The organism is Janthinobacterium rivuli, assembly GCF_009208735.1.
In the GTDB taxonomy this organism is placed as follows: domain Bacteria; phylum Pseudomonadota; class Gammaproteobacteria; order Burkholderiales; family Burkholderiaceae_D; genus Janthinobacterium.
Genome location: NZ_WFLJ01000010.1, coordinates 1 through 56,515, shown reverse-complemented (window position 1 = coordinate 56,515; position 56,515 = coordinate 1). Strand labels below are relative to the sequence as shown.

At 64.1% G+C, this 56,515-nt stretch carries 52 protein-coding genes (1 of these 52 cut by a window edge); 37 read left to right on the top strand and 15 right to left on the bottom strand.

Translation table 11 applies throughout. The annotated features are described in order from the left end of the window. Window positions 1-584, bottom strand: partial view of a PepSY domain-containing protein gene (locus GCN78_RS14780; RefSeq protein ID WP_152252374.1) — the start only. Its footprint begins 1,954 nt before the window's first position; the window shows 584 of its 2,538 coding nt (coding positions 1-584); its start codon is at window positions 582-584; its stop codon lies off the left edge, out of view. Window positions 585-803: 219 nt separating this feature from the next. Here GCN78_RS14780 and GCN78_RS14775 point away from each other — a divergent pair, with 219 nt between their 5' ends. From GCN78_RS14775 to GCN78_RS14765, 3 genes are all read left to right on the top strand, one after another. Beyond that, entirely contained in the window at window positions 804-1,904 is a 1,101-nt protein-coding gene (locus tag GCN78_RS14775) for a branched-chain amino acid aminotransferase (protein ID WP_141168706.1), read from the top strand. 73 nt (window positions 1,905-1,977) lie between these two features. After that, a complete protein-coding gene (locus GCN78_RS14770; protein WP_152252373.1) occupies window positions 1,978-2,694 on the top strand; it encodes a ribonuclease T2 family protein in 717 nt (238 codons plus the stop codon). 73 nt (window positions 2,695-2,767) lie between these two features. After that, complete coding sequence (locus tag GCN78_RS14765) at window positions 2,768-4,168, top strand: MFS transporter (protein WP_152252372.1); 1,401 nt, start codon at window positions 2,768-2,770, stop codon at window positions 4,166-4,168. Window positions 4,169-4,170: 2 nt separating this feature from the next. Here GCN78_RS14765 and GCN78_RS14760 read toward each other — a convergent pair whose 3' ends face one another. Then, a complete protein-coding gene (locus GCN78_RS14760; protein ID WP_152252371.1) occupies window positions 4,171-5,805 on the bottom strand; it encodes an acyl-CoA synthetase in 1,635 nt (544 codons plus the stop codon). A gap of 139 nt (window positions 5,806-5,944) precedes the next feature. Between GCN78_RS14760 and GCN78_RS14755 the strand changes: the two genes are divergently transcribed. The 12 genes from GCN78_RS14755 (at window position 5,945) to bla (ending at window position 17,163) form a co-directional block, all read left to right on the top strand. Then, a complete protein-coding gene (locus GCN78_RS14755) occupies window positions 5,945-6,646 on the top strand; it encodes a Crp/Fnr family transcriptional regulator (protein ID WP_152252370.1) in 702 nt (233 codons plus the stop codon). A 62-nt stretch (window positions 6,647-6,708) separates the two neighbouring features. After that, window positions 6,709-7,302 (top strand): helix-turn-helix transcriptional regulator, encoded by a 594-nt coding sequence (locus GCN78_RS14750; RefSeq protein ID WP_152252369.1) that lies wholly within the window; start codon window positions 6,709-6,711, stop codon window positions 7,300-7,302. 24 nt (window positions 7,303-7,326) lie between these two features. Then, entirely contained in the window at window positions 7,327-7,725 is a 399-nt protein-coding gene (locus GCN78_RS14745; protein WP_226939646.1) for a DUF2946 domain-containing protein, read from the top strand. 62 nt (window positions 7,726-7,787) lie between these two features. Next, window positions 7,788-8,384 (top strand): SCO family protein, encoded by a 597-nt coding sequence (locus GCN78_RS14740; RefSeq protein WP_226939645.1) that lies wholly within the window; start codon window positions 7,788-7,790, stop codon window positions 8,382-8,384. 18 nt (window positions 8,385-8,402) lie between these two features. Continuing rightward, window positions 8,403-8,873: a copper chaperone PCu(A)C gene (locus GCN78_RS14735; protein ID WP_193316742.1), complete on the top strand. Its 471-nt coding sequence runs from the start codon at window positions 8,403-8,405 to the stop codon at window positions 8,871-8,873. Window positions 8,874-8,996: 123 nt separating this feature from the next. Then, on the top strand, window positions 8,997-9,671 hold the full coding sequence (locus tag GCN78_RS14730) for a CerR family C-terminal domain-containing protein (RefSeq protein WP_152252368.1): 675 nt from the start codon (window positions 8,997-8,999) through the stop codon (window positions 9,669-9,671). Next, the gene (locus GCN78_RS14725) at window positions 9,668-10,867 is read left to right on the top strand and encodes a multidrug effflux MFS transporter (protein WP_152252367.1); all 1,200 of its coding nucleotides are present in this window, start codon (window positions 9,668-9,670) and stop codon (window positions 10,865-10,867) included. Before GCN78_RS14730 ends, GCN78_RS14725 begins: the two co-directional genes overlap by 4 nt. Window positions 10,868-10,998: 131 nt before the next feature. Next, window positions 10,999-12,345 (top strand): DUF3422 family protein, encoded by a 1,347-nt coding sequence (locus GCN78_RS14720; protein ID WP_152252366.1) that lies wholly within the window; start codon window positions 10,999-11,001, stop codon window positions 12,343-12,345. 97 nt (window positions 12,346-12,442) lie between these two features. Beyond that, window positions 12,443-13,939, top strand: a complete 1,497-nt coding sequence (locus tag GCN78_RS14715; RefSeq protein ID WP_152252365.1) for a hypothetical protein — start codon at window positions 12,443-12,445, stop codon at window positions 13,937-13,939. Window positions 13,940-14,002: 63 nt separating this feature from the next. Next, window positions 14,003-14,395 carry a BlaI/MecI/CopY family transcriptional regulator gene (locus GCN78_RS14710; protein WP_152252364.1) on the top strand — a complete coding sequence of 131 codons (393 nt, stop codon included), beginning with the start codon at window positions 14,003-14,005 and terminating at the stop codon, window positions 14,393-14,395. Continuing rightward, window positions 14,392-16,155, top strand: a complete 1,764-nt coding sequence (locus GCN78_RS14705; RefSeq protein ID WP_152252363.1) for a M56 family metallopeptidase — start codon at window positions 14,392-14,394, stop codon at window positions 16,153-16,155. The genes GCN78_RS14710 and GCN78_RS14705 overlap by 4 nt, the downstream gene beginning before the upstream one ends. A 57-nt stretch (window positions 16,156-16,212) precedes the next feature. Beyond that, a complete protein-coding gene (gene bla / locus GCN78_RS14700) occupies window positions 16,213-17,163 on the top strand; it encodes a subclass B3 metallo-beta-lactamase (RefSeq protein WP_226939644.1) in 951 nt (316 codons plus the stop codon). Between the two features lie 6 nt (window positions 17,164-17,169). Here the strand turns inward: bla and GCN78_RS14695 are convergent, their stop codons facing one another. Beyond that, window positions 17,170-17,493, bottom strand: a complete 324-nt coding sequence (locus tag GCN78_RS14695) for a tetratricopeptide repeat protein (protein WP_152252362.1) — start codon at window positions 17,491-17,493, stop codon at window positions 17,170-17,172. A gap of 71 nt (window positions 17,494-17,564) precedes the next feature. Further along, window positions 17,565-18,551 carry a zinc-dependent alcohol dehydrogenase family protein gene (locus tag GCN78_RS14690; protein ID WP_152252361.1) on the bottom strand — a complete coding sequence of 329 codons (987 nt, stop codon included), beginning with the start codon at window positions 18,549-18,551 and terminating at the stop codon, window positions 17,565-17,567. 119 nt (window positions 18,552-18,670) lie between these two features. On the opposite strand from GCN78_RS14690, the gene GCN78_RS14685 reads away from it, so the two are divergent. From GCN78_RS14685 to GCN78_RS14675, 3 genes are all read left to right on the top strand, one after another. Further along, window positions 18,671-19,582 (top strand): LysR family transcriptional regulator, encoded by a 912-nt coding sequence (locus GCN78_RS14685; RefSeq protein WP_152252360.1) that lies wholly within the window; start codon window positions 18,671-18,673, stop codon window positions 19,580-19,582. Window positions 19,583-19,637: 55 nt separating this feature from the next. Next, window positions 19,638-21,740 (top strand): TonB-dependent siderophore receptor, encoded by a 2,103-nt coding sequence (locus GCN78_RS14680; RefSeq protein WP_193316741.1) that lies wholly within the window; start codon window positions 19,638-19,640, stop codon window positions 21,738-21,740. A gap of 147 nt (window positions 21,741-21,887) precedes the next feature. Then, window positions 21,888-23,051: a DUF1624 domain-containing protein gene (locus GCN78_RS14675; protein WP_152252359.1), complete on the top strand. Its 1,164-nt coding sequence runs from the start codon at window positions 21,888-21,890 to the stop codon at window positions 23,049-23,051. Window positions 23,052-23,072: 21 nt separating this feature from the next. Here the strand turns inward: GCN78_RS14675 and GCN78_RS14670 are convergent, their stop codons facing one another. From GCN78_RS14670 to GCN78_RS14660, 3 genes are all read right to left on the bottom strand, one after another. Next, window positions 23,073-24,944 carry a transthyretin-like family protein gene (locus tag GCN78_RS14670; protein WP_152252358.1) on the bottom strand — a complete coding sequence of 624 codons (1,872 nt, stop codon included), beginning with the start codon at window positions 24,942-24,944 and terminating at the stop codon, window positions 23,073-23,075. Between the two features lie 106 nt (window positions 24,945-25,050). Continuing rightward, window positions 25,051-25,581 carry an isochorismatase family protein gene (locus GCN78_RS14665; RefSeq protein ID WP_152252357.1) on the bottom strand — a complete coding sequence of 177 codons (531 nt, stop codon included), beginning with the start codon at window positions 25,579-25,581 and terminating at the stop codon, window positions 25,051-25,053. 44 nt (window positions 25,582-25,625) lie between these two features. Continuing rightward, complete coding sequence (locus GCN78_RS14660) at window positions 25,626-26,543, bottom strand: LysR family transcriptional regulator (protein ID WP_152252356.1); 918 nt, start codon at window positions 26,541-26,543, stop codon at window positions 25,626-25,628. A gap of 122 nt (window positions 26,544-26,665) precedes the next feature. On the opposite strand from GCN78_RS14660, the gene GCN78_RS14655 reads away from it, so the two are divergent. From GCN78_RS14655 to mmsB, 3 genes are all read left to right on the top strand, one after another. Beyond that, complete coding sequence (locus GCN78_RS14655) at window positions 26,666-27,883, top strand: ABC transporter substrate-binding protein (protein WP_152252355.1); 1,218 nt, start codon at window positions 26,666-26,668, stop codon at window positions 27,881-27,883. Between the two features lie 112 nt (window positions 27,884-27,995). After that, on the top strand, window positions 27,996-29,510 hold the full coding sequence (locus GCN78_RS14650; protein WP_152252354.1) for a CoA-acylating methylmalonate-semialdehyde dehydrogenase: 1,515 nt from the start codon (window positions 27,996-27,998) through the stop codon (window positions 29,508-29,510). Between the two features lie 10 nt (window positions 29,511-29,520). Further along, complete coding sequence (gene mmsB / locus GCN78_RS14645; protein WP_152252353.1) at window positions 29,521-30,426, top strand: 3-hydroxyisobutyrate dehydrogenase; 906 nt, start codon at window positions 29,521-29,523, stop codon at window positions 30,424-30,426. Here mmsB and GCN78_RS14640 read toward each other — a convergent pair. Beyond that, entirely contained in the window at window positions 30,423-30,815 is a 393-nt protein-coding gene (locus GCN78_RS14640) for a DUF1090 family protein (RefSeq protein WP_152252352.1), read from the bottom strand. The genes mmsB and GCN78_RS14640 overlap by 4 nt on opposite strands. Window positions 30,816-30,949: 134 nt before the next feature. Here GCN78_RS14640 and GCN78_RS14635 point away from each other — a divergent pair, with 134 nt between their 5' ends. From GCN78_RS14635 to GCN78_RS14620, 4 genes are all read left to right on the top strand, one after another. Then, a complete protein-coding gene (locus GCN78_RS14635; RefSeq protein ID WP_152252351.1) occupies window positions 30,950-31,789 on the top strand; it encodes a tetratricopeptide repeat protein in 840 nt (279 codons plus the stop codon). After that, a complete protein-coding gene (locus GCN78_RS14630) occupies window positions 31,786-32,781 on the top strand; it encodes a tetratricopeptide repeat protein (protein ID WP_152252350.1) in 996 nt (331 codons plus the stop codon). Before GCN78_RS14635 ends, GCN78_RS14630 begins: the two co-directional genes overlap by 4 nt. Before the next feature lie 65 nt (window positions 32,782-32,846). Beyond that, entirely contained in the window at window positions 32,847-34,061 is a 1,215-nt protein-coding gene (locus GCN78_RS14625; protein WP_152252349.1) for an AGE family epimerase/isomerase, read from the top strand. Then, entirely contained in the window at window positions 34,058-34,981 is a 924-nt protein-coding gene (locus GCN78_RS14620; RefSeq protein WP_152252348.1) for a carbohydrate kinase family protein, read from the top strand. The genes GCN78_RS14625 and GCN78_RS14620 overlap by 4 nt, the downstream gene beginning before the upstream one ends. Before the next feature lie 5 nt (window positions 34,982-34,986). Here GCN78_RS14620 and GCN78_RS14615 read toward each other — a convergent pair whose 3' ends face one another. After that, complete coding sequence (locus GCN78_RS14615) at window positions 34,987-36,057, bottom strand: LacI family DNA-binding transcriptional regulator (protein ID WP_152252347.1); 1,071 nt, start codon at window positions 36,055-36,057, stop codon at window positions 34,987-34,989. Further along, window positions 36,041-37,954, bottom strand: coding sequence for a glucokinase (locus GCN78_RS14610; protein WP_152252346.1), 1,914 nt, complete (start codon window positions 37,952-37,954; stop codon window positions 36,041-36,043). Before GCN78_RS14610 ends, GCN78_RS14615 begins: the two co-directional genes overlap by 17 nt. 345 nt (window positions 37,955-38,299) lie before the next feature. Between GCN78_RS14610 and GCN78_RS14605 the strand changes: the two genes are divergently transcribed. The 5 genes from GCN78_RS14605 to GCN78_RS14585 all read left to right on the top strand — a co-directional run bounded on the left by GCN78_RS14605 (window position 38,300) and on the right by GCN78_RS14585 (window position 44,078). After that, window positions 38,300-39,589 carry a maltoporin gene (locus tag GCN78_RS14605; protein WP_152252345.1) on the top strand — a complete coding sequence of 430 codons (1,290 nt, stop codon included), beginning with the start codon at window positions 38,300-38,302 and terminating at the stop codon, window positions 39,587-39,589. A gap of 244 nt (window positions 39,590-39,833) precedes the next feature. Continuing rightward, the gene (locus GCN78_RS14600) at window positions 39,834-41,087 is read left to right on the top strand and encodes an ABC transporter substrate-binding protein (RefSeq protein WP_086143001.1); all 1,254 of its coding nucleotides are present in this window, start codon (window positions 39,834-39,836) and stop codon (window positions 41,085-41,087) included. A gap of 115 nt (window positions 41,088-41,202) precedes the next feature. Further along, window positions 41,203-42,087 carry a carbohydrate ABC transporter permease gene (locus GCN78_RS14595; RefSeq protein ID WP_086140640.1) on the top strand — a complete coding sequence of 295 codons (885 nt, stop codon included), beginning with the start codon at window positions 41,203-41,205 and terminating at the stop codon, window positions 42,085-42,087. Next, window positions 42,084-42,959: a carbohydrate ABC transporter permease gene (locus tag GCN78_RS14590; RefSeq protein WP_152252344.1), complete on the top strand. Its 876-nt coding sequence runs from the start codon at window positions 42,084-42,086 to the stop codon at window positions 42,957-42,959. Before GCN78_RS14595 ends, GCN78_RS14590 begins: the two co-directional genes overlap by 4 nt. A gap of 9 nt (window positions 42,960-42,968) precedes the next feature. Beyond that, window positions 42,969-44,078, top strand: a complete 1,110-nt coding sequence (locus GCN78_RS14585; RefSeq protein WP_152252343.1) for an ABC transporter ATP-binding protein — start codon at window positions 42,969-42,971, stop codon at window positions 44,076-44,078. Between the two features lie 77 nt (window positions 44,079-44,155). Here the strand turns inward: GCN78_RS14585 and GCN78_RS14580 are convergent, their stop codons facing one another. Then, window positions 44,156-45,172 (bottom strand): ParB/Srx family N-terminal domain-containing protein, encoded by a 1,017-nt coding sequence (locus GCN78_RS14580; RefSeq protein WP_152252342.1) that lies wholly within the window; start codon window positions 45,170-45,172, stop codon window positions 44,156-44,158. Window positions 45,173-45,197: 25 nt separating this feature from the next. Continuing rightward, window positions 45,198-46,415 carry a hypothetical protein gene (locus GCN78_RS14575; protein ID WP_152252341.1) on the bottom strand — a complete coding sequence of 406 codons (1,218 nt, stop codon included), beginning with the start codon at window positions 46,413-46,415 and terminating at the stop codon, window positions 45,198-45,200. Between the two features lie 173 nt (window positions 46,416-46,588). Here GCN78_RS14575 and GCN78_RS14570 point away from each other — a divergent pair, with 173 nt between their 5' ends. Together GCN78_RS14570 and GCN78_RS14565 are read left to right on the top strand one after the other, a co-directional pair. Further along, window positions 46,589-47,017, top strand: coding sequence for a type II toxin-antitoxin system RelE/ParE family toxin (locus tag GCN78_RS14570; RefSeq protein ID WP_461419039.1), 429 nt, complete (start codon window positions 46,589-46,591; stop codon window positions 47,015-47,017). After that, window positions 46,974-47,321 (top strand): helix-turn-helix domain-containing transcriptional regulator, encoded by a 348-nt coding sequence (locus tag GCN78_RS14565; RefSeq protein ID WP_152252340.1) that lies wholly within the window; start codon window positions 46,974-46,976, stop codon window positions 47,319-47,321. The genes GCN78_RS14570 and GCN78_RS14565 overlap by 44 nt, the downstream gene beginning before the upstream one ends. 13 nt (window positions 47,322-47,334) lie before the next feature. On the opposite strand, the gene GCN78_RS14560 is transcribed toward GCN78_RS14565, so the two are convergent. The 3 genes from GCN78_RS14560 to GCN78_RS14550 are packed head-to-tail and all read right to left on the bottom strand — an operon-like array spanning window position 47,335 to window position 50,231. After that, window positions 47,335-48,357 carry a Gfo/Idh/MocA family oxidoreductase gene (locus tag GCN78_RS14560; RefSeq protein WP_152252339.1) on the bottom strand — a complete coding sequence of 341 codons (1,023 nt, stop codon included), beginning with the start codon at window positions 48,355-48,357 and terminating at the stop codon, window positions 47,335-47,337. 28 nt (window positions 48,358-48,385) lie between these two features. Then, window positions 48,386-49,372 carry an inositol 2-dehydrogenase gene (gene iolG / locus GCN78_RS14555; RefSeq protein WP_152252538.1) on the bottom strand — a complete coding sequence of 329 codons (987 nt, stop codon included), beginning with the start codon at window positions 49,370-49,372 and terminating at the stop codon, window positions 48,386-48,388. Continuing rightward, window positions 49,365-50,231: a MurR/RpiR family transcriptional regulator gene (locus GCN78_RS14550; RefSeq protein ID WP_034757651.1), complete on the bottom strand. Its 867-nt coding sequence runs from the start codon at window positions 50,229-50,231 to the stop codon at window positions 49,365-49,367. The genes iolG and GCN78_RS14550 overlap by 8 nt, the downstream gene beginning before the upstream one ends. A gap of 300 nt (window positions 50,232-50,531) precedes the next feature. Between GCN78_RS14550 and GCN78_RS14545 the strand changes: the two genes are divergently transcribed. The 5 genes from GCN78_RS14545 to GCN78_RS14525 form a co-directional block, all read left to right on the top strand. Then, window positions 50,532-51,536, top strand: coding sequence for a sugar ABC transporter substrate-binding protein (locus tag GCN78_RS14545; RefSeq protein WP_092802645.1), 1,005 nt, complete (start codon window positions 50,532-50,534; stop codon window positions 51,534-51,536). Window positions 51,537-51,707: 171 nt separating this feature from the next. Beyond that, window positions 51,708-52,829 carry an ABC transporter permease gene (locus tag GCN78_RS14540; RefSeq protein ID WP_077409079.1) on the top strand — a complete coding sequence of 374 codons (1,122 nt, stop codon included), beginning with the start codon at window positions 51,708-51,710 and terminating at the stop codon, window positions 52,827-52,829. 3 nt (window positions 52,830-52,832) lie between these two features. Beyond that, entirely contained in the window at window positions 52,833-53,618 is a 786-nt protein-coding gene (locus tag GCN78_RS14535; protein WP_152252338.1) for an ATP-binding cassette domain-containing protein, read from the top strand. Window positions 53,619-53,626: 8 nt separating this feature from the next. Continuing rightward, window positions 53,627-55,573, top strand: a complete 1,947-nt coding sequence (locus tag GCN78_RS14530) for a bifunctional 5-dehydro-2-deoxygluconokinase/5-dehydro-2-deoxyphosphogluconate aldolase (RefSeq protein ID WP_152252337.1) — start codon at window positions 53,627-53,629, stop codon at window positions 55,571-55,573. Then, window positions 55,570-56,515, top strand: a 946-nt coding sequence (locus GCN78_RS14525) for a thiamine pyrophosphate-binding protein (RefSeq protein WP_264372686.1), incomplete at its 3' end; no start/stop codon positions are given. The genes GCN78_RS14530 and GCN78_RS14525, both read left to right, overlap by 4 nt.

The following is a 56,515-nucleotide window of genomic DNA, read 5'->3' as shown; positions in this document are numbered from 1 at the left end:
AGGCCCGAGAATGCCAGGCCCAGCAGGCACAGGGCCAGCGCGCCCGCCACTTGCCGGCCCGGATCGCGGGGCAGCAGCAGCCAGCGGTGCAATGACTCCGTCCACTCGAAAAAGCCCGCGCCCGTCAACGCCGGCTGGGTCGCGCCCGTGTACGGGTGCAGATAGACGGACTCGCCGCGCCGCTGGCCATTCTTCGGCGCGAAGAAGACGCGGGGCGCCGCGCCCGCCTCCGCATACAGGGTGATCGAGGCGACGCGCTGGCTGTGCTCGGCCGCCGCGATGTTGCTCAGCTGGGCCGGCGTGAGCGGCGCGCGCGTTTCCACGGCGACATGGCGCACCCCGGGGTTCATCAGGTCGAGCAATTCATCCTTGAAGGCCAGGGTGGCGCCGCTCAAGCCGATGATCACCAGCACCGTGCCGGCCGTGATGCCGATGAACCAGTGCAGCTGGAACCACAGCTGCTTCCAGTTCCAGTGCCAGCGCCGTTGTGGCGGGTTGGCGGCAAGCTGGCGCTGCTGGCTGGTCTGCGGCGCCTCGTCGACGCTGGCGCGCGGCAGGGAGTGTGGAAGGGAGGAGGTCGTCATGGCGGCTTTCGAAAGCGCCGCCATGCGGAGCGTCGGGCATGGCGGGGAAGAAGGAAGGCTGATATATTAACGCAAACGAGAATCATTCGCAAATGATGATGCCGTTCATCGCGCAGCGGGGCTGCCGTCTTGCCCGCCTTGTCCGGCCATCCGCGTTTGCCTGATCGGGCGCCAGAGGCGCTACAATAGGGATACTGTTCACTAGTTCCCATTGCTGCCATGACCACTTCCACACCGAATCTCGTCGTCACCCCATCCGCCCACCCCTTGTCCGACGCCGAACGCGCCGCGCGCATGGTCAATCCCGCCTTCGGCCGCATCTTCACCGACCACATGGTGGTGATCCCTTACCGCGACGGCAAGTGGCAGCAGGGCGAACTGAAGGCTTACGGCCCTTTGATGCTGGACCCGTCCGCCTCGTCGCTGCACTACGGCCAGGCCATCTTCGAAGGTTACAAAGCGTTCGCGCAGCCTGACGGCAGCATCAAGACTTTCCGTCCAGAACAAAACGCGGAACGTTTCAACCGCAGCGCCGCGCGCCTGGCCATGCCGGCCATTCCTGTCGAGCTGTTCCTGGAAGCGGGCGACGCGCTGATCGCGCAAGACCGCAACTGGGTGCCGAAGAACACGGGCGAGAGCCTGTACATGCGTCCGCTGATGATCGCCACCGATCCCTACCTGGGCGTGCGTCCATCGGAAGAATACCTGTTCGTGCTGTTCGCCTCGCCGGCTGGCGCCTATTTCCCGAAAGGCGTGAAACCCGTCACCGTGTGGATCAGCGAAGACTTCGTGCGCGCCGCACCGGGCGGCACGGGTGAAGCCAAGTGCGCGGGCAACTACGCGGCCAGCCTGATGGCCCAGTCGCAAGCGCAAGAGAAAGGTTGCGACCAGGTCGTGTGGCTGGACGCCGTGCACCGCGAATTCATCGAGGAAATGGGCGGGATGAATCTGTTCTTCGTCTACAAGGATGGCGAGAAGATCACCGTCGTGACGCCGGAACTGACGGGCACCTTGCTGCCAGGCATTACTCGCCGTAGCCTGCTGGAAATGGCGAAAGACCTCGGCTATGCGACGGAAGAGCGTAAATTGTCCGTCCAGCAATGGCGCGACGACATCGCCTCGGGCCGCATGACCGAAGTGTTCGCCTGCGGCACGGCCGCCGTCATCACGCCCGTGGGCGTGGCCAAGGCCAATGGCTTTGAAATGACGATCAACAATAATGAAAACGGCGCCGTCACCCTGGCCCTGCGCGAAGCGCTGCTGGGCTTGCAGCATGGCACGGCACCGGATACGCATGGCTGGATGCATAAAGTTTGCTGATGCACTTGCTTGATTGATTGATACCGCGCCGGCACTCAGTTGCCGGCGTTTTATATTCTGAAAGGAAAACCCTATGCAATTGAGAACTGTCATGCCGGCCTTGGCCGCCGTTTTGCTCAGCCTGTCCGCTGGCGCCGTCCATGCGGCCGATGCCACGTGCGCCATTCCGCGCAACGTCAGTTACTACGATTACGACGTCAAGCCGTCGGACGAGAAAAACACGTGCTACAAGCAAAGTACCAACGTGCCCACCGATTACTTTATGCTGGCGCTGTCGTGGTCGCCAGGCTTTTGCGACAGCCAGCGCCGCCGTGGCGCCGTGTCGAAAAAGGCCGGCTTCCAGTGCGCCGAGAGCAACCAGTTCGGCTGGATCGTGCATGGCCTGTGGGCGCAGTCGAATAATCCCGCCTCGTGCGAAGACATTTCCGTGACGCCGCCGCGCAAGACGGACTTGCACCCGCGCTATTGCAAGGGCAATTTGCCGAAGCTGGCGCCGTCCGACATCCTGCCCTATATGTGCATGCAGCCGGGCGAAGCCTTGCTGCAGGGCGAATGGGAAAAGCATGGCGCCTGCGATTTCGATACGGCCAAGCAGTATTTCGAGAAGGAACGCGAACTATTCCAGGCCCTGACATTGCCGGATTCCACCATGCCGAAAAACGAGTTGTTCCAGTGGATGAAGCAACACAATCCGCAGCTGAAGGGGCGCTGGCTCGGCTATGAAAAGCATACGGGGGAACTACGCATCTGTTACTCGAAAGACTTCAAGGTCATCGATTGCCAGAAGTAAGCTGGCCTGTCCTGCAGGTTTATTACATACATGTTAGTGTATTGGCCGGATCAGCAAGATGAACAGGTAGTGTATGCAGCACACGCAACCAGTGATGGTGGGCGAGGATGGCTTGCCCCCCGGCGCCCGTGGATGGGCCATGCTGGCGCTGGCCATCGGCGTCGGTATGGCCTCGCTCGATACGGCGATCGCCAACACGGCCTTGCCGGCCATCGCCAGCGAGTTGCACACGACGCCGGCCGCCTCCGTCTGGATCGTCAACGTGTATCAGCTGGCCATGGTGGCGACCCTGCTGCCGTTTTCCGCTCTCGGTGAAATCGCCGGCTACCGGCGCGTGTTTATCGCGGGCATGCTCCTGTTTACTGTGGCCTCGCTCGCCTGCGCGCTGGCCTGGGCCTTGCCGTCGCTGGTGGTTGCGCGCTTGTTCCAGGGCGTCGGCGCCAGCGCCATGATGAGCGTCAACACGGCGCTGCTGCGGGCCCTGTATCCGAAACACTTGCTGGGCCGCGCGTTCGGCAACAATGCGCTGGTGGTGGCCGTCGCGTTCGCCATCGGGCCCACGGCCGCCTCGCTGATCCTGGCGACGGCGTCGTGGCCATGGCTGTTCGCCATCAATGTGCCGCTGGGCGTGGCCGGCTTTTTCCTGGCCAGCCGCATGCTGCCGGCGACCAAGTTGTCCGGCCATACGCTTGATGCGCGCACGGCGCTGTACAACGTGGGCGCCTTCGGCTTGCTCATTTTGCTGTTCGGCGACGCGGCCCACCATGCCGCCTTGTCGACCTTGCTGCCGGAACTGGTCGCCGTGGTGATTTTCTTTGTTTTGCTGCTGCGCCGCCAGGCGGGGCATGCGGCGCCCATGCTGCCGATCGACCTGTTCCGTCGTCCCCTGTTTTTGCTGTCGTCGCTGACGGCCATCTGCACGTTTGCCGCGCAAGGGCTGGCCTTCGTCTCGCTGCCATTCTATTTTGAAATCACCCTGGGCCGTTCGCCCGTCGAGACGGGTTTCCTGATGACGCCGTGGGCCGCGCTGGTGGCCGTGATGGCGCCCGTGGCGGGGCGCCTGAGCGACCGCTATTCGCCGGGCGTGCTGGGCGGCATCGGCCTGGCGGCGCTGGCCGGCGGCTTGCTGACCCTCGTGTGGATACCGGGCCACCCGAGCGCGTTCGACATCGGCTGGCGCATGGCCTTGTGCGGCATCGGTTTCGGCTTTTTCCAGGCGCCCAATCTGAAAGCCATCATGGGCAGCGCGCCGCCCGAGCGGGCCGGCGGCGCCAGCGGCGTGGTGGCCACCTCGCGCCTGATCGGGCAAGCGACGGGCGCGGCGCTGGTCGCGTATTGCTTCACGGTTTCCGCCAGCCGGGGCACGACGTATGCGCTGTGCCTGGCGGCAGGCTTCGCCGCCGTGGCCAGCATCGCCAGCTTCTCGCGCCTGGTGGTGGCGCAGCCGGCGTGGCTGACAGGCAAGGGCAGCTAAGCCTAGACGTCGATGGCCTTGTCCGACTGCATGCGCTTGCGCAATTCGAACTTCTGGATCTTGCCCGTCGATGTGCGGGGCAGGGGGCCGAAATAAATGGCTTTCGGCACCTTGAACCCGGCCAGGTTGTTCTTGCAGAAGGCGATCAATTCCGCTTCCGTCACCGTGCCGCCCTCGCGCAGCTCGACGAAGGCGCACGGCGTCTCGCCCCATTTCTCGTCCGGCTGGGCGATGACGGCGGCGGCCAGCACTTGCGGGTGGTGGTACAAGGCGTCTTCGACTTCCACGCTGGAAATGTTCTCGCCGCCGGAAATGATGATGTCCTTGCTGCGGTCCTTCAGCTTGATATAGCCGTCCGGATACATGACGCCCAGGTCGCCCGTGTGGAACCAGCCTCCCGCGAACGCTTCCTGCGTCGCCTTTTCATTTTTTAAGTAACCCTTCATGCAGATGTTGCCACGGAACATGATCTCGCCGATCTGTTCGCCGTCGGCCGCCACGTGCTGCATGGTTTCCGGGTCGATCACGGCGACGGCGCTTTGCAAATGGTAGCGCACGCCCTGGCGCGATTTGAGTACTGCGCGCTCTTCCTGGCTCAAGGCCGCCCACTCGTCCTGCTCGGCGCAGATGGCGGCCGGACCGTACACTTCCGTCAAACCATACGAGTGGATCAAGTCAAAACCCATGGCTTCGATCTTCGCCACCATGGCGGCCGGCGGCGGCGCGCCGGCCACCATGCCGCGCACGGTCCAGTCGATTCCGTCGCGCCAGTTGGCCGGCGCGTTGGCCAGGGCCGCATGCACGATGGGCGCCGCGCAATAGTGGGTGATGCGCAATTCGCGCATCAGGTCGAACACGAGTTTCGGTTCGAACTTGCGCAGGCACACGTTCACGCCCGCGCGCGCGGCGATGGTCCACGGGAAGCACCAGCCATTGCAGTGGAACATGGGCAAGGTCCACAGGTAGACGGCATGCTTGGGCATGTCCCATTCCAGGATGTTCGACAGGGCGTTCAACGCCGCGCCCCGGTGGTGGTAAACGACGCCTTTCGGATCGCCCGTGGTGCCGGACGTGTAGTTGAGGGCGATGGCGTCCCATTCGTCCTCCGGTGGCTGCCAGTCGTAGTCGGGGTCGCCGCTGGCCAGCAAGCTTTCATAGTCGAGGTCGGAAAAAGCACCCACTTCCGGTCCCAGCACGTCATTGACCTGGATCACGCGCAGGCCGGGAATCTGCGCCGCCATCTGGCGCGCCAGCTCGGCGAATTCCGTGTCGGCCAGCAAGACTTTCGCCTGGCCATGGCGCAGCATGAAGGTCAGCGAGGCCAGGTCGAGGCGGATGTTGAGGGCATTGAGGACGGCGCCGGCCATCGGGACGCCGAAGCTCGCTTCCACCATGGCGGGGGTGTTCGGCAACATGACGGCCACCGTGTCGCCCGTGCCCACGCCCAGCTTGATCAAGCCGGAGGCCAGGCGGCGCGTGCGCGCATACGTTTCGCGCCACGTCTGGCGTACGGCGCCATGTGCAATTGCCAGGCGATTACCATATACTGCCGCTGCCCTGGCGATATAGTCGAGCGGGGTGAGGGCCGCGTAGTTGGCGCTGTTTTTGCCGAGGCCGGTATTGAAATCAGGTGTCATGCTTGTCTCCTGTTAAATAAAATTCTGCGGCTCCCTGTTTCGGGATTGATACCGGTTAGCATAGCACCGGTGCTGGAAAATCACTGTCATCTTAGTGACAACTGCGGTGACAGGTGACGAGTGACAACAGAAGGATGAAATGGATAGCAACGATAGTGTAGAGCGTGCCGTGCCCGAACTCGACAGCCACGACTGGTTCACGGCCCTCGATACCCGGCATCAGGCCCTGTTGCGCGCTGGCAGCGTGCTGCGGCATTACGAGGCGGGCGCCTTCATCACGCGGCGCGGCGAACCGTCGGCGCACTGGATCGGCGTGCACACGGGCTTGATCAAGCTGGCCGTCTACAATGCCGACGGGCGCGGCGCCACGTTTTCCGGCGTGCCGGCGGGCGGCTGGTGCGGCGAGGGTAGCGTGCTCAAGCGCGAATTGCGCCGCTACGACGTGGTGGCCGTGCGCGCATCGAGCATCCTCCTCGTGCCGGTGGACCTGTTCCATCTGCTGCTGGCCGAGAGCCTGTCCTTCAATGCCTTCGTCATCCGCCAGCTGAACGAGCGCATGGGCCAATTCATCGCCACCATCCAGAACCAGCGCCTGCTGGCCGTCGACGCGCAAGTGGCGCAAGCGATCGCGCAGCTGTTCCACCCCATGTTATATCCGCGCACCTCCAGCGTGCTTGAGCTGTCGCAGGAAGAAATCGGCTTGCTGACCGGCATTTCGCGCCAGCGCGTGAACCAGGCGCTGGGCCATCTGGCCGAACTAAAGCTCATCAGCATCGCCTACCAATCCATCCGCGTGGTCGACCTCGATGGCTTGCGCCGTTATGGCGTGGCGTCGCTGTGATGACAGACTGCTTGCGCGATGTGTGGCATGCTGACGGCTCGTTCACCATCTTGACCTGACGCATGGCCCTCGTTTCCGATCATCCCTTGCACTTGCTGGGCTTGCGCTTTCCGCTCAGGCTGCGCGTCACCGTGCGCCAGGGTTTTGTGACCTTGCACAATGAAATCACCACCAAGAAGCTGGCCAGCGGCGACAGTTTCGTCGTGCCCGCCTTCTTGCGCTTCGCCTGCGACGTGATGCCGGGGCGGGGCAAGCCGGCCGTGTTCACCCTGGCGCTGGAAGGCGAGGAAACGGAGGGGGGCCACGGCGGCGGCAAGCGCTGGAGTCAGGCGCTGGCGCAGCACATCTTTGATACGCCGCAAGGCAAATGGACGGCGGCGCGCCTGGCGGCCCTGTGGCAAGTGACGCCGCACAAGGCCAGGGCGCGCCTGTTTTCCGAGGGCGAGGCGTTGCTCAGTCTGGTGCGCGAGCAGCGCCTGGCGCACGCGCTGCACACGGCGGCGCAGGCGGGCGCCGACGGCGTGCATGGCGAGCGCGACCTGGCGCAAGTGGCGGCCGGCTCCGGCTTCGCCTCGATCCCCGCGTTTTGCGACGCCTGCGTGGACGTGGCCGGCGTGCGTCCCAGCCTGTTCCTGCGCGGGCCGGCGCCCGGATAGCCGGACTCCGTTATAATCGGGGCCATGGGATCATTATTGAAGCGCAAACAGTGGCATATGTGGTTCGCCTGCCTGGCGATACTGCTCAATGCGCTGTCGCCATCCCTGTCGTATGCATTTGCCTCGTTGCACGCGAACGCGAACAATGCCGCCGTCGACATTTGCTCGGCCAGCGGCGCCGTCTACACGCAAGCGGACCTGGCGCCGGCCGCCAAGTCCACCACCGATTCCGTGCTGCACCACATCGAGCATTGCCCGTTCTGCATGAGCCATGCGGGCAGCGTGGGCTTGCCGCCATCGTCGTCATCGATGCTGGCCGTCATCACGGGCCACGATCACTATCCGCCCCTGTTCTGCCAGGCGCCGCGGGCGCCGTTCGCGTGGCTGGCCGCCAGCCCGCGCGGCCCCCCTGTTGCTGCCTGAACGCAGCAGTCACGCCTTCCACGTCTTAACTGTATCCACTACGCCCATCGGGCCAGAATGCCATGAAACGTCGTCTTTTCCTTCTCGCCGGCACGGCGGGATTGCTTACGCTTGCCGCTTGCGAACCAGCGCCAAAACCCCATTACAACGGCCTCGACTTGACGGGAGGCGATTACAAGCCCGACTTCAAGTTGAGCGGCCCCGACGGCAAGGTGTACACCCTGGCCGACTTCAAGGGCAAGTACGTGATGGTCTTTTTTGGCTTCACGCAATGCCCGGACGTGTGCCCGACAGCCTTGTCGCGCGCGCTGGAAATCCGCCAGAAGCTGGGGCCGGATGCCGACAAACTGCAAGTGATCTTCATCAGCATCGACCCCGAGCGCGACACGCCCGAGTTGCTGGGCGAATACATGCGTGCCTTCGACCCCAGCTTCCTGGGCTTGCGCACGGATCCGAAGGCGACGGCGCAGACGGCCTTCAATTACAAGGTCTTCTACCGCCGCGTGCCGAGCGGCAGTTCGTACACGATGGACCACACGGCCATCAGCTATGTGCTCGACACCGAGGGGCGCATGCGCCTGGGCTTGAAACACCAGTTGACGGGCGACGAGTGCGTGCAAGACATCAAGACCCTGATGCAATCGAAATACACCTTATAACCCTACCGAGGAATGATCATGACCCATCTGAAAACCCTGCTGGCCACGGCCCTGACCGTGCTGTCCTTCTCCGCCGCTGCCCAGACTTCCGTGCAGATCACCGACCCGTGGGTGCGCGCCACCGTGCCCCAGCAAAAAGCCACGGGCGCCTTCATGCAGATCACGGCGCCGAAAGCCATGCGCCTGCTGGAAGTGCGCTCGCCCGTGGCCGGCGTGGCGGAAATCCATGAAATGAGCATGACGGACAATATGATGCGCATGCGCCAGGTCAAGGAAATCGCCTTGCCAGCCGGCAAAGCCGTCGAATTGAAACCGGGCGGCTACCACGTGATGCTGCTGGAACTCAAAGGGCAGGTGAAGGCGGGCGACAAGATTCCGCTGACCCTCGTCGTCGAAGGCGAGGACAAGCGCCGCGAAACGATCGAAGTCAATGCCGTGGCCCGTCCGCTGGGCGCCGCCTCGGCACCGATGCCGGCGATGAAGCACTAAGCTTCCCGCTACACCCGTGAAAAGCCCGGTCCGCCGGGCTTTTTTGCGTCCGCCTGAAAATTAAACAGCTGTTTGATACAATGCCGAAGAATATTAAACGGTTGTTTAAAAGATGGGAATGGCATGAAGCAAGAAAAGGAAAGCGAAAAAGAAAACGAACCGGCGCGCGCGCGCATCCTGCAGGCGGCGGCGGACCTGTTTGCCGACGAGGGCTACAAGCTCGCGTCCGTGCGCAGGATCTGCGAAGCGGCCCACGTCAACGTGGCGATGGTGAATTATTATTTTCACAGCAAGGAAGAGCTGCACCTGGCCGCCTTCGATTACGCGCGTGAGCTGGCGCGCGCCTCGGCCGCCGACGTGGCTGCCGCCAGCGCGCGGGCGCAGTTGCCGCCGGTGGAACAGCTGCGCCTGGCCATCGAGGCGCTCGTCTCCGACATGCTGCGCTCGGGGCCCGCTTCCCTGTTCAGCCGCCTGGTGGCGCGCGAGCTGATCGAGCCGACGGCCGCCATCCACAAGTTGGCCGAACGCAATGTGCGCCCGCAGCACGCCCTGTTTACGGGCTTGATCCGCGGTGTGGTGGGGGAGGCCATGCCGGACGAGGTGGTGCAGAAATGCGTGTTCAGCGTGATCGGCCAGGCCGTGTTCTATGCCCGTTCGCGCATCGTGCATGAACTGGTGGTGCCGGAAATCACCTATGACGAGGCGGGCATCGCCGATATCGCCCGGCATATCGCCGCGTTTTCGCTGGCGGCCCTCGATGGCTTGCGCCGTCAATATGCCACGCAGGCGGGCGCATGAAGGCCCGTAACCTGACCCTGGTGCTGGCCGGGCTGGCCATGCTGGGCCCGTTCGCCACCGATACCTTCCTGCCGTCGTTTCCCGCGATTGGCGCGCATTTCGACGTCAGCAGCGTGCTGGTGCAGCAGACCCTGAGCGTCTACCTGGCCGCCTATGCCTTCATGACCTTGTTCTACGGCACCTTGTCCGACTCGTTTGGCCGCCGTCCCGTGATTCTCGCCTCCTTGCTGATCTTCGCCGTCGGCTCCATCGGCGCAGCGTTCGCGCCCAGCTTTGGCTGGCTGCTGTTCTTCCGCGGCATGCAGGGCGCTTCGGCGGGTGCGGGCCGGGTCATCGGGCAAGCCATCGTGCGCGACAGCCTGTCGGGCGCGGCCGCGCAAAAGATGCTGGCCAATATCATGATGGTGTTCGGTATCGCGCCCGCCATCGCCCCCATCATCGGCGGCTGGCTGCATGTGGCGTATGGCTGGCAATCCACGTTCGTGTTCACCTTTTCCGTCACGGTGCTGCTGTTGCTCGCCTGTCTGAAAGGCTTGCCGGAAAGTTTATCCGTCGAGCAACGCCAACCCTTTCATCCAGGCAACATCGCGCGCAATTACTGGCTGGCCTTGCGCCACCGGGCGTTCCTGCTGCGTTCGCTGGCCGTGGCCTTCGCCTTTGGCGGCTTCGCCCTGTACATCGCCTCGGCCCCGCATTTCATCCTGGAACTGCTGCGCTTGCCGGAAACGGCCTTCGGCTGGATGTTCATCCCCATGGTGGCCGGTCTGGTGCTGGGCTCGGCGCTGTCGGGCAAGCTGGCCCATGTGGTGAAAAGCACCGTGCTGGTGCGCTGGGGCTTGCTGGTCATGGCGGCCACGGGCGCGCTCAACATAGCCTACAACCACTGGTTCGCGGCCAGCATCCCGTTCGCCGTCGTGCCCGTGATGCTGTACGCGTTCGGCATGTCGCTGGCCTTGCCGGGCATGACCATGTCGACGCTCGACATTTTCCCGCGCATGCGGGGCCTGGCCGCGTCCCTGCAAAACTTCGTGCAGATGCTGGTGTTTGCGCTGGTGTCCGGTTTTGTCGCACCGTTGCTGTTCGACAGTGCGTTCAAGCTGGCGCTGGGACAGGCGTCGGCCGTGGCGCTGGCCGCCGCGTTCTGGTGGCTGGGCAGCCGCCAAGGGGAGGGGCAGGATGCGACTGCACTTGCCTAAACGACATGATCGGCCTTGAAAAAAAGTGGCATGCTTCCTGCTTTGTTACACTGTGACAATCAGACCTTCGCCGCGTGCACAGCAGCACGCGCGCGGGTCTAAGCAGTTTTGCAACTTTACCTTTGGCTATCATGCACTTGATTAACTCCAGTTTGAACCACGCCTTGCGCGTGCCGCTGGCCGCGGAAATCCACTCGCGGCCGTTTTTGCAGCTCGACGCCCCCGAGCTGATCACCCATCTGGCCGTGTACAAGGATGACAGCGCGGCGCCGGGCGCGTCGAATATGGCGGCCCAGCACGCCACCCTGGCGGCCCTGTGCACGCATTTCGGCGTCACGCCACCCGCCGCCGAAGCCAAGTATTTTTATTACGACTTTGGCCGCTTCCGCCTGAAATGGGAATGCCACACGGAATTTGCCACGTTCACCTTCGCCGAGCATCCGGGGCAGGCCTTGCCTTTGGCGCAGGCGTTCGAGCGCATGCCGCTGGAGCAATTGCCGCAGCAGTGGCTGGTCGGTTTGAAGGGCAAGCTGATGGTGGCCGCGCACGTGGTGCTGGAGCAGGCATTGGCCCCGGCCGAGATTTTCATGCAAGGCTTGTCGCGCGTGTTCGAAGGCAATACCCTGGCCGGCAGCAAGGTGCTGCAGGGCGGCGAACTGTGGACGGATTTCACCATCCAGTCGGACGGCTTCAGCCGTTTCGTCATCCGCGACGCGGGCATGCGCTCGCAGCAGTCGGGCCGCTTGGTGCAGCGCGTGCTGGAAATCGAAACCTACCGCATGATGGCCTTGTTGGGCTTGCCCTACGCCATGCAGGCGGCGCCTTCGTTGAATGCCATCGAGAATGAGCTGGCGACCCTGGCCGCCGCCATGGTCGACACGGACGACGCGCCGGGCGCCAGCAAGGCGGACGAGGGCGTAGCCGAACAAGCCTTGCTCGACCGCATCACGCGCCTGGCGGCCCGCATTGAAAAGCTGTCGCTCGACAATAGCTACCGCTTTTCCGCCTCGAAAGCCTACATGGGCCTGGTCAAGGCGCGCATCGACGAGTTGCGCGAAGTGCGCATCGAGGGCATCCCCACGGTCGAGGAATTCATGGACCGCCGTTTGACGCCCGCCATGAATACGTGTGAAGCGATGGCCAGCCGCCAGGAAGCGATGGCGCAGCGCATCGCCAACACGAATGACTTGCTGCGCACGCGCGTCGGCATCGTGCAGGAATTGCAGAACCGGCAAATCCTGCAATCGATGAACGCCCGCGCCGCGCAGCAGCTGCGCTTGCAGCAAGCGGTGGAAGGCTTGTCCGTGGCCGCCATTTCGTATTACGTGATCGGCCTGTTCAGCTACACGGGCAAGGCGGCCAAGGTGCTGGGGCTGCCCGTGAATCCGGAAATCCTCGTCGGCGCGCTGGTGCCGTTCGTGGCGGCCGGCGTGTGGCTGGGCCTGCGGCGCATGCACCACAAATTGCACGTGGACTGAGCCGGGTAAACACCCTGGCGGCTCCGGCGGCGCGTACGCCGCGCGCCGCCAATTTTTGCTATCGTGCTGCCCTCACCGTTCGATACAAGGAAATGACGTGCTTGCCAAGGTTGGAGATATTTACAGCGTGTTTTCGTCCAGGCTGCAGCAGTATGTGGCTTGCCAGGTCACCGCCATCGAGGACGACGCTTCGTCCGGCAGGGCGCCGCTGGCCGCCGTCCTGGAGCTGGACTGGGCGGGCGACGCCTTGCCCGATGCGGCGGCCGTGCAATTGATGCGCCCGCTGGTGTGCGATTACTATTTCTGGAACCGCCGCCACGACCACAGTTTCGTCAATGCCAGGGTGCCGCGGGCTTACACCTTGGTGGCCAATATCGCGCCTCTGGTCGATACGCAAGTGAAGAGCTACAGCGGCGGCTGGCACATGGGCGACAGTCTGTATCGGCAGCGCCGCTGGGAGCAGGTCGACCCGGCCAGGCGCCTGCGCTTCAAGGCGGCATCGAGCGAGGAAGTGCGCATAGGCGGCCAGTCCCTGCGCCAGAATACGAGCCGCATCGGCGATGGCGTCCTGCAGGCGCTCGGCGATCTGTCCGAACTGGACCAGCTGCCTTGCCTGACGGCGATTGAGACGCGCGACGGCAGCGCGGCGCTGGCCGCCTATATCAACGGCAACCCGATCATCAGCGAAGTGCAGTGGCAGTCATCGACGGTGAGCGAACTCGACTTGAGCAACAGCAATGTCGGCCGCCTCATCGTGCATGCCGAAGGCTTGCGATCACTGCGCCTGAACGAGGGCTTGAACACCCTGATACTGAATGGCGCACCGTCGCCGTCGCTGCGCATCGACGACCCGCATGCAGGGCGCTTCCTGCGCCTGCAGTGTTGCGGCGCCCTGGCGCCATTCCACGGCCTCGATGAATTGATGCACCTGTCGCTGAGCGCGATGCCGACCGTGGATTTCGACGTGGTGGCGCAGCGTTTTCCCGGGCTGACCGACCTGACCGTCTGGGGCAAGCCGGGGCTGGCGTCGAACGTGGCCAGCATCGCCACATTGGCCCGCCTGCAAGAGTTCACCGCGTATGAACTGTTTGGCTACGGCCCTGACGACTTCCCCACGCCGGCGCAGTTGCCATCCTTGTCCAGCCTGCACCTTGCCAGCCTGCCGGCCGATGCGGCCAAGGCCATCAAGGCCAGCTATAAAAAGGCCGCGGCGCTGGGCTTGAACCTGTCGGTGACGCGGCCGCGCAAGCCCGAGTGGCTGGCGGAAAACCTGGACAACCCGTTCCGCGACTGGGATGGCCGCGAGCACATCTCGGCGGCGTATGCCAGGAAGGCGGCGCAGGCGTATAAAAAACTGCTGGCCACGGCGCGCACCCTTGACGGCGTGAGCGATTCCGAGACTGTGCATGCCATGGCGCAGGAAATGGTCACGGCCTATGTCGCCGTGTTCAACCAGATCGAGCGGCGTTCCAGCATCATCGAAACGGTGGAGCGCGATGAAATCTACGTGGCGCTGGAGCAGGTGCTGACGCAGGCGCAACTGCTCGAGGTAGCGGCGCTGTATGCCTTGTTCGACCGCCTGCGCGATTTCTAGTCGCCTCCACATTCTAGAAAAAAAGTTCTAGACATGGCGTTCTAGAATCGGTATTCTAGCGGCATGCTGAAAAATACCTCCACTCCCCATCCCACGGCCGCCGAACTGGACCTGCTGCGCATCCTGTGGCAGCGCGGTCCGTCCGACGCGCGCGCCGTGTATGACGCCCTGGCCGCGGAACGCGCCGACGCCAGCTACGCCACCGTGCTGCGCCAGTTGCAACTGATGCATGGCAAGGGACTCCTGAGCCGTGATGAAAGCCAACGGCCGCAGCTGTATGCGGCCGTCGAAGCGCAGGAAAAATTGCAGACCAGCTTGCTCAAGGACTTGATCGGCAAGGTGTTTTCCGGTTCCGGCAAGGCGCTCGTGCTGACGGCGCTGCGCGAGCACGTGAGCGACGCGGAACGCCTGGAAATTGAAAAAATCCTGCGCAGCAAGGACGGCAAGGCGCCATGAACCTGGACCTGCGCTTGGGCATCGATCTGGGCAACCTCGTCCCGGCCCTGGGCTGGGTCCTGCTGTATTTTGTCTGGCAGGGCGTGATCGTCGGCGCCGTGTCCGCCGTCCTGCTGCGGCTGCTGCGCCACGCCAGCGCGCGCTGGCGCTATGCCGTCTGCGCGCTGGCGCTGTTGCTGTGCCTGTGTATCCCCGCCATCCACCTGCTGTCGCTGCTGTCGGGCGTCTCGCCGGCCCGGCTGGCGCTGGACGCGCCGCCCGCCTGGCGCGCCGCGCTGCAAGCGTGGATGCCGGCCCTGGTGCTGGCCTGGAGCGCCGGTGTCGGCCTGATGAGCTTGCGCCTGTGCCTGGGCCTGGCCTGGGTCGGCAAGCTGCGCCGTCAGGCAGTGGCCGCGCCGGCCATCTGGCAGGCGCGTCTCGATGCGCTGGCCTTGCGCATGGGCTTGCGCCGCAGAGGCCAGATTCCGCTGAAACTGCATGCGGGACTGGCCAGTCCCGTCACCGTGGGTTTCTGGCGCCCCGTCATCCTGCTGCCGGCCGCCTTGTTGAGCGGCATGCCCGTCGCCTTGCTCGAAGCGCTGCTGGCGCATGAGCTGGCGCACGTGCGGCGCTGGGATTACCTGGTCAACCTGTTGCAAAGCGTGGCCGAGGCGCTGCTGTTCTTTCACCCTGTCGTCTGGTGGCTGTCGGCGCGCATGCGGGCCGAGCGGGAACAGGTGGCCGACGCCCTGGCCGCGCAAGCGCTGCAAGACCCGCAGCAGCTGGCCACGGCGCTGCATGCCTTGTCCCTGCACACGGCCGCGCCGCAGCATGGCGGCCTGCTGATGTCGGCAAGGGGCGGGGCCTTGCTGACGCGAATCGAACGCCTGATGGCGCCCGGGCTTGATACGGCCGGCTGGAAACTGGCCGTGCCCGCCTTGCTGCTGGCCTGCGCCACCTTGCTGCTGCAGACGCAGGGCAAGCCTGCCGTCAACGGGGCGACCCTGGCCGAGGCCGCCGCCGGCATGCTGGCCTTGCCCGTCAGCGCGAAGCACATGCTGGTGTTCGATGACGCCAGCGGCAAGGTGCTGATGGCGAAGGATGCGGACGCCGTCGTGCCCATCGCCTCGATCACCAAGCTGATGACGGCCATGGTGGTGCTGGACGCGGGTCTCGACCCGAATGAGCAGCTGCGCATCGTGCGCGCCGATGGCGGCTCGTCCTCGCAGCGCCACAGCCTGCTGGCCGAGGGTGTGGCCGTGTCGCGCGGCGCGCTGTTGCAACTGGCGCTGTTGCCGTCCGAGAACCGCGCCGCCGCCGCGCTGGCGCGCACCTATCCCGGTGGCAACGCAGCGTTTCATCAAGCCTTGCAAGCGAAGATACGCAGCCTGGGCTTGACGCGCACCACCCTGACGGACCCGGTCGGCAGTTCGCCCGCGAATACGTCGACGGCCAGCGAGGTGGCGAAGATCGTTGCGGCCGCCGCGCGCTACCCGGACATCGCGCGCATCACCAGCCACCCGCAAGCGAGCGTGGCCGTCAATGGCAAGGCGCGCACCTTGCACAACACCAACCCGCTGGTGGGCGGCAAGGGCTGGGACATTCTGCTGTCCAAGACGGGCAGCAGCCACGAGGCGGGCAGCTGCCTGAGCATGCGCATGCGCAGCGGCGGCAAGCACGTCACCGTGGTGCTGCTGGACGCCGATGGCGCGCAGCGGCGCTCGCTCGACGCCGGACACATCCGCGACACCCTGGCCGACAGGACCGGCCGCATGCATTGATACCCCCCTGGGCGCGCCACCGCGCGTGCCCTTCTTTTTGACACTCTGGAGATGAAGATGACACTATTGGCGAAGTTGATGCTGGCTACGGTTGCGACCATGGCGGCTGGCACGGTGCAGGCGAAGACGCCCGCACCGGTGCAGGATAAACCTGTTAATTGTGATAGTTGCAAGGAATGGAACGCGCCCGTCAAGCCGTTCAATGTCTTTGGCAATACCTGGTACGTGGGCACGGCCGGCCTGTCCGCCGTGCTGGTGACGAGTCCGCAGGGCCATATCCTGCTCGACGGCGCGCTGCCGCAATCGGCGCCCCTGATCATCGCGAGTATCCAGGCGCTGGGCTTTCGCATCGAGGACGTGAAATATATCCTCAATTCGCACGCCCATTGGGACCATGCGGGCGGCATTGCCGCGCTGCAACGGGCCAGTGGCGCCACCGTGATGGCCAGCGCCTCGGGCGCCCTTGGCCTGCAAAGCGGCACGAACGGCAAGGACGATCCGCAGTACCAGGCCAATCCCGTCGTGCACGTCGCCAAGGTGCGCAAGGTCAGCCTGGTGGGCGAGGGCGATACCGTCAAGGTGGGACCGTTGACCTTGACTGCCCACATGACGCCGGGCCACACGCCAGGCGGCACGACGTGGACGTGGACCTCGTGCGAAGGCGAGCGCTGCCTGGACGTCGTGTATGCGGACAGCCTGAACCCGTATGCCAGCGGCAATTTTACTTACACCGGCAAGGGTGGCACACCGGACATTTCAGCTTCGTTCGAAGCGAGCATCGCCAAGGTGGCCGCCTTGCCATGCGACATCATCATCCCCGTGCATCCGGGCACGACGGACGTGCTGGGCAAGGCCGCCAGGCGCAACGGCGCGGACAATCCCCTGATCGACGCCGGCGCCTGCCGCGCCTATGCGGCCGAAGCGGGCGGCTTGCTGGCCAAGCGCCTGGCGAAGGAACGGGGCGAAGCGTTGCCTCTTGAGGCCAAGGGCGCGGCGCACGCGCACTAAATCGTTTTAACCTGTCGCCTGCTGCTGTTTTTGCAGGCGTTTCAGGAACACCGTCATTTCCTTGACGGCTTGCAGGTCGCCTTGCTGCCGGGCCACGGTCACGCCCGTCGTCCAGGCGGCTTGCGCTGCATCCAGGCGGCCCAGCTGCTGCAAGGCCTTGCCCAGCAGTTTCCACGCGGCGGAATAGCCGGGCTGCTGCGTGGTGGCTTGCGCCAGGTGGACGGCGGCTTGCTCGGCGTCATGCTCTTTCAGGCAGGCATCTCCCAGGCCAAAGCGCAGCAGGGCGTTGTCGCGTCCCTGCGCCAGCAGTTTTTCCAGATTTTCACGCATGCTCGGCCTCATCAATATGCAAGTTAATGCTTGCATATTAGCGTTTCCGCCGACAAGTCACAAGCCGGCGTTCAGTCGGCCACCTCCACCACCAGCTTGCCGCGCGCGCTGCCGTCGATTTGCGCCGCATGCGCATCGTGCGCCGTGCGCAGGGTAAAGCGGCGTGGATCGAGCCGCACCTGCAGCTTGCCCGCCTCTATTAACTTGTTCGCTTCGCGCAGAATCGCGCCATGGCGCGCGTGGCCGTGGCCGCTCAGCAGGGGCAGCAGGGTGAACACGCCGGAATAGCTCGCCGCGCGCGCCGTCAGCGGACTCAGCGCGAACGTGCCCCAGCCCAGGCAGCTGACGACGTGGCCGCCGTAGAGGCGCGCCGCCTGGAAGCTGGCGTCCAGGGTGGCGCCGCCCACCGTATCGTAGACGATGTCGAAGCCGGCGCCGCCCGTGTGTTCGGCCACGTAGTCGTTCACCGTGCTGGTGCGGTAATCGATGAAACGGGCGCCCAGCGCTTCGATGGCGGCGCGGCTGGCGGCGCTGCCCGTGGCGAACACCCTGGCGCCAAGGGCGACGGCAAGCTGCACGGCCATGTGGCCCACGCCGCCCGCGCCGCCATGCACGAGCACGGTGTCGCCCGCCTGCACGCGGGCACGATCGACCAGCCCTTCCCAGGCCGAGATGAAGACGAGGGGCAGGGCGGCCGCTTCGCGCAGGCTCAGCGCCGGCGGCACGGACGCCAGCAGCGCTGCGTCGAAGACGCCGTACTCGGCCAGCGAGCCCTGGATGCCGGCTATGCCGCCCGCCATGCCATACACTCTTTCGCCTACGTGAAAAGTCGTCACGCCATCGCCCACGGCCGCCACCGTGCCGGCCACGTCGATGCCGAGGATGGCGGGCAGGCGGGGCCGGGCGTGCGGGGCGGCGCCGGCGGCGATCTTCGTGTCGAGCGGATTGACGCCGCTGGCGGCGATGCGCACGAGGACTTGCCCGGGGCCGGGCTGCGGCACGGGCAGGTGCTCGATGGTCATGGGAACGGAAAAGCGGGTGAGGACGAGGGCTTGCATGGGATTCTCCTGTGGTGGATGCCCCAGTCTAGGCGGCGACGGCACAAAGAAAAACGGGGCGTGGCCCGATGCACTATTTCAGTATCGTGGATAATCATTGGAAAACAGGAGAGAAATACATGGACAGGCTGGAAGCAATGCACGTGTTTTGCGCCGTGGTCGAGGCGGGCGGTTTCAGCAAGGCGGCGCAGCGTCTGGGCATCTCGACCTCGTCCGTGACGAACCAGGTGGCGGCGCTGGAAAAACACTTCGGCGTGCGGCTCTTGCAGCGGACCACGCGCAGCATGTCGCTGACGGCCGAAGGCCGGCACTGCCATGCGCAGGCGCGCCAGGTGCTGGCCGACATGGCGGCGCTGGAAGCCAGTCTGGAACAGGCGGCCGGGAAACCCTCGGGCAGCTTGCGCGTGGACATGCCCAGCAGCATCAGCCGCAACCTGGTGGCGCCCGCCTTGCCCCGCTTTACCGCCGCCTATCCCGACATTTCCCTGCGCCTGACGGTCAGCGACCGCCTGGTCGACATGGTGGAAGAGGGGATCGACGTACTGCTGCGCATCGGCGAACCGCAGGACTCATCGCTGGTGGCGCGCAGCCTGCTCCACATGGATTACCTGTGCTGCGCCTCGCCCGACTTTGTCGCCCGGTATGGCATGCCGTCATCGCCGCAGGAACTGGAGCAATTCGCCTGCCTGCATTTCCTGTATCCGAAAGCGCGCCAGGTGCGGCCGTGGCTGTTCCAGGACGGGGATGCGGGCGAACCCTATGCGCACACGCCGCCGGCCGCCCTGGCCTTCGACCACATCGAATCGATGATCGCCGCCGCCCAGGCCGGGTGCGGCATCGTGCAGGCGCTGTCCGTTTCCGTGTTGCAGCCGCTGCGCGAGGGTACGCTGGTGCCCGTGCTGCCAGCGTTCCGCACGCGGGGACCGGACCTGTGGGCGCTGTTCCATCCGCGCCAGCTGCGCGCGGCCAAGGTGCAGGTGTTCGTGGAGTTTTTGGCGCAGATTGTTGCTGAGGGCTTTAATGAGAATTGATTATCAATTATAATGCAAGCCTATTGCATTGATTTGCGCCCTCGTCAGGAATTCCATGTCCGTGTCCTACCGCCGCCCCGTGGCGCTCTTGCTGGCCGCCGCCAGTCCCCTGGCGCTGGCCTTCGATCCTGCCGCCGACCAGCCCGACGCGCACGACGTCGTCACCGTCAAGGCCGAACGCCAGCATTACCGCAGCCTGTCCGCCACGGGCGCCACCAAGACGGATGCCTTGCTGATGGATTTGCCGCAAAGCGTGCGCGTGCTTACTAGCGACCTGCTGCGCGATGCGGGCGTGACGACACTGGCCGGCGCGCTGGACCTGGCCAGCGGCATCGCCAAGCAAAGTCCGCTGGGCGGGCTGTGGGACAGCTACGCCATGCGCGGCTTCACGGGCGATCCGAACTTCGGTTCCGACTACATGGTCAACGGTTTCAGTTCCAGCCGCGGCTACAACGGCATGCGCGACGGCGGCAATACGCAGAACGTGGAAGTGCTGAAAGGCCCCGCATCGGCGCTGTACGGCCGGGGCGAGCCGGGCGGCACGGTGAACATCACGACGAAAAAGCCGAAGTTCGCGCCCGAAGTCAGCGCCGACCTGTCCTTGGGCAGTTTCCAGACGCGCCGCGCTGCCGTGGATGTGACGGGACCGTTGAGCGATACCGTCGCCTACCGCCTGAACGCGGCGCATGAAGCAGGGTACAGCTTCCGCGATACCGTGAAGGTCGAACGCAGCCTGTTTTCGCCTTCGTTTCTCTGGCTGGCGGGCGAGCATACGACCGTGTCGTATGAAATCGAAGCCGTGCGCCAGCGCGCGCCGTTCGACCGGGGTGTGGTGGCCGTCAATGGCCAGCTGGGTCTTGTCCCTGTCACCCGCTTCCTGGGCGAACCGGATGACGGTCCCATGACGGTCAAGTCGCTGGGACAGCAACTGTTCATCCACCACGCGCTGTCCGACGATTGGTCGGTGCAGGCGGGCGCGTCCTACCGCGACAGCGAATTGAGCGGCTATTCGACCGAGGCGAACAAGCTGCTGGCCGATGGCCGCACCCTGAACCGCCAGCGCCGCCACCGCGATTTTTCCGCCACCGACGTCTCGGCCCGTGTCGAAGTGCTGGGCAAGTTCAGGACGGGCGCGCTGGCGCACGAGGTGCTGGCCGGTATCGACGCCTATCACTTCGACGACCACCGCGTGCAGTTGCGCCGCAATCCGTCCGCTGGCAATCCATATGCCATCGATATTTATGCGCCCGTGTACGGCGGCAAGGCCGCTCCGCTGGCCCTGTCCATCGACACGCAGGAAGGGCAACGGGCGCGTGGCCTGTATGCGCAGGATCAAATCGACTTGGGCGCGCAATGGAAGGCGCTGGTCGGCGTGCGCCACGATACGTACACGCAGGACGTGACGAACCGGCGCCTGAACGTGAGCAACCGCCAGTCGCTGTCGGCCACCAGTCCCCGCGCGGGCCTCGTCTACCAGCCGTCGAAGGCATGGTCGCTGTATGCGAGCGCGGCCAAGGGCTTCCGCCCCAACAGCGGCATCAGCCTCGCCAACCAGGCTTTCCCGGCCGAGCGCAGCCGCTCGTATGAGCTGGGCGCGAAGCTGGAAACGGGCAAGCTGACGGGCACCGTTGCCGTGTACGACATCCGCAAGCGCAATGTGCTGACGACCAATCCCGCCAACACGGACTTCGCCATCGCGGCGGGCGAGGTGGGCAGCCGAGGCCTGGAGCTCGACGTGTCGGGTGAAGTGGCGCGCGGCTTGCGCGTCTCGGGCGCCTATGCTTATACGGACGCCACCGTCACGCGCGGCGACAATACGATCGTGACGGGCAGCCGCTTCGCCAACGTGCCGCGCCACAGCGCCAATGTACTCGCCACGCAGCAATTCGCGCTGGCCACGGGCACGGCCAGCGTGGGCGGCGGCGTGCAATACGTGGGCGAGCGCCTGGGCGACGTCGCCGTCAGCAGCAGCTTTACCTTGCCGGCCTACACGACGGCCAAGCTGCTGGCGTCCTACTCTCCGAATGCGAAACTGCGCCTGGCCCTGAACGTGGAAAACCTGTTCAACCGCAGCTACTATGCGAGTTCCTATAGCCCCTTGTGGGTGGCGCCGGGGGCCGAGCGCACGGTGACCCTGAATGCACATTACAGGTTTTGATGTATTCACCCAACAGCAAAATGCCGGGGTCAGTTCCTTTGGAATCGGAATGCGCCCCACTGGGGCGTATTCCCCCGGCGGGTCCGACCCCAGTTTCTGCCGTTGGGGTACGCACGCTACTCTTACCCTTCTATTTAAAATGAATAAATGACTGCCTCCCTGACTTCCCCCGCCACCCTGCGCGCCCGCATCGCCGTCATCGACGTACTGCGCGGCCTCGTCATGCTGATCATGCTGTTCGATCATGTGCGCGAAACGGTCTTTTTACACCATCAGGTGAGCGACCCCATGGATGCGGCCGGCGTCGATCCTGCCCTGTTCTTTACCCGCCTGGCCGCCCACGTGTGCGCGCCCATGTTCGTTTTCCTGACAGGCTTGTCGGCCTGGCTGTACGCGCATCCGGCCGGCGGTCCGCGCAGCGCCGCGGGTTTCTTGTTCAAACGGGGTTTGTTGCTGGTCGTGCTGGAACTGGTGTTCGTCAATTTCGCGTGGAGCGGGGCGTTTCCGCCGGCCGTGCTGTATTTGCAGGTGATCTGGGTCATCGGCCTGGCCATGATGGCGCTGGCCGTGCTGCATAAGCTGCCGTTGAAAGTGCTGGTCGTGCTCGGCGTGGCGATTGTCGCGGGCCAGCATCTGTTGACCGGCGTGCGCGCGCAAGAGGGCAGCTTTGCCTATTATCTGCTGACGTTGCTGCTGCAACGGGGCTACCTGGTGGCCGACGGCGCCATGAAAATCAAGGTCAGCTACCCGCTGCTGCCGTGGATAGGCGTGATCGTGCTCGGCTATGCGGCCGGGCCCCTGTATGCGCGCAGCCGTTCGCCGGAGGGACGGCGTCGCCTGTTGCTGGCGCTGGGTGTCGGCAGCTTGCTGCTGCTGGCGGTGCTGCGCGGCTTCAATATCTACGGCGAAACCATGCCGTGGGTGGCCGGCGACACGGCCCTGCGCACGGTCATGAGCGTGCTGAACTTCACCAAGTATCCGCCGTCGCTGGATTTTCTCCTGTTCACCCTGGGCCTGGGCTTGCTGGGCCTGGCCTGGCTGGAAAGCGTCGATAACTGGTTCACGCGCGCTTGCGCCACCTTTGGCGGCGCGCCGATGTTTTACTATCTGCTGCACCTATATTTGCTGCTGGTGATCGGCATCACCCTGACGGCGGTGCTGGGCGCCAACCATGGCACCCGCTACGGCGTCGAACATATCTGGCAAGTGTGGCTGATCGCGCTGGCCCTGATGCCCGTGCTGTACTTTCCCTGCCGCGCGTTCGCCCAGTACAAGCGCACGTCGCGGCAGGCGTGGGTACGTTATTTCTGAATGACGCTTGCTTGCCAACGCCTACTTGCAGTACAACCTGTCGATGCTGTGGCTGGACGCCAGGTAATGCCGCGTCTGCCACCCGATGGCCACGCGGTAGGCGCACGGCGGGTCGAGCGCCACATTGACGGGAAAGCCGCCATTGTTGCCCGATAAATGCGGCCCGCCCGCACCGCCGCGGAACAGGTAGTTGCTCGGTGGCGGCGGTGGCGTGAAGCTGGCGGCAGGCAGCGGTGGCGGCGGGTGCTGGATGCCGTTGTTGTTGGAAATCGTGATATTGAAGAAGCGCAGATGCGGATGGTCGATCGTGTACAGGATATGCACGAGGCCGCCCGAGACTGGATTGCAGGCATTGCTGCGCAATTCTTCCAGGTCCAGCGCCACGATGACGGGCGAGTTGTCGAAGACGATGGAGTCGAGGCCGTCCGTGGCCACCAGCGCCAGGGTATTGCCATCGCGCACTTCGAAGCCCAGGCGGTAGCGGCGTATCGGTTCGCTTTCGGTCGTCGTCAGGCCGCGGCCCGCGTCGAGTATCGGCAAGCCGCCGGGCAACTTGGCCGGATGCAGGCTGGTGATGGCGGGCGTATTCACGGTCAGCAAGTCGAAGGTGCGCAGGAAGATATTCTGCTGCACGATGACGATGGCCGTCGTGCCGTCGCGCATGTCCACCGTGACTTGCTTGCCATCGACCCGTATCCAGCCGCCCGGTTTCAAGTCGCCCGCGTCGATGATGACGGGCGCCGAGTCGGCCAGGCCCAGCCCGTTCGTATAAAACACGTAGCCGACGTGCGTGCCCAGCACTTGCGTGAGCGGCGCCAGGCTGGCGGGCGCCACCGTGGGGATGGCTGTCGGGTCGTCGCTGCCGCCCGGCCATGTCCATTCGCCGATGAGAAAGCGGTATTCGAGCGGATTGGCGGGAATGGCGCTGTTGCGCAGCGGGCAATTGCCTTTCAAGGTGACGCCACCGGCGAACACATACGAGGCGGCCGCGCCGCCCGCATAGCCTTGCGCGGAAAAGCCGGCCAGCGAGGGAAACGGGTGGATGTCGAAGATTTCCACCTGCTGCCAGTGGGGCACGCCTTCCACGTCGGGCGGCAGGACGTCTTTCGAGCACAATTCCACGCAGAAACAGTGGCCCACGTTTTCGCGGCCCGGCTGGCGGCCGTTGGCCTGGGTTTCCGACAGGATGGTGACGCTGCCCAGCTGGGCCGTGAAATATACGTCGGGGCCGCTGGTGAATTCCACGTTGATGAACGGTGAAAACGGCGTGAGCGTGAAGTCGGACGTCAGGTAATCGATGCGGAAGCGCCCGCCGGCGTCCGTCACCGCCACGCCCAGCGCATCGTCCTGCAGCCAGTCGGCGTCGAACGCGCGCACGGTGGCGCCGGCGATCGGCGTGTGCGGTGACTCGCAGGTGCGCAGCCGGCCGCAGATGGTCCAGGCGCCGAAACGGGCGCGCACCAGGCACCAGAAGCGTTGCGGCAGGCAGTAATCCCAGATGGCGAGGAAATCGTTGTCGACCTGGCGCCAGCGGGGCTGGATGGTGGTGATGGAAAACTGCAACGGCACGGGGTCTTTCGGCCCCGGTTTCAAATGCGGCACGGTGGGGCACAGGATATCGACTTCGACGGCCTCGCCCCGATAATCATCTTCCAGGGTAAAACTGTAGTTGCCATCGTCATCCGTGCGCGCCTCGGCCAGCAGGAAGGGCGCTTTCGCCTGCACTTCCTCGTCCGTGAGGATGGCGAAGGTTTCCTTGGCGCTGGCCACGGCCAGGGCAGTGACGTTTTGCGACTCGCGTGGCCGGTACAGGCGCACGAGGACGTGGGATAAGGCTTCAGGACACTCGGCACAGATCAAGCCGCACAGCTTGCCCCGCAGGATATAGGCCATGATGGCTCCCTTGCTGATGTGGACGGCGCACCGCTCGGAATGGCGGCGCTGTTACCAAGCTAGCAAATGGGCGGCCGACAGGATTGATCTGGCTTAAACCTGCTTTCTATTTAATCAGCGCCAATACTTCGCGGAAACGCGGATGCTTGCAGTCGCGCAACCACTCAAAGGCCAGCATCTCCACCGTCACCAGATGGGCGCCCAGCTTGTCCAGGCGGGCCAGCGCCGCATCGCGGCTGGCCGCCTGGCGCGAGCCGACGGCGTCGATGGCGATGATGACCTCGTAGTCCAGCTGCAGCAAGCCGATGGCCGTCTGCAGCATGCACACATGGGCTTCGCAACCGGTGACGAGGATCTGCCTGCGCCCAGGCGGCAAGATCTCCTGCAAGCCGTCAAAACAGGCACCGAAATGCGTCTTGTGCAGGGTCCGTTCGCACAGGGCGGCGATCTCTTCCACGTTCGGCCCCAGTCCCTGGCGGTTCTGTTCCGTGCCCAGTACGGGCACGTCGAGCAGCCGCGCGATCCTGGCCAGGCGCAGGTTCTGTGCCAGCACCAGGCCGGCATCGTGGATGGCCGGCATCAAGCGGCCTTGCAGGTCGACAATGACCAGTACGGCCTGGCTTGCATCCATCAGCATGGCATTCTCCTTTAATTAGTCTGTGGCGACAGTGTAGCGCGCAGTCAGCTTGGCCAGCTGGGCACGGCCGTTTCGCCCATCAGGTAGGCGTGATTGACGTCGATGGCGGCGCGCAGGTAATTCCACAAGGCGCTGACCCGGGCGATGTTGCGCCGCTCGCTGGGCGAGATCATCCAGAAGGCGCGGGTCAGGTCGATCTCGCCGTCGAGCACGGGCACCAGTTCGTTCGACTGCTGCGCCACGAAGCAGGGCAGGATGGCCGGCGCCTGGCCCGCGCGCGCCGCGTGGTACTGGGCGATCACGCTGGTGCTGCGAAACGCGCGCAGCGAGTCGGGCGCCACGTTGTCCATGTAGCGCAGTTCCGAACTGAAGACCAGGTCGTCCACGTAGCCGATGATCGGATGCTGCGCCAGCTGCGCCACGCTGGTGATGGGCGCGTGGCGCGCCAGATAGCCTGGCGTGGCGTACAGCTTCAGCCGGTAGTCGGACAGCTTCGTCACGACATACGGTCCGGACAGGGGACGCTCGATGGAAATGGCCACGTCCGCCTCGCGCTTGGACAGGCTGACGAAACGGGGCACGGCGATCAGGTCCACGCTGATGTGCGGGTAGCGTCCGCAAAACTGCGCCAGGTGCGGCGCCAGCACGATGGCGCCGAAGCCCTCGGTGGCGCCCAGACGCACCTGGCCCGACAGCAGCCGGTTGTGTTCGCCCAGCTCCTCGGTGGCGGCAAACACCGTGCTTTCCATCGTTTCCGCGTATTCCATCAGGCGGTGGCCCTCGGGCGTCAGCTGGTAACCGACGTAATTGCGGTCGAACAGCTGCGTGCCCACTTGCTCCTCGAACTTGCGCATGCGCCGCGACACGGTGGAATGGTCGATGCCCAGCTTTTTCGCTGCATCGACGAGGCCGGCGCTGCGCGTCAGTTCCAGGAAGACCCGTACATTGTCCCAATCGAGCACTTTGTTCTCCTTGTGCATTTATGCAAAGGAATTATGCATTAATTTCACTTGAGTGCATATTTTTACACATGCAGAATGCAGATATACATATAAGAAAAACCCTCACCCCTCAGGAGACACGCATGAAAAAAACCGTTCTGGCCATGGGCGCGCTGGCGCTCACCCTTTCCTTTGGCGGCGCGCATGCGCAGATTTCCGATGGCGTCGTCAAGGTCGGCATCCTGACCGACATGTCCGGCCCGTATTCGGCCATGGGCGGGCGCGGCTCCGTCGTCGCCAGCCAGATGGCCGTCGAGGATTGTTTAAAAGCCGAATGCAAGGGCATGAAGATCGAAATCCTCTCGGCCGACCACTTGAACAAGGCCGACATCGCAGCCTCCAAGGCGCGCGAATGGATAGACCGCGACAAGGTCGACGCCATCGCCGATCTGACCAATTCCTCGGTGGCCCTGTCCGTGCAAAAGCTGATGAAAGAGAAGGGCGGCATCGCCATGTTCAGCGGCCCCGCCACGGGGCGCCTGACGAACGAGGATTGCTCGCCGAACGGCTTCCACTGGATGTTCGACACGTATTCGCAGGCGGCCGGCACGGCGGCGGCGCTGACCAAGCTGGGGCAAAAGTCCTGGTACTTCGTCACCGTCGATTATGCGTTCGGCCATTCGCTGGAAAAGGATGCCAGCGAAGTCGTCAAGCGCAATGGCGGCACCGTGCTGGGCGCCGTGCGCCATCCGCTCAACGCGTCGGATTTCTCGTCCTTCCTGGTGCAGGCGCAAGGCTCAAAAGCGCAGGTGATCGGCCTGGCCAACGGCGGCGCCGACACGGTCTCCGCCATCAAGCAGGCGCGCGAATTCCGTATCGGCAGCGGCAAGGACCAGCGTCTGGCCGCCTTGCTGGTGTTCCTCTCCGACGTGCACGCGCTGGGACTGGAAACGGCGCAGGGCCTCGTCTACGCTGACGGCTTTTACTGGGATTTCGATGACCGCAGCCGCGCCTTCGCCAAGCGCTTCGAGGCGCTCAACAAGGGCGCCAAGCCGACCATGGTGCAGGCGGGCGTGTATTCCAGCGTCTACCACTACCTGAAATCGGTGGCGGCGGCCAAGAGCGACGACTCGAAGGTCGTCGCCCAGAAGATGCGCGAGCTGCCCATCAAGGATGCCGTCATGAACAATGCCTCGATCCGCCCCGACGGCCGCGTGATCCACGACATGTACCTGGTGCAGGTCAAAACCCCGGCCGAATCGAAGGGCGCGTGGGATTACCTGAAAGTCCTGTCCACCATCCCCGCCGACCAGGCGTTCAAGCCCATGGATGCGGCGGCGTGCAACCTGGTCAAGAAATAATTCAAGATAAACCCGAAGGGCAAATACTGGGGTCGGACCCTCAGGGTCCGACCCCGGCAGTTTCGACTTTGGGGTGAATTCAACCAATACCGACATCATGGAGTCTCAAAAAATGAATCAAGCCCTCACCTCAGTCCCCGCCATCCCCCTGCACATAGCCGGCAAGCACCACGCCTCGACCAGCAGCGAATGGCGCGACGTCATCAACCCGGCCACGCAGGAAATCGTCGCCAAGGTGCCGTTTTCCACGCCCGATGAAGTCAACCTGGCCGTCGCCACGGCCAAGGAAGCGTTCAAGACCTGGCGCAATACCCCGCTGGCCGCGCGCATGCGCATCATGCTCAAGTACCAGCAGCTGATCCGCGACAACATCGGCGCCCTGGCCGAACTGATCACGCGCGAACACGGCAAGACCCTGCCGGACGCGGAAGGGGAAGTGATGCGTGGCCTGGAAGTGGTGGAGCACGCGTGCTCGATCGCCACCCTGCAGCTGGGCGAGATCGCGGAAAACGCGGCCACCGGCGTCGACGTCTACAACATCTATCAGCCGCTGGGCGTGGGCGCCGGCATCACGGCGTTCAATTTCCCCGTCATGCTGCCGTGCTTCATGTTCCCCATCGCCATCGCCTGCGGCAATACCTTTGTGCTGAAACCGTCGGAACAGGACCCGTCGTCGACCATGTACCTGGTGGAACTGATGTACCAGGCGGGCTTGCCTGCCGGCGTGCTGAACGTCGTGCATGGCGGCGCCGACGTCGTCAACATGCTGTGCGACCATCCCGACATCAAGGCCGTGTCCTTCATCGGCTCGACCCACGTGGGCACGCATGTGTACCGCCGCGCCAGCGAATCGGGCAAGCGTGCGCAATCGATGATGGGCGCGAAAAACCATTGCGTGGTGCTGGCCGACGCCAACAAGGAACAGGCGATCAATAACCTGATCGGCGCGGCCTTCGGCGCGGCCGGCCAGCGCTGCATGGCCAATTCCGTCGTCGTGCTGGTGGGCGAGGCGCGTTCCTGGCTGCCGGAAATCGTCGCCCGTTCGCAAGCGCTGAAAGTGGGACCGGGCAGCGACCGCACGGCCGACCTGGGGCCGATGGTCTCCAAGGCGGCTATGCAGCGGGCGGAAAAGCTGATCCAGGCGGGCGTGGACGAAGGCGCGCAGCTGCTGCTCGATGGCCGCGGCCACAAGGTGGCCGGCTACGAGGGCGGCAACTTCATGGGGCCGACGATTTTCTCGAAGGTGGCGGCGTCGAACTCCGTCTACACCCAGGAAATCTTCGGCCCCGCCATGTGCGTGGTCGAAACGGACACGCTGGACCAGGCCATCGCCTTCATCAACGCCAACCCGAACGGCAACGGCACCTCGATCTTCACCTCGTCCGGCTGGGCCGGGCGCAAGTTCCAGAACGAGATCGACGTGGGCCAGGTGGGCATCAACGTGGCCATTCCCGTGCCCGTCGCCTATTTCAGTTTTACCGGCTCGCGCGCGTCGAAACTGGGAGATTTGGGCCCGAACGGCAAGCAAGCCTTGTACTTCTGGACGCAGACCAAGACCGTCACGGCGCGCTGGTTCGCCCCGGACGATGGCGGCAGCGGCGTCAACACCACCATTGCGATGAAATAAGGAGGCGGCGATGAGCACCAAGATCGTTTTCATCGGCCTGGGCAACATGGGCTTGCCCATGGCGCAAAACCTCGTGCGCGCCGGCCATGCGGTGACGGGTTTCGATTTGCTGCCGGCCAGCGTGCGGCAATTTGCCGACGGCGGCGGCCTGGTGTCCGACGACCAGACGGCGGCGATAGGCGCCGCCGACATCGTCATCACCATGCTGCCGGCCAGCCGCCACGTGCTGGGTGCTTATTTGGGTAACCCTTTGGGGGACGCCGGCATCCTGGCGCAGGCGCGGCCCGGCACCTTGCTGATCGACTGCTCGACGATTTCCACCGAGGCGGCGCGCCAGGTGGGCCGCGCTGCGCAGGACAAGGGCATGCCCATGCTGGACGCGCCCGTCTCCGGCGGCACGGCGGGCGCCACCAACGGCACCCTGACCTTCATGGTGGGCGGCGAAGAGTCCGCGCTGGCGGCGGCGCGGCCTTACCTGGACGTCATGGGCAAGGCGATTTTCCACGCGGGCGGCTCGGGTTGCGGCCAGACGGTCAAGATCTGCAACAACATGCTGCTGGGGATACTCATGATCGGCACCAGCGAAGCGATACGCCTGGGCGTGGCCAATGGCCTGGACCCGAAGGTGGTGTCGGACGTGATGGCGAAAAGCTCGGGCCGCAACTGGACCCTGGAAGTGTACAACCCGTGCCCGGGCGTGGCCGAGAACGTGCCCGCGTCGCGTGGCTACACGGGCGGCTTTGGCGTCGACCTGATGCTCAAGGACCTGGGGCTGGCCGTGGAAAGCGCGCTGGCCAGCGGCGCGAGCGTGCCGCTGGGCGCCTTGTCGCGCAATTTATATAGCTTGCACAGCAAGGCGGGGGCGGGCGCGCTGGATTTCTCCAGCATCTACCAGATGCTGGGCGAGAAAGCTTAGGGCTGTTGCGCCTGCAGGGCCGCCAACTCCGCCCTGGCTTTTTCCAGCTTGCCTTCCAGCTTGGCGATCTTCTTCGGCTGCTTGTTGGCTTCCTGGGCCAGGCGCAGCGAACGCTCCGTCTGGCTTACTTTTGCCTGCGCCTTCAGCACCTTCTTGTTATGGCGTTCGATCAGCGCGTTGTCGCTGCAGTGGGCATTGACTTCGTCGAGCGCGCGCGTCAGGCCAGCGACCTTGTCGGACAGGCCCTGTTCTTTGGCCTGGCGCAATTCGCTGCGGATGCTTTCGCGCTTGGCGGCGCAGCCGGCCAGCTGCGTGTCGGCGGCGCTGGCGGCGGCGCTGGCGGCGAGGGCGACGAGCAAGGTCAAGGCGGTTTTCGATAGGTGGTTCATGGTGTTCCTGTGTCAGTGGTGGGCTCGTGCAATGTAAGCCTGCCAGCCTGCCCTGTCAAACTTCGCGTGCCGTGCGCGCCTTCCTGGCGCGCCATCGGCTACCATGCGTGTTTTCTTCTTCCCGACACCGTCGCATGCCCAAGAAATTACTGTTGCTGATGCCTTTTCTTTTGCCGTTGCCCCTGCTGGCCCAGACTTCGCCTACCTTGCTCGACCTGCAGCTGATCGCCATCAAGGCGAGGGCGGATGTGACCAGCCATAGCCCGGAAAGCATCGCCGAATTTGCCGAGACCCGGCGGCTGGCGGAAACGGGCGACGTGGAGGCGCAGCTGGAACTGGCGCGCATGCTGCAGTTGGGCGTCGGCGCGCCGCAAGACACGGCGCTATCGATGGCCTGGGTACGCAAGGCGGCCGAAGGCGGCTATGCGCCGGCGCAAGCGGCCTTGGGGCTGGCCTATACCGTGGGTGGCAAGGTGCCCGTCGACCGCGTGCAGGGCGAAGTCTGGCTGCGCAAGGGCGTCGCGCAAGGCGACGAACTGGCGCAAACCATCCTGGCGCTGGAATTCATCGATGGCGGCAGCAGTGCCGAGGAACAGACCCTGGCTATCCAATGGTTGAAGAGGGCGGCCGAACAGAACTTCGTGCCCGCGTATAACGCGCTGGGCGAGCACCTGATGCGCGCGGCGACCGATGAGCAGGAGCGCGGCGAGGCCTTCCACTGGTATGACAGAGCGGCGCGCGAAAAGGAGCCAGCCGGCATGCGCAACCTGGCCCGCGCGCACGAGCTGGGCCTGGGCGTGAAACGGTCGGACAAGCTGGCCCTGGTCTGGTACGAACGGGCGGCATGGAGCGGCGACGTGCCCGCCATGCGGCGCATGATCGAGGTGTATGTCAAAGGCGAACTGGGACAACAGGCGAATGCGGAAGACGCTGCCGAATGGCGCGACAAGCTGGCGGAAAGTGAAAAAAAATGAAGACGATCGTATTGATATTGAGCCTGGCACTGGCGCAGAACGTGCTGGCGCAGCCAGCCGCCGAACCGGCGCCGCGCCAGCATCCGGCCCTGGCCGAATTCGACATGTCCGGCCTCGACGACATGCGCGCGCGCGTGCAAGCCGTGATCAACCGCCCGGCCGACCTGTCGCCGGACAAGGTCGCCGCCTTCGACAAGACGCGCCGCGCCGCCGAAGGGGGCGACACGGCCGCTCAGCTGGAGCTGGCGCAGATGCTGCATGGCGGCGAGGGCACGCCGCGCGACGTCGACGCGGGCCTGGCGTGGATGCGGAAATCGGCCGAAGGCGGCTATGGCCCGGCGCAGGCTTTCCTCGGCGTGGCCTACACGCTGGGCCAGGGCATGGCCGTCGACCGCAAGCTGGGAGAGTACTGGTCGCGCAAGGGCGCCGCGCAAGGCGTGGAGCTGGCCAACTACACGGTGGCCATGCATTTCGAGAATATCCACAGCAGCGCGGCAGAGCAGGCGCACGCGCTGCACTGGCTGAAGTTCTACGCCGAAAACGGCTTCATTCCCGCCTACAATGAGATCGGTTACCGCCTGATGATGACGGCGCAGGACGACGCGCAGCGCAAGCAGGCGTTCGGCTGGTACATGCGGGCGGCCAAGGCGCTCGATCCGCCTGGCTTGAACAATGTCGCGTATTCGTATGAAGTGGGGCAGGGCGTGGGGCAGAGCGACGAGGCGGCCCTGGGCTGGTATGAAATGGCGGCAATCGCCAAAAGCCCGCCGGGCCAGACGGGCTTTGCGCGCCTGCTGGAGCAGGGCCGTGGCGGCCCCACCCGGCAAGGGCCGGCGCCCCAGCCCTTCGCGCTGTACCTGCTGGCGGCCAGGCAGGGTGACCTGGATGCCATGCGGCGGCTGGTCAAGGTGTATGAGAATGGCGAGCTGGAACAGGCGACCGACCCCACGCAAGCCGCGCTGTGGCGCGAAAAGCTCAGGCTGGCAAGGTAGACCGAGACGGCGTGAAAACGGCATGCTATCATCATTGTTATCGATAACAATATCATGAGAGACCCATGAATCCCGATTTCCGCTCCAGGGACATGCTCGAAAAGCATATCCGGCACACGATGCACTTTTACCACCCGCGCGCTGTTGACCCGAGCGGCGGCTTTTATCACTTCTTCCTCGACGATGGCACGGTGTACGACGCCAGCACACGCCATCTGGTCAGCAGCACGCGCTTCATCTTCAATTACGCCATGGCTTACCGCCATTTCGGCGACGACGATTACCAGGCGGCCCTGCGCCACGGCGTGGCCTTCCTGCGTGACGCGCACCGCGATCCCGCCACGGGCGGCTATGCCTGGCAACTGACATGGCAAGACGGCGTCAAGACGGTGGAAGACGACGCCAATCACTGCTACGGCCTGGCCTTCGTGCTGCTCGCGTATGCCCACGCCCTGCAGGCGGGCATGGCGGAAGCGCGCGCCTACCTGGACGAGACCTTCGAATTGATGGAGCAGCGCTTCTGGCTGCCCGAACACGGCCTGTATGCGGACGTGGCCAGCGCCGACTGGTCCACCCTGGACGGCTACCGGGGCCAGAACGCCAACATGCACGCCTGCGAAGCCATGCTGGCCGCGTTCGAGGCGACGGGCGAGGCGCGCTATCTGCACCGCGCCGAAACGCTGGCGCACAACATCACGGTGCGCCAGGCGGGTCTGGCGAACGGCATGATCTGGGAACACTACACGCCCGACTGGTCGATCGACTGGGACTACAACCTGCACGACAAGAGCAATATCTTCCGCCCGTGGGGCTACCAGCCCGGCCATTTCACGGAATGGGCCAAGCTGCTGTTGATCATGGAGCGCCACGCCAAGTTCATGGCCGGACCGTCCGACTGGCTGCTGCCGCGCGCGCGCGCCCTGTACGACACGGCGCTGGCCAAGGCCTGGGATGGCGCGCATGGCGGCATCCACTACGGTTTCGGCCCGCAGGACGAGATCTGCGACGGCGACAAATACTTCTGGGTACAGGCGGAAAGCTTCGCCGCGGCCGCCGTGCTGGCCGCGCGCACGGGCGACGAGGCCTACTGGCACAGCTACGACAAGATCTGGGACTACAGCTGGACGCACTTCGTCGACCATGAACACGGCGCCTGGTACCGCATCCTGACGCCGGAAAACCAGAAGATCAGCAACGAGAAAAGCCCGGCCGGCAAGGTCGATTACCACACCATGGGCGCCTGCTATGAAGTGCTGAACGTGATCGGCGGTGAAGCATGAACGCCGCCAATTTCCCACGTTTTGTATCGGCCGGCGAAGCGCTGACGGACATGCTGCGCACGGGGCCGGATTCCTGGAGCAGCCAGGTGGGCGGCTCGACGTGGAACGTGGCGCGCGTGATGGCGCGCCTGGGCGTGCCCAGCGCCTTTGCGGGCGCAATCAGCCGCGACGTCTTCGGCGACGCGCTGGCCGCTGCCACCGAGGCGGCGGACCTGGACATGCGCTTCCTGCAGCGCCATGCGAAGTCGCCGCTGCTGGCCATCGTGCATGAACTGCATCCACCCACGTATTACTTCATCGGCGACGACAGCGCCGACCTGCATTTCGATGCGTCGCTCTTGCCGGCCGGGTGGATGCAGGGCGCGCAATGGGTGCATTTCGGCGGCATCAGCCTGGCGCGCGAACCGCTGGCGGGCAAGCTGGTGGCGCTGGCGCAGGAACTCAAGGCCGCTGGCGTGAAGATCAGCTACGACCCGAATTTCCGCATCATGATGGATGAACGCTACGACGCCACACTGCGCCGCATGACGGAGCTGGCCGACGTGATCAAGGTGTCCGATGAAGACCTGGCGGGCCTGTTCCGCCATGACGACATCGATGGCGCGTTCGCCACCCTGCGCGGCTGGAATCCCCAAGCCATGTATTTGTATACGCGCGGCGCGCAGGGCGCGGCGCTGTACCAGGGCGAGCAGGCATGGCAGGCGGCGCCGCCCGTCATCGAGGTGGTCGATTCGGTGGGGGCGGGCGACGCCAGCATCGGCGGCTTGCTGTACAGCCTGATGTATCGGCCAGAGGCCGACGGCGGCGAGCATCTGCGCTTTGCCGTCGCGGCCGGAGCGGGCGCCTGCCTGGCGGCCGGCGGCTCGCCGCCGTCGGTGGAACTGGTGGAGTCGCTGGCGCAGCGCACGCTGGTGCGGTAGCCGTATCAACCCCGCGTCACGGGTCCCGACGATGCCCGCGCCATCAAGGTAAAGTCCATCAGGCGATGCGTGGCGGGCGCCGTTTCTCCCGCGCGGCGCTGGCGGATTTCGTCGATGACGAGACTGACGGCGGCGCGCGCCATGTCGGCGATGGGCTGGTGGATGGTGGTCAGCTCGGGCCAGACCGTGGTGGCGACGGGCGTGTCGTCGAAGCCGCACACGCTCAATTGCGCCGGTACCTGCAAGCCCATGCCGTGCGCCACGGCCAGGGTGGCGGCGGCCATGTCGTCGTTGCTGGCGAAGATGGCGCTGGGGTGCGGTGCCTGCGCCAGCAGCTGGCGCGCCGCGTCGAGCCCCGAACGATACGTAAAATAGCCTTGCGCCACCCGGTGCGGCGCTACCCGCAAGCCCGCTTCCCGCATGGCGTCCTCGAAAGCCTGGCGGCGCAGCAGGGCGGGCGTGTGCGCCGGATCGCCTTCGATGAAACCGATGTCGCGGTGGCCCAGCGCGAGCAGGTGGCGCGTCATGGCCAGCGCGCCTTCGTAGTCGTCGATGCGCACGGCCGACACATCTGGCGAGGGGCGCGCCGTGGCAACGGCGATGGCGGGAATGCCCATCTGATTCAGTTGCGCCAGCACTTCCGGCGAATCGCACAGGGGCGGCGGCACGAGGATGCCGTCCACGCCGGCCGCCACCAGGCAATCGATGCCGGCGCGCTGGCTGTCGAGGTCTTCGCAGCGTTCGAGCAGCAGCTGGCCGCCGCCCTGGCGGCACTGCTCCATGGCGCCAACCAGGAATTCACTGAGGAAGGCCGCGCTGGGATTGCTGTACAGCAGGCCGATGCGCAAGGTGCCCGTGCGCGCGGCCCGCGCCGCCAGGTTGGGCTGGTAGCGCAGGCTGGCGATCGCCGCCTCGACCTTGTCGCGCGTGGCCGCGCTGACGCTGCTGCGTCCATTGATCACGCGCGATACCGTCATGGCCGACACGCCGGCCACGCGCGCCACGTCATGCACGGTGGCGCCGCTGGCCGTATCGGGGGCGTGGGCGGCGGGCGCCGCCTTATTCGAGGTGGCCACCGAATTTCAGCTTGCCGCTGATGCGCATGCCGTGCAATTGACCTTCTTCCAGTTCGGCGGCGCTGGTGCGCTGCGCCGTGTCGCGCCGCGCCAGCCCCACCGACAGGATGTCGAGCATCATCAGCTGCAGCAGGCGCACGATCATGGGCACGAAATTGAGGTTGCCTTCCGGGTGGTTCAGGGTCAGCAGCACGTCGGCCAGCTTGGCCAGCGGCGAACCGCTGGCCGTGATCGCCAGCACGCGCGCGCCGCAGCCCTGCGCCACCTTGACGGTGCGCAGCAGGTCGGGCAGGGCGCCGGAACGCGAAATGACCAGCGCCACGTCGCCCGGCTTCAGCATGGCGGCGCTCATTTCCTGCGCCTGCGGATCGGCAAAGAAGCTGCTGACGATGCCCAGGTTGAGCAGCTTGTGCTGCATGTCGTCGGCCACCACGCGGGCGCTGCCGACTGCCAGCAATTCCACGCGCTGCGCACCGCGCAGCAGTTCGATGGCGGCCGTCAGCGCTTTGACGTCGAGCATGTCGCGCAGGGCCAGCGCGGCCGAGGCGTTATTGCCCAGCACTTTGCGCGCCAGTTCGGCGTCGGAATCCGAGATCTCCACGTGGCAGTGGGCCACCGTGATGGCGCCGCCCGTCAGGCCCGAAGCGAGCTTCAATTTGAAGTCGGCCAGGCCCTGCACGCCGATCGAGCGGCAAAAACGCATCACGGTCGGCTGGCTGACGCCGACCCGCTGGGCGATTTCGGCGATCGGCAGGGTCAGCATGGCGTTCGGCTCCTTCAAGACCCAGTCGGCCACCTTGCATTCCGAGGGGCTCATCCTGCCGCGCGCCTGGCGCACGGATTCGAGCACGGGCGCGCCGGAATGGGCGCGCTTGAGCTTTTGCGCCAGGATCGCGGCGATGCCCAGAAAAGTAGGCAGTTCGGCCGTGATCAGAAAGGTGGGAATTTGCGCCAGGTATTCGTTCAGGCGGCCCTTTTGCTCGAAGCGGGCGCGGAACTGCGAGCGTTCGAACAGGGGGCCCAGGCGCGGCACGATGCCCCCGCCTATATAGATGCCGCCCAGCGCGCCCAGGGTCATGGCCACATTGCCGGCGATGGAGCCGAGGATGGCGCAGAAGCAGTCCACCGCTTCGAGGCACACTTCGCATTCATTGTTCAGGGCGCGGCTGGTGATGTCGGCCGCCAGCAGGGGCGGCACGTCATGCCGGCCAGCCCGGTCGGACAGGGCGCGGTAGATCAGTTCCAGGCCGCGCCCGGAAGCGAGGCGTTCGGCCGAGACGTGCGACAGTTCGCGCCAGGCGAAGGACAGCACGTCCATCTCGCGCTGGTCGCAGGGTGCGAAGCTGACGTGGCCCCCTTCGCTGCCCAGCGCGATCCAGCGGTCTTCGGCGGGAATCATGCCCGACACGCCCAGGCCCGTACCCGAACCGAGCAGGCCGATGACGCTGTCGGCGCGGGCCATGCCGCCGCCGATCTGCTGGCGCTGGTCGGGCCGCAGATAGGGCAGGGCCATGGCCAGCGCCGTGAAGTCATTCACCACCAACAGGGTATCGAGGCCCAGCGTGGCGCGCATGGCCTCGATCGAGAAGAACCAGTGATGGTTCATCATGCGGATATTGTCGTCGTCGATGGGATTGGCGATGGCGATGGCCGCATGGCGCACGCGCGCCGAACCGGCGGCGCGCGCCTCGCCGCTATCCATATACGCGGTGATGGCGTCGAGCAGCGAAGCGTAGTCGTCGCAGGGCAGCACGGCCACGGCTTCCAGGTGGCCCTGGCGCGTTTCGAGCACGAAGCGGGCATTGGTGCCGCCGATGTCGGCCAGCAGGCGCGGCCCTTCAGTGAAACGCTCCGCCGGATCGCTGCCTGCTACTTCCATTTTTTCATCAATTTTCATGGCGGTGCCTAGTCTCGTATGCGTGCGCTGTCATGGCGGCGCACTGTCGTTATGGCAAAAACCAAGGATTTTAATTCGTATACGTGCCGCGTGCCGAAAAATGCGGGGCACCCGCGCAAATGCTTGCATGCGGCGCCAGAAACGGGCGGCGCCAGCGGAAAAAACAGGGTCGTCAACTGGCACATCCCGGCACAAATAAAGTGTCGCAGAGTAGTCGTAGGATTACAACATAATATGTTGATATTTGTTCGTAGTATAGTTACTATGTCCCTGCTGGAAAGAATTCTGGCCAGTACATTCGGCCACGAATGACTAGATAAAAAATAACTACTGAGGAGACTTACCATGCTGCATCGCAACATGTTGAAGGCCGTGCTGAAAACACTGCCGGCTGCCATCGTCTTAGCCATCGCCAGCGGTTCCGCTGCCGCCGACCCCATGTACCCATCCGACTCCGAAGGCTTCCACGGCTACCTGCGCGCTGGCGCCGGCAGCAATACGTCGGGCGACGGCGGTTCGCAAGGCTGCTTCGGCCTGGGCGGCAACACCATGAAATACCGTCTGGGCAATGAGTGCGACGCCTACACGGAATTCGGCTACACCAAGTCCGTCGCCAAGTCCGGCGGCGTGAACTACCTGGCCACCATCTGGGTCAACGCTTACGCGCCAAACTCCGATTTCGGCGCCAACAAGCTGGGCATCGTCAAGGCCTATGTCGAAGCGCAGGGACTCGATTTCCTGAACGGCGGCACGGCCTGGATCGGTAAACGTTTCTACTACCGTCCTGACATCCACATGCTGGACTTGCAATACATCAACATGAACGGCACGGGCGCCGGCCTGGACCGCATTCCAGCGGGCCCCGGTAAATTCTCGTATGCCTTCTTCAAGGACAACGACTTCAACGAGTTCAATGATGACGGCACCATTCGTGGCACCAAGTCGGCCGTGCGCCAGAACTTCATCTTTGGCGAGATTCCCGTCAATGAAAATGGCACGCTGGACCTGGCCGCCACCTACATCATCGGCGAAGGCAAGGACAACGACGCTTTTGGCAAGAAGCACAACGGCTGGCAGCTGTCGGCCTTCCACCGCCAAGGTAAAGTGTTTGGCGGCGGCAATACCTTCGGCGTGCAGTACGGCGTCGGTCCTGGCACGGGCAAGGGCGCGCAGTTCGGCGCATCGGGCGACACCGGTTTGGGTTCGGACGTGAAACGCACGCGCATCTTCAATGACATGGCGATCCAGCCGATGGCCAACTTCGGCATGGAATTCGTCGCCCTGTGGCAAAAAGACGAGTCGAACGCCAACGGTTCCTCGACCTGGACCTCGGTCGGCGTGCGCCCTGTGTACGCATTCACCGACAACTTCAAGCTGGTGGGCGAACTGGGCACGGACCGCGTGACGCAAGCGGGCGGCCTGCCGGCCAAGCGCCTGACCAAGCTGACCATCGCGCCGACGATCTCGGCCGGTCCTGGCCTGTGGTCGCGTCCCGAACTGCGCGCTTTCGTGACCTACGGCAAATGGAACGATGCGGCCACCGCCTCGGTCAATGCGTCAAACAACGGCGGCCCGATCTATAACAACAATACCAGCGGCACGTCCTATGGTTTCCAAGTGGAAACCTGGTTCTAAGTTAGCAGGCGTTGTAAGTCTAAATCAACCTGGCGCATCCTTCGCGGATGCGTTTTTGGCGCCGTCCCGTGATATAAATGCAATGTAGTCGTTTCATGGATCACGGCGCCGTCTTTACACCAAGATGATGCCCGTTTGCAAGCGGGTCTGAGCACAAGAGCGCCGGCACAGGCGCAGATTTCACCTTTTTCGGCCCCCGTATGCCGAAGCCCCCTAAAAGCTTGATCAAAAAAGGAATGTGGAGATGAAACTGAAATTCAAGATTACCCAACTGGCCGCGTTGACCACCCTGGCATTCGCCGGCAGCGCCTTTGCGACCGACGTGGAAGTGTTGCACTACTGGACCTCCGGCGGCGAAGCGAAGTCCGTGGGCCAGTTGCAGCAAATCGTGAAGGAAAGCGGCTTTGGCTGGAAAGACTTCGCCGTGGCCGGTGGCGCTGGCGAAAACGCCGCGACCGCGCTGAAAACCCGCGTCATTTCCGGCAATCCGCCAACGGCCGCCCAGATCAAGGGCCCGTCGATCCAGGAGTGGGGCGCGGAAGGCGTGCTGGCCAATATCGATGATGCCGCCATTCCAGGCAAATGGGATGCCGTGCTGCCGAAAGTCGTCGCCGACATCATGAAATACAAGGGTCACTACGTTGCCGCTCCCGTCAACGTCCACCGCGTCAACTGGATGTGGGTCAATCCGGAAGTGCTGAAAAAAGCCGGCGTGGCCACCACCCCGACCACCTGGGATGCGTTCTTCGACGCGGCCGAGAAAATCAAGAAATCGGGCGGCATCGCGATCGCCCACGGCGGCCAGCCTTGGCAGGACGCCACCGTGTTTGAATCCGTCGCGCTGGGCGTGGGTGGCACGGAATTCTACAAAAAGGCCATCCTCAAGCTGGACCAGAAGGAATTGACCGGCCCGACCATGCTCAAGGTGTTCGACACCCTGGGCAAGGTGAAGACCTACATCGACAAGGATGCGGCCGGCCGCGACTGGAACCTGGCCACCGCCATGGTCATCAACAACAAGGCCGGCTTCCAGTTCATGGGCGACTGGGCCAAGGGCGAGTTCACGGCCGCCGGCAAGGTGCCGGGCAAGGACTACCTGTGCGTGGCCGCGCCTGGCACGGACAAGGCCTACACCTTCAACATCGATTCGTTTGCCATGTTCACGCAAAAGGATGCGAATGCGAAGAAAGGGCAGATCGCCCTGGCCAACGCCATCATGAATCCGAAGTTCCAGTCGATCTTCAATCTGAACAAGGGTTCCATCCCCGTGCGTTCCGGCGTTTCCAAGGACAAGTTTGACGCTTGCGCCCTGAAATCGATGGAAGACATGGACGCCACCAACAAGAACGGCGGCCTGGTGCCATCGTTCGCCCACGGCATGGCGCTGCCATCGGCCACGCAAGGCGCCGTGACCGACGTCATCGCCAAGTTCATGAACACCAACATGAGCTCGAAAGACGCGGTTGCCGCCCTGGCCAAAGCGGCAAAAGTGAAGTAATCACGACGGCGCCGGCATTCCCGCCGGCGCCCGCTGCATCGCATGCATCGCAGGCGCCCGCCCTGGCGTTCGTCCAGGCCGGCGCCACACGCAGTTCTACTTCAACGGCTGTCCTATGTCCATACGCAAGCAATTCGACCGATGGATACCGCAGATGGTGTTGGGCCCCACGCTCATCGCCAGCCTGGTATTCGTCTATGGTTTTATCTTTTTGACCGGTTGGCTGTCGCTGACCGAATCGCGGCTGATGCCGAACTACGAGTTCGCCGGCCTGGTGCAATACATCGAGCTGTTCGACAACGAGCGCTGGTGGACCTCGCTCAAGAACCTCGGCATCTTCGGTGTCCTGTTCATCGGTTGCAGCATCGCCATCGGCCTGTTCCTGGCCATCCTGCTGGACCAGAAAATCCGCGCCGAAGGCGCGCTGCGCGCCATCTACCTGTATCCGATGGCGCTGTCCTTCATCGTCACCGGCACGGCCTGGAAATGGATGCTCAATCCCAGCCTGGGCCTGGAAAAGGTCATGCACGACTGGGGCTGGACCTCGTTCACCTTCGACTGGCTGGTGAATTCCGACATGGCCATCTACACGGTGGTGATCGCCGGCGTCTGGCAGTCGTCGGGCTTCGTCATGGCGCTGTTCCTGGCCGGCCTGCGCGGCATCGATGATGAAATCATCAAGGCGGCGCAAGTCGATGGCGCGTCGCTGCCGACGATCTACTGGCGCATCGTGATTCCCGCCATGCGTCCCGTGTTCTTCAGCGTGCTGCTGATCCTCGCGCACATCGCCATCAAGAGCTTCGACCTGGTCATCGCACTGACGGCTGGCGGACCTGGCAATTCGTCGTCCGTGCCGGCCATCTTCATGTACCAGTTTTCCTTCACCCGCGGCCAGCTGGGCCTGGGCTCGGCATCGGCCATGATGATGCTGGCCACCATCGTGGCCGTGCTCGTGCCGCTGATGTACCTGGAAACGCGCAGCGCAAAGGCGATGAGATGACACACACACCTACAAGTAACAACAAGCTCACCCTGGGACGGGTGGTGCTGTACCTGCTGCTGATCCTGTTCGCGGTGTACTACATCGTGCCCCTGTACGTGACCCTGTCGACGTCGTTCAAGTCGCTCGACGAGATCCGCAGCGGCAACCTGCTGGCACTGCCGCACGTATGGCAGTTCGATTCCTGGTCCAAGGCCTGGTCGTCGGCCTGCACGGGCGTCACCTGCGACGGCATGCAGCCGTTCTTCTGGAACTCGATCAAGATGGTGATTCCCGCCGTGCTGATCTCGACCTTCCTGGGCGCCTTCAACGGCTATGTGTTCGCGCACTGGCGCTTCCGCGGTTCGGAAATCCTGTTTGCCGCCTTGCTGGTGGGGTGCTTCATTCCGTTCCAGGTGGTGATCCTGCCGATGGCGCGTTTGCTGGGCGAATTCGGCCTGGCCAATACGACCACGGGCCTGGTCTTCGTGCACGTGGTGTACGGCACGGCCTTCACGACCCTGTTCTTTCGTAACTACTATATCGGCGTGCCGGAAGAACTGATCAAGGCGGCGCGCATCGACGGCGCCGGCTTCTTCCTGATCTTCCGCAAGATCGTGCTGCCGATTTCGGGTCCGATTTTCGTCGTCTGCATCATCTGGCAGTTCACGCAGATCTGGAACGACTTCCTGTTCGGCATCGTCTTCGCCAGCGGCGATTCGCAGCCGATCACGGTGGGCTTGAACAACCTGGTCAACACGTCCACGGGCGTGAAGGAATACAACGTCAACATGGCCGCCGCGGTGATTGCCGCGCTGCCGACCCTGCTGGTCTATCTGGTCGCAGGCCGTTATTTTGTGCGCGGTCTGACCGCAGGCGCAGTCAAAGGTTAAGGAAAGAATATGTCCAGTTTATCGATACGCAGCATCCGCAAGGTGTACACGAATGGCGTCGAAGTCTTGAAAGGCATCGACATCGAGATCAAGGATGGCCAGTTCCTGATCCTCGTCGGCGGCTCCGGCTCCGGCAAGTCGACCTTGCTCAACATGGTGGCCGGCCTGGAAAGCGTCACGTCCGGCGAAATCCTCATCGACGGCAAGGTGGTCAACGACCTGCCGCCGAAGGACCGCGACATCGCCATGGTGTTCCAGTCCTACGCGCTGTACCCGTCGATGACGGTGCGCGAAAACATCGCGTTTGGCCTGAACGTGAAGAAGGTGCCGAAGGCGGAGCAGGAAGAAATCGTCTCGCGCGTCGCCGAGACGCTGCAGATCACGCATTTGCTGGACCGTCGTCCGGCGCAATTGTCGGGCGGCCAGCGTCAGCGCGTGGCCATGGGCCGCGCCATCTCGCGCAAGCCCTCGCTGTTCCTGTTCGACGAACCGCTGTCGAACCTGGACGCCAAGCTGCGCGTGGAAATGCGCGCCGAGATCAAGCTGCTGCACCAGCGCCTGAAGGCCACCATCGTCTACGTCACGCATGACCAGATCGAGGCGATGACCATGGGCGACCTGATCGCCGTCATGAAGGATGGGGTGGTGCAGCAACTGGGCACGCCGCAGGAAATCTACGACAACCCGGCCAACCTGTTCGTGGCCGGCTTCATCGGCTCGCCATCGATGAACTTCATCACCGTCAAGCCTGTCATCGAGGGCAATGAGGTGTTTGTCGCCATCGACAACGCGGGCAAGAGCATGCGCCTGGCCCTGCCATTCGCGGCCGACAAGCTGCGCAGCTATGCGGGCCGCGACGTGATTCTGGGCGTGCGTCCGGAGCAGATCACGGACATGAGCAGCGCGCACGGCGACGTGGGCCAGGAACTGGGCTGCCTGATCGACCTGGTCGAGCCGACCGGTCCCGACACCTTGCTGACGACGCGCCTGAACGGTGCGGCAGTGACTTGCCGCACGCACCCGCGCGAAGCCGTGCTGCCGGGGCAGACCATGCAGCTGTCGTTCAACCTGTCGAAAGCGGCCCTGTTCGATCCGGAGAATGGCGAACGCATCGCGTAAGCGACACCTGCACTAGATAACGGCCCGCCTGTCAGCTGACAGGCGGGCCGTTGTTGTTTATGCCGTGCTTACTGTGCTTATTTTGCCAGCGCTTTCCTGTACGCGATGGCGTAGCCGAGCTTGCCCATCGGCGTGGCCAGGTCGTCCAGCGCCGCCTGGCTGAAGACGCCCGTCCAGCCCAGCGCTTGCGCCGTCTTGCCGCCGCTGACGATGTCGCCGGGCTGCAGGGCCGCCATCGCGCGCGCGGCGGCTTCGATGGCGGCCAGATAGCTGGCGCGGTCGAGGCGATCGACGCGGGACAGGTCAACCTCGGGTTTGCCGCGCAGCCAGCCGGCCCAGTAAAACTCAAGAAATTCCGTGGCGTTGGCGGGCGCGTCATAGCCGATCCCGCGCGTAAAATAGACGAGCGAGCGGTAGGGGTCGTCACCCAGCGATGTCAGGCCGATGGCGGATGGCAGTTGCCGCGGCGTGATGGCCTGGTTCCCGCCGTTTTTCAGCCAGACCTTGTTTTCCTCGCGCATGCGCGTCCAGAACGCCGCTTCGTCCAGCGCGCTGAGATTGTCGCTGACCTTGACCCACACCTGCAATTGATGATTGCGCCCGCCATCGGCATCCCAAAAGCTGGAAAACGTGTGGTGTCCATCGGTCAGGTAGACGATGCCGCGCGGGCCGATGACGACAGTCTTCATGTCGTCGGGACGGCTGCCCACGGCCGCCTTGCAGCGGTAGCCGGCCGGCGGCGCGGCCAGGGTGGCGCCGGCCACATTGGCCGTGCCAGGCAAGACATCGCCCTGGCCATTGGCTTCGCACAGGTCGGCGAATTTTTTCGGCTTGGCGATGTCGGCGATGTGCTTTTCTTCGGCCGCATAGCGTCCCAGCTTGTAATACACCTGATCGTAGCCGATGGCCGGCTGGGTCGGATGCAGTTCATCGAGGCGCACCTGCAGGATGCGCGGATGGGCGGCGCTGCCGACGACGGTCGCCATCAGCGCCTGCTGGCGCGCGCTGAGGACCGGCTCCCTGGCCCACGCCGCATGGCTGAAGGACAGGGCCAGCAGCAGGGCGCCGGCAGTGTGCGTGACGTGGCGTGGCATCTTGCTCTCCTTTAACGCTGGCGCGTCATTCCAGCAGGGCGCTGGGCACGCGCGGCGACGACATTAGCTCGCGGAAGGCGGCCCAGTGTGCGGCGCGCGTCGCGCCCTGGCGCTCGACATAGGCTTTCGCCATGTCCTGGCCCAGGTTGTAATTGATGACGTACGCGCCCATGGCGTCGTAGAACTGCAGGCGCTGCGCGGATTTCTCGGCCGGATACAGGCGCACGTTGACCAGCCATTCCAGCGCTTCTTCGCGGCTCAGGCTGCCTTCGAGGTACTGGCGCGCGATGTCGTTGTCGGCATAGCCGAGCTTGGCCAGCAGCGCGTTCAGTTGCGCATAGCGGGGCGCCAGCGCTGGGTCCAGGCCGGCCAGCGGGTACAGCACCTGCTGCTCGAACGCCAGCCGCTCTGCCTCCGTGAAACTCAGTTCGATGCCGTAATTGGCCGTGCCTTCGGCGATCAAGGATTGCGGCGAGTACAGCGGATAGATGCAGTATTCCATCCAGCCCTTGCCGCGCACCAGGTCGCGCTCAAGCAGCACGTTGTACACGTGGTGGCCCGGATACGCTTCATGGCAGCCCAGGTCGACGGCACGATCGATGTACACGGGCAAGTCCGTATTGATCTGGATCACGCTCTGGTAGTTGCCCTTGTACCAGTTGTAGCCGCTCCACGGCTTGTCGGTGACAAATTCCAGCACGAAATCCTCGCCTTCGGGCAGGGCGATGTACTGCAAGGTGCGCTCGCGGCCCGCGCGGATGGCCGCGTCCATGACGGCGCGCAGCTTGTCGGCGGGAATGGCGAGTTGCGCGCGCAAGGCATTCACGCGTTCGCTGACCGTGCCGTCGCCGGGCAGCAGGGAGTCGATGGCCGCCACCAGTGCTTCATAGTATGCACGGCCGTGATGGGGCGCGACGGCATCGTACAGGCGCGCGCTTTCGGTATCGAAATCGAGGCGTGTGCCTTGCAGCATCTCCGCCTTGGCCAGCACGGCTTGCAGCTGCTTGCGCAGGTTGAGGGCGCGCAAGGATGCGTCATCGGCCAGCAGGGCCAGCGCCTTGTCTGTCGCGGCCTTGATGTCGCTCAAACTCAATTGCTGTTCCACCGCTTCCTGCTGCCATGCGGGCGGGCCGTAATACGCGTCGACATACGAGGCGTCGTGCTGCCCCATGGCCAGGACCAGCTTGACGTAGCGTTCGGCCACGCCGGCGAGGGAAGGGGAGTGGCTGTCGTTGTTGCTCATGGCGGCAGGGTCTTTCACGGTTGGGCAGCGCTTATTGTATAGCGCAATCGGACGCGCGTGAGGCGTGTACGCGTCACATCATTTATCTACAGCAACTGGGGAAACGCATCTTGATGTACATCAGTGACCTCTGCATTCGCGGCCTGCGGGTGCGGCTTTGGTAGCAAGATGGCGTGGTCCTCCTTTTACGTATCAGCGCGATTTTCCTCTTGATTTTTCTTCGTTTATGGACGAATATGATGTACGAGATCCGCCATTACCTGACGTCATCGGGCAGGGATTTGTATACGGAATGGCTGAAGCGCCAGCGCGACAACACGGCCAGGGTGGCCATCGTGCGCCGCGTGCTGCGTATGATTGCCGGCAACTTTGGCGACCACAAGTTTTGTCATGACGGCGTGTGGGAGTTGCGCATCGATGTGGGGCCTGGCTACCGCATCTATTATGCGATTGCTGACGGGCAGATCATTTTATTATTGTGCGGTGGCGACAAACGCACGCAGCCGAAAGATATCGAATACGCCTGTGCCTGCTGGCACGACTGGAAGGAGAGAGGACATGAGCGAGGACATCCGCAAACCACCGAGAGACCGCTCGCATGATGAGGCGATGGCTGAGCTGTACCGCGACGACCCCGCCTTCGCCCTGGAATTGATCAACAATATCCTTGCCGACGGCGACCATGGCGAACTGCTGGCCGTGCTGCGCCAGCTGACGCGCGCGTTCGGCGGCGTGCCGGCCGTGGCGCAAGCGGCCAGGCTCAATCCCACGCAGCTGTACCGCACCCTGTCGCCCGAGGGCAATCCCTCCTTGAGCACCTTGACGGCCATCCTCGATGCCATGGGCTTGCGGCTGGCCGTGGAACCCAGGCAGCCCGAACGTCCATTTCCTGCGCCGGCCGCCTGAGTCCAGCGGCGCCCTAGAACTCCACCGGCCGTGCTTCGCGCATCGCTTGCGTCATGGCCAGGCCGATACGCGTCGCTTCCGTCGCGTCATGCAAGGTCAATGACAAGGTGCGCCGGCCCAGCGCCGCATCCGTGAACTCCTGCGCCTCGATCAGGAAGGCGTCGGCGAAGCGGGCATAGAAGTCCGGCGTGCATTCATTGCGCACGCCATGCGCATCCGAAATTTCCACCCGGTTCAGGCGCGGATTGCTGCCCACGGCCAGGCGGCCTCCCGTGCCGAACACTTCCGTCAGGGTTTCATGGCCATGCGCCATGGTGCGCGAGGCCATGAAGCTGGCCATGCTGCCATCGGCAAACTCGACCGTCGCCAAGCCGTTGTCGACGTCGCCGAACGCCTGCAAGCCCGTGTGGATGGCGTTGGTGCCGCTCGCATACACGCGTTTGGGCACGGGATTGCCCAGCAGCCAGCGCGCCAGGTCGATATCGTGCACGCTGCAATCGAGGAAGATGCCGCCGCTGGTGGGGGCGAAACGCATGAAGGCGCCGCTGGGGTCGTTCTGGTCGCAGGTTTGCGAACGCACCAGATACGGCTTGCCGATCAGGCCCTGGGCGATCTTTTGCTGCGCGTCATGGTAGCTGGCATCGAAACGCCGCACGAAGCCGATCATGATGGTCAGTTGCGGGTGGCGCGCCGCTTCCGCTTCCACCTTCAGACAGTCGGCCAGGTCCAGTGACAGCGGTTTTTCGCAAAACACGTGCTTGCCGGCGCGCAGGGCGGCAATGATCTGGTCCGCATGCAGCGAGGTGGGCGTGACGAGGAAGACGGCGTCCAGGTCCGGGTGGGCCAGCAGGGCGTCGTAATCCGCATAACCGTTGGTGATGCCGAGCGTGCTGGCGGCCCAGTCCAGTTCGGCCGGCACGGGACTGCAGGCGGCGACGACTTGCGCATTCGGCACGCGCTGCGCCAGGTTGATGGCGTGGCGCTGGCCCAGCCGGCCCAGGCCGACGATGCCGACTTTTAATGTTGGGGATGACATGGTGTCTCCAGATATTTTTATTATTGGTTTATAAAGTGACCACGCGCTGTTCGCGCCACGACAAGGTGGCCGCTTCGGCCAGTTCCAGTGCCTTCAAGCCATCGTGCACGGTGGTGCGCAGCGGCGTGCCGCGGGTGAGGGCGTCAAAGAAGTGCGCCATTTCCTGCGCATACGCCACGCGGTAGCGTTCCAGGAAGAAATCTTCCGGCTTGTCCACACTGACATTGACGGCGCCATAGGCCGTCACTTCCGTCGGCTTGTGGTTGCCCGCCTGCAGCATGCCGGCGCTGCCCAGCACTTCGAAGCGCTGGTCGTAGCCGTAGGCGGCGCGGCGCGAGGCATTGATCTGGCACAAGCGTCCCTTGGCCGTGCGGATGGTGACGACGGCCGTGTCCAAGTCGCCCGCTTCGCCGATGGCGGGATCGACCAGGCAGCTGCCCGTGGCGTGCACGCTGACGGCTTCATCGTCGAGTATCCAGCGGAAGATGTCGAAATCGTGGATCAGCATATCCTTGAAGATGCCGCCCGAGACCTTGATGTAGCCGACCGGTGGCGGGCCGGGATCGCGGCTGGTGACGACCAGCAACTCCGGCGTGCCGATCTCGCCCGCCGCGATGCGTGTCTTGACGGCATTGAAAGTGGGATCGTAGCGGCGCTGGAAACCCAGCATGCACAGCACCTTGGCTTCCTTGACGGCGGCGGCGCAGGCGCGCGCCCGGTCGAGGGTCAGGTCGACGGGTTTTTCGCAAAAGATGGCCTTGCCGGCGGCGGCCGAGCGCAGGATCAGGTCCGCGTGCGTGTCCGTGCTGGAGGCGATGACGACGGCCTTGATGGCCGGGTCTGCCAGCGCCGCGTCCACCGTGGTGCTGCTGCCGCCATGCAGGCCGGCCAGCGTGGCGGCCGCTTCCTGGTTGACGTCGACCACGTACTTGAACTGCACGCCGGGTTGGGCGGCCAGGTTGGCCGCGTGGATTTTGCCGATGCGTCCGGCGCCGAACAACGCTACTTCAATCATCATGTTCTCCTGGGGTGTGGATTTCTTCGATGTCGAGCTCTAATTTGTATGCCAGCGCGATGAACAGCGCCTGACACAGGCAGATGGTGCTGGTCAGCGAGCGGAAGGCGAAGGCGCTGCCCTCGGTGACGGTGAGCAGCGCGTCGGCGGCCCGCGCGAGCGGCGCCAGCTTGCTGTCGGTAATCACGAGGACCTTGGCACCCTTGTCCTGCGCCGCCTTGATGCACTGCTGGGTTTCCTTGCCGTAAGGCGAGAAACTGATGGCGATCGCCACATCGCGTTCGCGCACGCTGCGCATCTGTTCGCGGTGCATGCCGCCCAGTCCGCTAATCAGGTGCACGCGCTTGTCCGTGTGCTCGAGCGCGTAGGCGATGTAGGAGGCGATCGGAAAGGACCGGCGCACGCCGATCACATAAATGTTTTCCGCTTTCAACAGCAGGTTGACGGCCGCTTCCAGCTGCGCGTCGTCGAGTCCGGCCGCCAGGTCGTCGAGACCGGCGCGGCTGGCGCCGACGAATTCGCGTGTCAGATCGCCTGCGCTGAGGGCGGCGTCGCGCGTGGAGATGAGCTTGCGGATGCGCTGCTGGTAGTCGGGCGTGGCGCCGGCCTGGTCCGTGTACGCCTGGCGGAACACGTCCTGCATTTCAGAAAAGCCCGTATAGCCGAAGCGCTGCGCGAAGCGCACGATGGCCGACGGCTGCACGTCGCAGGCGGCGGCGATGTCGCTGATGCGTTCGAGCATCAGGCTGGCCCGGTGCTTTTCGATGTATTGCGCGATGACTTTCAGCTGGCGCGACAGATTGTCGTACTCGGCGGCAATGTGCTGCATCAGCTGTTCGATGGGGGCGGTGGCTGCCATGGTTACTCCTTGGTGTACTTGCTGGGCCGCGCCGGCGTATCAATGCGCGCCGCGGCTGGTTCTGGCGAGAATTATAGGAGGGAATCTCAAAAATAGAAATGAATTTCTATTTAAATTGTTTTTGAAAATTTTATTGCATTTGTCTTTTTTGTGGCCTAAGCTGTGCGCAGTGCATCGGGTCTTGCCGGTTTTCCGGCTCCCCGCTGACACGCGACAAAAGCTGGCAACTATAAAAATTAATCCTTCAAGGAGACATTCATGCAAAGCAATAAGCGTAAGGGATTTCTGAAGAGCCTGGCCATGCTGGGCCTCGGCCTGGGACTGGGTCTGGGCATGAGCGCCAGCCACGCGGCAGGCGAGAAATTCGTGCTGATCAGCCATGCGCCTGATTCCGATTCCTGGTGGAATACGATCAAAAATTCCGTCAAGCAAGCAGGCGAAGACTTCAATGTCACCGTCGACTACCGCAATCCGCCGAATGGCGACCTGGCCGACATGGCGCGCCTGGTCGAGCAATCGGCGGCCCGCAATTACGACGGCGTGATCGTCAGCATCGCCGACTTCAGCGTGCTGCAAAAGCCGCTGGGCCTCGTTGCTGCCAAGAAGATTCCATTTGTCACGATCAATTCCGGCACCCTGGCGCAAAGCGAGCAGTTGGGCGCCGTGATGCACGTGGGCCAGCCTGAATACGAGGCAGGCAAGGGCGCCGGCGAAAAAGCCAAGGCGGCCGGCATCAAGTCCTTCGTCTGCGTGAACCATTACGCGACGAACCCATCGTCGTTCGAGCGTTGCCGCGGCTTTGCCGAGGCCATCGGCGTCGATTTCAAGGCCGCCACGCTGGATGCGGGCGAAGATCCGACCACCATCGAAAGCAAGTTGAGCGCCTACCTGCGCAACAACCCGAAAACCCAGGCCGTGCTGGCGCTGGGCCCCACCTCGGCCCACGCCTCGCTGAAGGCGCTGGAAAAAATGGGCTTGAAGGGCAAGATGTGGTTCGCCACGTTCGACCTGTCCGATGAAATCTCGAAAGGCATCAAGGATGGCAGCATCCAGTTCGCCATCGACCAGCAACCCTACCTGCAAGGCTATATCCCTGTTGCCGTGCTGGCCATCATGAAGCAGGACAAGACGACGGACCTGGCCAAGGTACGCGAAAAGCTGATCAATAACGCCAAGTTCAAGGCGCGCCTGGCCGAGTATGGCCTGGCACCATCGTATGGCCCGCGCCATATCGGTTCCGGCCCTGGGTATGTCACCAAGGACAATATCGGCAAGGTGGAGAAATACGCCGGCCAGTTCCGTTAAGCACCCGCTTTTCAGTTCAATCAAGACCTTAGTCGTTGTCCCCGCGCGCAGGCCTAGCTTGCCGGCGCGCGGGTCCTGCCGCCCTGGAATTGTTGTCGAGGCTGGTAGGTTGCTATAAAACAAGGGAGACATAGCATGAGTACCGTGAAATTAAGCGTGGAGCAGGGTGGCATGGCCGCCTCGGGCACGCCGCCGCAAAAGCAGGGCTTTGATGAGCGCGTGGGGCAGGTCAGCTGGCTCAAGCGGCTGTTCAGCCGCCCGGAATTCGCCTCGATCTCGGGCGCCATCCTGGTGTTCGCCTTCTTTATCCTGACGGCCGGCGATTCCGGCATGTTCAACCTCGATGGCGTGATCAACTGGGCGCAAGTGGCCGCCTACCTGGGCATCATCGCCATCGGTGCCTGCGTATTGATGATCGCCGGCGAATTCGACCTGTCGATCGGCTCCATGATCGGCTTTGCCGGCATGATGATCGCCATTCCTTCCGTCTACTTTCACTGGCCCGTGTGGGCCGCCATCCTGTTCGCCTTCGCCGGTTCGATGGCGCTGGGCTGGCTCAACGGCTACCTGGTCATCAAGACGCGCCTGCCTTCGTTTATCGTCACCCTGGCCTTCCTGTTCATCCTGCGCGGCCTGACCCTGGCCCTGTCCATCATGTTTGCCAACCGCACCATCGTCAGCGGCATCGGCGCGCTGGCCGCCGACGACTGGCTGGCCATGACCCTGTTCCATGGCGAAGTGGGCACCTCGCTGTTCGCCTGGATGGCCAAGGCGGGCTGGATCACGGCGCTCGACAATGGCGCGCCATTGGTCAAGGGCATCCCCAAGGTCATCGTCTGGTGGGCCGGCCTGGCGCTGGTATCCGGCTTCGTCCTGGCCCGCACCCGCATCGGCAACTGGATCTTCGCCGTCGGCGGCGACGCCAACGCGGCCAAGAACGTGGGCGTGCCCGTGAAAACCATCAAGGTATCGCTGTTTGTCTTCACGGCGTTCTGCGCCTGTCTGTTTGCCACGCTGCAAGTATTTGACGTGGGCTCGGCCGCCGCCGACCGCGGCATGCAAAAGGAATTCGAAGCCATCATCGCGGCCGTCATCGGCGGCGCCTTGCTGACGGGCGGCTATGGTTCCGTCGTCGGCGCCTGCTTCGGCGCGCTGATCTTTGGCGTGGTGCAGATCGGCATTACTTATACCAATATCAATTCGGACTGGTTCCGCGTCTTCCTCGGCGTCATGCTGCTGATCGCGGTACTGTTCAATAACTTTGTCCGTGCGCGTGTCACGGAAGCGAGATAAGCCATGAGCGAATACATCCTTGCGCTGGAAAACATCAGCAAACGTTTCGGCTCCGTCATCGCCCTGCAAAACGTCACCCTGCGCCTGAAGCCGGGCGAAGTGCATTGCCTGCTCGGTGACAACGGCGCCGGCAAGTCGACCCTGATCAAGACCCTGGCCGGCGTGCACCGGCCCACCAGCGGCGAGTATCTGGTCGATGGCCAGCCCGTCAGTTTCAATTCGCCGAAGGAAGCGCTCGACCTGGGCGTGGCCACCGTCTACCAGGATCTGGCGCTGGTGCCCTTGCTGTCCGTGGCGCGCAATTTCTTCATGGGCCGTGAACCGATCCGTAAAATGTTTGGCGTGCTGCCCGTGATGGATATGGAATACGCGGCCACCACGGCGCGCGACAAGCTGGCCGAAATGGGCATCATGGTGCGCGATCCGCACCAAGCCGTGGGCACCATGTCGGGCGGCGAGCGGCAATGCCTGGCCATCGCCCGCGCCATCCACTTCGGCGCGCGCGTGCTGATTCTCGACGAGCCGACGGCGGCCCTGGGCGTGAAACAATCGTTCAATGTGTTGAAACTGATCTACAAGGCGCGCGAACGGGGCTTGTCCGTGATCTTTATTACCCACAACGTGCACCACGCCTACCCCGTGGGCGACTCGTTCACCCTCTTGAACCGGGGCAAGTCGCTGGGCACTTACACCAAGGAAACCGTTTCCAAGGATGAAGTACTCGACATGATGGCGGGCGGTGCGGAAATGCAAACGCTGATGAGTGAACTCGACGGTGTCACGATTTAAGGATAGCCATGAATAATTCCACACAATTTGCCCAGGGCCGCGCGCTGGACGTGATCTGCCTGGGCCGCCTGGCGGTGGATCTGTACGCGCAGCAGATCGGCAGCACCCTGGAAGACGCCACCAGTTTCGCCAAGTACCTGGGCGGCTCGTCGGCGAACATCGCCTTCGGCACGGCCCGCCTGGGCTTGAAGTCGGCCATGCTGTCGAAGGTGGGCGACGACCACATGGGCCGTTTCTTGACGGATACCCTGTCGCAGGAGGGTTGCGACGTCAGCCACGTCGGCATCGACCGCGAGCGCCTCACGGCCTTGGTGATGCTGGGCATCAAGGATAAAAACACCTTCCCCCTGATTTTTTACCGTGAAAATTGCGCCGACATGGCCATCGAAGCGTCCAGCGTCGACGCCGCCTTTATCGCTTCCAGCAAAGCACTCTTGATCACCGGCACGCATTTCTCGACTAGCGCCATGCACGCCGTCAGCACGCAGGCCTTGCAACTGGCCCGCGCCAACAACGTGCGCACCGTGCTCGACATCGACTACCGGCCCGTGCTGTGGGGCTTGTCGGGCAAGGCCGATGGCGAAACGCGTTTCGTCTCGAACGAAGGTGTGACAAAACATCTGCAAAGCATCCTGCCGCAGTTCGACCTGATCGTCGGTACGGAAGAGGAATTCATGATCGCCGGCGGCGGCGCGGACATCATGGCCAGCTTGCGTGCCGTGCGGGCCGCTACCCTGGCGACCCTGGTCGTCAAGCGGGGTCCGCTGGGCAGCGCCGTCATCGACAATGTGGTGCCGGCCAGTCTCGACGATGCGTATAACTACCGTGGCGTGCGCGTGGAAGTGCTGAACGTGCTGGGTGCGGGCGACGCGTTTCTCTCGGGCTTTTTGAAGGGCTGGCTGCGCGGCGAGGATTACGAAGCGTGCTGCCGCTACGCGAATGGCTGCGGCGCCCTCGTCGTGTCGCGCCATGGTTGCGCGCCGGCCATGCCGTCGCCCGTCGAGCTCGACTATTTCCTGGCCAACGCGGCCAAACTGACGCAGCCGGACCAGGACGCCACCTTGTCCCGCTTGCACCGCACGACGGTGGCGCGCAAGCAGTGGGACGAGCTGTGCGTGTTTGCCTTCGATCACCGCACGCAATTCTTTGAGCTGGCGCAACAGACTGGCGCGCCCGAAGCGGCCATTGCGGCCTTGAAGCAATTGATGGTGCAAGCCGTGGCGCAGACGGAAACGGCCTTGCATCTGGCCGGCAAGACGGGCGTGCTGATCGATGGCCGCTATGGCGTCGATGCGCTCAACGACGCGACGGGACGCGGCTGGTGGATAGGCCGTCCCGTGGAATTGCCGGGCTCGAATCCGCTGCAGTTCGACTGGGGCCGTTCCATCGGCTCGCACCTGCTCAGCTGGCCCAAGGAACACGTGATCAAGTGCCTGGTGCAGCTGCATCCGGACGACGCCGTGGAAAACCGATTGGAACAGGAAGCGCAGATCAAGGCCCTGTACGACGCGGCGCAAGTGAGCGGTCACGAACTGTTGCTGGAAGTCATACCGTCGGATGCCTTGCCGCAAAGTGAAGACACCGTCTTGCGCGCCGTCAAGCGCCTGTACAACCTGGGCATTTACCCGGAATGGTGGAAGCTGGAAAGCATGTCGGCCAAGCAATGGCAAGAGATCGATGCCCTCGTGCACGAGCGCGATCCGTATTGCCGTGGCGTCGTATTACTTGGCCTGAACGCGCCGATTGCTGCCCTGGCCGACAGTTTCGAGCAAGCCAGTGCCAGCAGCACCTGCCGCGGCTTCATGGTGGGCCGCACCATCTTCCAGGAACCGAGCCGCCGCTGGCTGGCTGGCGAGCTGGACGATGCGGCCCTGATCGCTGCCGTGCGCGCCAACTTCGAACAGCTGATTTCCCTGTGGCAGCGCACGCGCAACCGCATGGAGCGTGCCGCATGAAGACGACGATCCGCTTGACCATGGCCCAGGCGCTGGTACGCTATCTGTCGGTATTGCATACCGAGGACGGCCAGCCTTTGTTCGGCGGCGCCTTCGCCATCTTTGGCCACGGCAACGTGGCCGGCCTGGGCGAGGCGCTGTACCAGTACCGGGAATCCTTTCCCACCTACCGCGCGCACAACGAACAGGCGATGGCGCACTCGGCCATTGCCTACGCGAAAGCCCACATGCGCCGGCGCATGCTGGCCGTCACCAGTTCCATCGGCCCCGGCGCCACCAATTTGCTGACGGCCGCCGCGCTGGCGCACGTGAATCGCCTGCCCGTGCTCTTGTTGCCCGGCGACGTCTTCGTCTCGCGCGCGCCGGACCCGGTGTTGCAGCAGCTGGAAGACACCGGCGACGGCAGCGTCTCGGTGAATGACGCTTTTAAACCTTTATCACGCTATTTCGACCGCATCGTCTATCCGGAACAGTTGCTGACCGCCTTGCCGCGCGCCATTGCCGCCTTGACGGACCCGGCCGCTTGCGGTCCCGTCACCTTGTCGCTGCCGCAAGACGTGCAGACGATGGCGTATGACTATCCGGAAGAGTTCTTTACGCCGCGCACCGTGCGTTTCCGCGCCGTGCCGCCCGTCGAACAGGAACTGGAAGAGGCGGCAGCACTGTTGAAAGAGGCGAAACAGCCGCTGATCGTCGCCGGCGGCGGCGTGCTGTACGGCAAGGCTGGCGCCGCGCTGCGGGCCTTCGCCGAGCGCCACGGCATCCCCGTGGCGGAAACCCAGGCGGGCAAGAGCAGCTTGCCGTGGGACCATGCGCTGCAGCTGGGCGCCATCGGCGTCACCGGTTCGCCCGCCGCCAACGCGCTGGCGGCGCAGGCCGACGTGGTGCTGGCCGTCGGCACGCGCCTGCAGGATTTCACGACGGGTTCGAATTCCCTGTTTG

What these genes read in the sequence shown, in the direction of transcription:
- GCN78_RS14775 (WP_141168706.1), top strand. Translation starts at nt 804, where the DNA reads ATGACCACTTCCACACCGAATCTCGTCGTCACCCCATCCGCCCACCCC.
- GCN78_RS14770 (WP_152252373.1), top strand. Translation starts at nt 1,978, where the DNA reads ATGCAATTGAGAACTGTCATGCCGGCCTTGGCCGCCGTTTTGCTCAGC.
- GCN78_RS14765 (WP_152252372.1), top strand. Translation starts at nt 2,768, where the DNA reads ATGCAGCACACGCAACCAGTGATGGTGGGCGAGGATGGCTTGCCCCCC.
- GCN78_RS14760 (WP_152252371.1), bottom strand. Translation starts at nt 5,805, where the DNA reads ATGACACCTGATTTCAATACCGGCCTCGGCAAAAACAGCGCCAACTAC.
- GCN78_RS14755 (WP_152252370.1), top strand. Translation starts at nt 5,945, where the DNA reads ATGGATAGCAACGATAGTGTAGAGCGTGCCGTGCCCGAACTCGACAGC.
- GCN78_RS14750 (WP_152252369.1), top strand. Translation starts at nt 6,709, where the DNA reads ATGGCCCTCGTTTCCGATCATCCCTTGCACTTGCTGGGCTTGCGCTTT.
- GCN78_RS14745 (WP_226939646.1), top strand. Translation starts at nt 7,327, where the DNA reads ATGGGATCATTATTGAAGCGCAAACAGTGGCATATGTGGTTCGCCTGC.
- GCN78_RS14740 (WP_226939645.1), top strand. Translation starts at nt 7,788, where the DNA reads ATGAAACGTCGTCTTTTCCTTCTCGCCGGCACGGCGGGATTGCTTACG.
- GCN78_RS14735 (WP_193316742.1), top strand. Translation starts at nt 8,403, where the DNA reads ATGACCCATCTGAAAACCCTGCTGGCCACGGCCCTGACCGTGCTGTCC.
- GCN78_RS14730 (WP_152252368.1), top strand. Translation starts at nt 8,997, where the DNA reads ATGAAGCAAGAAAAGGAAAGCGAAAAAGAAAACGAACCGGCGCGCGCG.
- GCN78_RS14725 (WP_152252367.1), top strand. Translation starts at nt 9,668, where the DNA reads ATGAAGGCCCGTAACCTGACCCTGGTGCTGGCCGGGCTGGCCATGCTG.
- GCN78_RS14720 (WP_152252366.1), top strand. Translation starts at nt 10,999, where the DNA reads ATGCACTTGATTAACTCCAGTTTGAACCACGCCTTGCGCGTGCCGCTG.
- GCN78_RS14710 (WP_152252364.1), top strand. Translation starts at nt 14,003, where the DNA reads ATGCTGAAAAATACCTCCACTCCCCATCCCACGGCCGCCGAACTGGAC.
- GCN78_RS14705 (WP_152252363.1), top strand. Translation starts at nt 14,392, where the DNA reads ATGAACCTGGACCTGCGCTTGGGCATCGATCTGGGCAACCTCGTCCCG.
- bla (WP_226939644.1), top strand. Translation starts at nt 16,213, where the DNA reads ATGACACTATTGGCGAAGTTGATGCTGGCTACGGTTGCGACCATGGCG.
- GCN78_RS14695 (WP_152252362.1), bottom strand. Translation starts at nt 17,493, where the DNA reads ATGCGTGAAAATCTGGAAAAACTGCTGGCGCAGGGACGCGACAACGCC.
- GCN78_RS14690 (WP_152252361.1), bottom strand. Translation starts at nt 18,551, where the DNA reads ATGCAAGCCCTCGTCCTCACCCGCTTTTCCGTTCCCATGACCATCGAG.
- GCN78_RS14685 (WP_152252360.1), top strand. Translation starts at nt 18,671, where the DNA reads ATGGACAGGCTGGAAGCAATGCACGTGTTTTGCGCCGTGGTCGAGGCG.
- GCN78_RS14680 (WP_193316741.1), top strand. Translation starts at nt 19,638, where the DNA reads ATGTCCGTGTCCTACCGCCGCCCCGTGGCGCTCTTGCTGGCCGCCGCC.
- GCN78_RS14675 (WP_152252359.1), top strand. Translation starts at nt 21,888, where the DNA reads ATGACTGCCTCCCTGACTTCCCCCGCCACCCTGCGCGCCCGCATCGCC.
- GCN78_RS14670 (WP_152252358.1), bottom strand. Translation starts at nt 24,944, where the DNA reads ATGGCCTATATCCTGCGGGGCAAGCTGTGCGGCTTGATCTGTGCCGAG.
- GCN78_RS14665 (WP_152252357.1), bottom strand. Translation starts at nt 25,581, where the DNA reads ATGCTGATGGATGCAAGCCAGGCCGTACTGGTCATTGTCGACCTGCAA.
- GCN78_RS14655 (WP_152252355.1), top strand. Translation starts at nt 26,666, where the DNA reads ATGAAAAAAACCGTTCTGGCCATGGGCGCGCTGGCGCTCACCCTTTCC.
- GCN78_RS14650 (WP_152252354.1), top strand. Translation starts at nt 27,996, where the DNA reads ATGAATCAAGCCCTCACCTCAGTCCCCGCCATCCCCCTGCACATAGCC.
- mmsB (WP_152252353.1), top strand. Translation starts at nt 29,521, where the DNA reads ATGAGCACCAAGATCGTTTTCATCGGCCTGGGCAACATGGGCTTGCCC.
- GCN78_RS14640 (WP_152252352.1), bottom strand. Translation starts at nt 30,815, where the DNA reads ATGAACCACCTATCGAAAACCGCCTTGACCTTGCTCGTCGCCCTCGCC.
- GCN78_RS14635 (WP_152252351.1), top strand. Translation starts at nt 30,950, where the DNA reads ATGCCCAAGAAATTACTGTTGCTGATGCCTTTTCTTTTGCCGTTGCCC.
- GCN78_RS14630 (WP_152252350.1), top strand. Translation starts at nt 31,786, where the DNA reads ATGAAGACGATCGTATTGATATTGAGCCTGGCACTGGCGCAGAACGTG.
- GCN78_RS14625 (WP_152252349.1), top strand. Translation starts at nt 32,847, where the DNA reads ATGAATCCCGATTTCCGCTCCAGGGACATGCTCGAAAAGCATATCCGG.
- GCN78_RS14620 (WP_152252348.1), top strand. Translation starts at nt 34,058, where the DNA reads ATGAACGCCGCCAATTTCCCACGTTTTGTATCGGCCGGCGAAGCGCTG.
- GCN78_RS14610 (WP_152252346.1), bottom strand. Translation starts at nt 37,954, where the DNA reads ATGAAAATTGATGAAAAAATGGAAGTAGCAGGCAGCGATCCGGCGGAG.
- GCN78_RS14605 (WP_152252345.1), top strand. Translation starts at nt 38,300, where the DNA reads ATGCTGCATCGCAACATGTTGAAGGCCGTGCTGAAAACACTGCCGGCT.
- GCN78_RS14600 (WP_086143001.1), top strand. Translation starts at nt 39,834, where the DNA reads ATGAAACTGAAATTCAAGATTACCCAACTGGCCGCGTTGACCACCCTG.
- GCN78_RS14595 (WP_086140640.1), top strand. Translation starts at nt 41,203, where the DNA reads ATGTCCATACGCAAGCAATTCGACCGATGGATACCGCAGATGGTGTTG.
- GCN78_RS14590 (WP_152252344.1), top strand. Translation starts at nt 42,084, where the DNA reads ATGACACACACACCTACAAGTAACAACAAGCTCACCCTGGGACGGGTG.
- GCN78_RS14585 (WP_152252343.1), top strand. Translation starts at nt 42,969, where the DNA reads ATGTCCAGTTTATCGATACGCAGCATCCGCAAGGTGTACACGAATGGC.
- GCN78_RS14580 (WP_152252342.1), bottom strand. Translation starts at nt 45,172, where the DNA reads ATGCCACGCCACGTCACGCACACTGCCGGCGCCCTGCTGCTGGCCCTG.
- GCN78_RS14575 (WP_152252341.1), bottom strand. Translation starts at nt 46,415, where the DNA reads ATGAGCAACAACGACAGCCACTCCCCTTCCCTCGCCGGCGTGGCCGAA.
- GCN78_RS14565 (WP_152252340.1), top strand. Translation starts at nt 46,974, where the DNA reads ATGAGCGAGGACATCCGCAAACCACCGAGAGACCGCTCGCATGATGAG.
- GCN78_RS14560 (WP_152252339.1), bottom strand. Translation starts at nt 48,357, where the DNA reads ATGTCATCCCCAACATTAAAAGTCGGCATCGTCGGCCTGGGCCGGCTG.
- iolG (WP_152252538.1), bottom strand. Translation starts at nt 49,372, where the DNA reads ATGATTGAAGTAGCGTTGTTCGGCGCCGGACGCATCGGCAAAATCCAC.
- GCN78_RS14550 (WP_034757651.1), bottom strand. Translation starts at nt 50,231, where the DNA reads ATGGCAGCCACCGCCCCCATCGAACAGCTGATGCAGCACATTGCCGCC.
- GCN78_RS14545 (WP_092802645.1), top strand. Translation starts at nt 50,532, where the DNA reads ATGCTGGGCCTCGGCCTGGGACTGGGTCTGGGCATGAGCGCCAGCCAC.
- GCN78_RS14540 (WP_077409079.1), top strand. Translation starts at nt 51,708, where the DNA reads ATGGCCGCCTCGGGCACGCCGCCGCAAAAGCAGGGCTTTGATGAGCGC.
- GCN78_RS14535 (WP_152252338.1), top strand. Translation starts at nt 52,833, where the DNA reads ATGAGCGAATACATCCTTGCGCTGGAAAACATCAGCAAACGTTTCGGC.
- GCN78_RS14530 (WP_152252337.1), top strand. Translation starts at nt 53,627, where the DNA reads ATGAATAATTCCACACAATTTGCCCAGGGCCGCGCGCTGGACGTGATC.